The following is a 56953-nucleotide window of genomic DNA, read 5'->3' as shown; positions in this document are numbered from 1 at the left end:
CCGAGCAGGAACTGGGTTCGCACCGTGGCCGCGATCCGCGGATGCAGGTCCACGTTCAGCCGCTGCTCGGCGTGAACGAGAGCGAGCCCGTCAGATGCTTCGAGGACCGCTCGCCCGCGTCGTGTGATGTAGCAATGCGCGGAGCTTTGCTCCGGGTCGGCCGCCAGCAGTCCATGGGTGCGCAGCCAGTCGAACGTGTCAACGCCGGCTCAACCTTGGCTCTGGCACACATTTTGTGAGTCGCGCTCGTCGGTAGTTCGGGTTGGGTGCCCGGATGGAGATCATTTCGGCGTTGCTTCCGCATCTGGTGGGCCTGCGGTTGGACGCGGTGGTGGTCCGGGGCGTCGGGGTCAGGATCGATGCGGCGACGCGGACGGTGCGGGCGTCGTGCGGTGCTTGTGGCACCTGGTCGACCGCGGTGCATGGCCGCTATGTGCGGCGGCTGGCCGATGTCAGGTTGGGTGGCCATGAGGTGCTGGTCGCGTTGACGGTCCGCCGATTCGCCTGCTCGAACGTCGGGTGTCAGCGGCGGACGTTCGTCGAGCAGGTTCCCGGGCTGACCCGTCGGCATGCCCGTCACACGGTCCTGGCGGCGGGTGATCTGGAAGCGGTCGCGGTGGCGTTGGGCGGTCGATCGGGCAGCCGGTTGGCGCAGCGGTTGGCGGTGTCGGTGTCTCGGATGACGTTGATCCGGATGATCCGGAGGATGCCTGACTCGCCGCTGGTGACGCCGACGGTGCTGGGCGTGGACGACTTCGCCCGCCGTCGCGGGCACCGATACGCCACCGTCCTACTCGACATGCACACCCGCCGGTCGATCGATGTCCTGCCCGACCGCACCGCCGACGCTCTCGCCGCATGGCTGCGCGAGCACCCCGGGGTCCAGATCATCTGTCGGGATCGTGGTGGTAGCTATGCCGACGGCGCCCGCAAGGGAGCACCTGACGCGGTTCAGGTCGCCGACCGGTGGCACCTGCTGAAGAACCTCAGCGACGCGGTCGAGAAGGTCGTTCGTGGGCACCGTCGGTGCCTGCGCGAGGACACCGTTTCGATACCTGCCCTGGCCGCGCCGACCACGGCCGAGGCGGTCAGGACGGGACGCCGCGCGGAGAACACCCGCCAACGCCACGCCGCCGTGCACGCCCTGCGGGCCGAAGGACTGTCGATCAGCGCGACCGCCCGCCGGCTCGACATGAACGTCAGAACCGCCCGCAAGTACGCCCACGCCGCCACCGCCGAAGCGTTGATCGGCCCGAACGCCAGCAGCCGACCCAGCGTCCTCGCCCCGTTCCACCTCTACCTGCGGCAACGACTTACCGACGGTGTCCACGAGACAGCCGACCTGCACGCCGAGATCCTGGCCCGGGGCTATCAGGGGAATTTGCGCGTGCTGCGGGATTGGCTTGCCGTGAACCGCACCCGGCCCACCACCGTGGCCGTCCGAGTGCCGTCAGCCCGGCGGATCACCGCCTGGATCATGCGACCCGGACACAAACTGACGGACGACGATCGCACCGATCTCGCCGACGCCCGCGGCCGGTGCCCGGACCTCGACACTGTCGCCGACCTCGCCCGCGGGTTCGCCGCACTGGTCCGCCACCAGGGCACCGGCCAGCACCTCGACGTCTGGATCAACCGTGCCCGGCACGCCGGATACCCCGAAATCCGCGGCTTCGCCGCCGGCCTGGCCAGCGACCGCGACGCCGTCCTCGCCGGCCTCACCCTGTCCTGGAGCTCAGGCCCGGTCGAAGGCCAGGTCAACCGCATCAAGACGATCAAGCGGCAGATGTATGGCCGGGCGAACCTCGACCTCCTCCGCAAACGAGTCCTCGCTACACCATGAGCTGACGCCAAGATCAATCACAGAATGTGTGCCAGAGCCCGATTTCACGCGTCGCCGACACACCGGCGCGGCGAACCAGCGGTGGACCGCGACAGCGGCCCGCGACCTGGTCAGCGCCAGCGCGGACAAGTGCCTGGACGTGCTGGACAACAGCTCGGCCAACGCGACACCGACCCAGATCTGGACGTGCACCGGTGGCGCGAACCAGAAGTGGACGGTGCCCGCCTGACGCGCCTCGACCCGGCGTGCGGTGCTGCCCGGTGGCACACACCGGGCCGGCTCGCAGAATGTCAGGCCCAGTTCACCTGCGCGTGGCGGAACGGTCGGGGTGCCTCGACATAGTCCCAGCCGTGGACGGTGCCGATACCCCAGCCGACCGCCCGACGTTGTCCGTCGTCGTTCCGGTGCACGGCGTCGAGGCGTACCTCGCGACCTGCCTCGACTCGATCCTCGCCCAACCCGGCGCCGAGGACGTGGAGGTCGTCGCGGTGGACGACGCCTCGCCGGACGGCAGTGGGAGGCTGCTCGACCAGTACGCCACGCGCGACCCCCGGGTGCGGGTGGTCCGCCTGGCCAAGAACGCCGGCCTGGGCGGCGCCCGCAACGCTGGCGCGGCCCAGGCCACCGGCGACTACCTCTGGTTCGTCGACGGTGACGACTGGCTGCCGCCCGGCGCGGTCGCGGCGGTGCGGGAGCGACTCGCGGACACCCGCCCGGACGTGCTGATCGTCGACCACGCCGAGGTGTTCCCCGACGGCCGGGTGGTGGCCCGGCCGTCCGGGCTGGCCCTCGGGGGGCGACGCGCCCCGCTGCGCCTGGCCGACCGGCCCGAGCTGCTCATGCTCGCCCAGTCCGCGTGCACCAAGCTCGTCCGCCGTACGTTCCTGACCGAGCTGGGACTCTCCTTCCGGCCCGGCTGGTACGAGGACTGCGCCTACAGTCATCCCCTGCTGATCGCCGCCAGCAGTATCGACGTGCTGGAGCGGGACTGCTACCACTACCGGCAGCGCCCCCGCGACCGGATCACCGCCACCCTGAGTTCGCGGCACTTCGAGGTCTTCGACCAGTACGCCTCGGTGTTCGGCTGGCTGGCGACCGCCGGCGGCGACGCCCCGGACCGGTTCCGGCCCGACCTGTTCCGCGTCATGCTCGACCACTACCTGGTGATCGTCGGCAACGACCTCCGGCTACCGCCGGAGGACCGCCGGGCGTTCTTCCGCCGCATGGCGGCGGACTACCGGCGGTGGCTGCCCGCCGCCGGCTACCCCCGACCCGGCGGGATCGCCGGGCTCAAGCACCGGATGGTGCGCCACGACGCGTACGTAGTCTGGGCGGCCCTGCGGGCAGCGCACAGGGCGGCGGGCCGGCTGCGCCGGTCGCTGCGGCCACGGCCGGCGCAACCCGCTCGGACCAGCTCGAACGCGCCCGTCGGCGCGGATGGGTGACGGAACGGTGACGAGCATGAAGTATCTGATCACCGGTGGTGCCGGCTTCATCGGCAGCACGGTTGGCTCCGCGCTGCTGGACCGGGGCATCACGCCGGTGATCCTTGACGACCTGTCGACCGGCCGGGCGTCCTTCGCGGCCGGTCGCCCCTTCTATCGCGGTGACATCGCCGACGGCGACTTGGTCGACCGGATCTTCGCCGAGCACCCCGAGATCCGGGCCACCGTGCACTGCGCCGGGATGATCGTGGTACCCGAGTCGACCCGCGACCCGCTGCGCTACTACCGGGAGAATCTCGCCAAGTCCGTCGAGCTGGTCCGCCACCTGGTTCGCAACGGGTGCCGTCGGGTGCTGTTCAGCTCCACCGCCGCCGTCTACCGGCCGGGTACGGACTTCGCGGTCGACGAGTCCTCCCCCGTCGACCCGATCAGCCCGTACGCCCGCAGCAAGGCCATGGTCGAGGCGGTGCTGGCCGACTGCGCGCGGGCCGGGGAGCTGCGGGCGGTGGCGCTGCGCTACTTCAACCCCATCGGGGCCGATCCCCTGCTGCGCACCGGGTTGCAACTGCTCCACCCGACGCACGCCCTGGGTCGCATGATCGAGGCCGCCACGACCAGCACGGAGTTCCACATCACCGGCACGGACTGGCCCACCCGCGACGGCAGCGCCGTCCGGGACTACGTCCACGTGTGGGATCTCGCCCAGGCCCACGTGGCCGCCCTGACCCGCTTCGACGAGGTGACGGCCGCCGGCCCGCACGGGTACGCCGCGCTCAACATCGGTACCGGGGTGGGCACCACGGTCCGGGAACTGCTGGCCGCGTTCGCCGCGGTGACCGGCCATCCCCTGCCGTACCGGGAGGCCGCCCGGCGGCCGGGCGATGTCCCGGGGGTCTACAACCGCAGCCGCCGCTACCAGGACCTGCTGCGATGGTCGCCGCGCTTCGGCATCGAGGACGGTATCCGACACGCGCTGGAGTGGCGGGCACTCGACAACCGCCGGCACCTGGCCGTGGCCCCGCTCGCCCTGCGGTAGCCGCTGGCCGGCATCGGGCCGCCGAAGGCCCACGGCCGCCGTTCGCCTGGCTCGGGGCGGCCCCGGCCTCGCGGCGGCCCGTCAGGAAGGGCGGCGGGTGACCAGCCGGGCGAGCACCCGCCGCGGGGTCAGTGGCACCACGGAGATCATCAACCGGCCGCTGCCGTCGGTCACCGGCGAGACGGCGTACCAGCGCCGCCCCCGCCGCCGGATCACCGGTCGGGGAAACCGGACCCGGCGGGGTGCGCGCAGCGGCGCGGTCCCGGGCCGGCCGTCGGGCGCGGGCAGCGTCAGGTGTACGGGGCGGCGCTGCCCGGTCACCGCGCTGGCGCCCAGCACCTCGGTCACGCTGATCCGGGCCCGCAGCATGGTGTTGCCGGTGGCCGTGGCGGGCCGTACGACGCCGGCCAGTTCGCCGGCGGTGAGTCGCGGTGGTCCCGGGCAGAGCCGGTCGAGGTCGGGCAGGGGCGTGCGCAGGTCCAGGACGAGGGCCGGCCCCGCGTCGGCGTCGCGGTCCCAGCCGATGTCGGTGACCTCGAACCGGGCCAGCCAGTCCACGGCGTCGGTGACGTCGAAGACGCCGTCGGGCAGCCGGCCGTGCGACCCCCGGAAGCCCGGATACGCCGCGTACCGCCGGCCGCCCTCGAAGACCGTCGACGGCACGCCTCGTTCCGCGTCCTGCCGGATCACGTCGACCAAGTCGTCGGGCGTGCCGTGCTCGGCGACCCCGATCCGCAGTCGGGTCTCCACCGGCAGCCGGTCCCGTACGGAGGCGGTCAGGTGCCGCCCGGCCAGCTCCCGTACGGCGGCGTGCAGCAGCTCGCGGGTCGGCCCGTCCAGCCGCAGGAAGTCGTCGTCGAGCAGGGCCGCCACCTCGAAGCGGAAGTAGCGCCGCAGCACCGCGTCCCGCTCGTCGCCCGGTGGGATCAGGCCGACGGCGAACTCCACGAGCCGCCGCGCGCAGTCGAGCCGCTCTTCCGCCCGGCTTAGGTAGGTGATGTTCCGGGCGTTCAGCCGCCGCACGGCGTAGTAGTAGTCGTAGTCGGCGAGGGTCGTGACCCGGGCCGCCCGGTGGCACGCCTCCAGGGTGAACGGCTGGTCGCTGCCGATAGGCATGTCCTCCGGGTACCGCAGCCGGTGCCGCTCGACCAGTTCCCGCCGGAACAGCTTGGTGTTGGCCAACGACAGCGGCAGGGCCGAGTCGGCCAGCCCGACGTCCACCGCCGTACGGGCGAAGACCTCCTGGTGGACGTAGCGGCTGTTCACCCCGACCACCCGGCCGAGGACGACGTCGGAGCCGTACCGGTCGGCGGCGGCCACCAGCCGTTCCAGAGCCTCGGGACCGAGGCGGTCGTCCGCGCCGACGAAGAAGACGTACCGCCCGGTGGCCAGGTCGAGGGCCCGGTTGCAGGGCGCCGCCGGGCCGCCGGAGTTGGGCTGGTGCACGACGGTCACGGTGCCCGGATACCGGCGGGCGTAGCGATCAAGCTGCCGGCCGCTGCCGTCGGTCGACCCGTCGTCCACCGCCACGATCTGCATCCGGTCTGTGCCGATGCTCTGTCCGAGCAGCGAGTCCAGGCACCCGGTGAGGTACGGCATCGTGTTGTACACGGGTACGACGACGGTCACGTCGGGCAGCCGGGAGCCGCCCCGAGGACCCGCCGCCGGCGCGCCGGCGGCCACGGGTTCAGCCGACACGGCCGTACGCGTGCGCCCCGCCGGCGACGCCCATCGGCACCAGCCGGGCGTAGACCCGATCGAGTTCCACGGCCTGCCGCTCCCACGTCCACCCCGCCAGCAGGGCAGGGTCGTCGTACGCCGCCCGGTACCGGCCGGGGTCGGCGAGAACGGCCCGGACGGCGCGGGCGAGGTCCTCGGCGTCCCCGGCCCGGAACACCTCGCCCTGCCCGGTCGCTCGGACGGTGTCGGCCATGGTGCGCACGTCGCTCACCACGATCGGCAGCCGGGCGTGCGAGTACTCGAAGAACTTGGTGATCAGCGCGATCTCGTGGTTGGGCCAGTGCTGGATCGGGATCACCCCCAGGTCGGCCCCGGCGAGCAGCGGCACCACCCCGTCGTGCGGCACGTACCCCCGCACGTGCAGGCGGTCGCCGACACGAAGGTCGGCCGCCCGTGCCGTCAGCGACCGGACGTACTCGCCGTCGGGATGGTTGACCACCAGCGCGACGTGCACGCCGGCCAGCAGCGGCAGCGCCTCGACCAGGACGTCGAGGCCGCGCTGCGGCGCCGCGGCGCCGCTGTAGACCAGCAGCGGGTCGGCCGGCCCGAGGCCGAACCCCGCGCGGAGGGTCTCGGTGGCCCGCACGGGCCTGTCGCCGACCTCGCGACCGTCGGGGGCGTTCAGCACGACGGTGGGGAGTTCGGGCAGGTCGTGCTCGCGTTGCAGCAGGCGGGCCAGCTCCGGCGAGACGGTCACCACCGCGTCAGCGTGGCGCGCGTACTCCCGTTCGTGCGCCAACTGGGCGGGCAGCCACCGCACGTTGTCGCTCCAGGGTTTGATGCCCGGCAGGAACTCGTGGGCGTCCCACACCAGGCTGACCCGGCGGCCGGCGGCCCTGGCCCGCAGGAGCCCTCGTGCACCCACGCCGAGCATGCGGAAGTCGTTGGCGTGGATCAGATCGGGCGCCAACTCGTCGAGCACTGGGCCGTAGGCGTGCTCGTAGCTCCACAGTGCCGGCTGCAACCGGCGCCAGGCGCGGTCACCGTACAGCCGCAGGCACAGTCGGGTGTACGCCCGCTCGACCGCCGTCCGCAGGCCGAGGCGCGCGAGCAGCGCCGCCGCGTCCCGGCGCGTCGTCCGGCGCACGGGCGCGCCGGGACGGCCCATCGGCAGCAGCCGCACCAGGGCCTCGCCGATCCGCCACCGGTGCGGCTCCCCGTCGGGCGAGCGGCCCAGCAGGGTGACGTCCCAGCCGGCGGCGGCGGCCGACCGGGCCGACTTCTGCACCCGGGAGTCGCCCTGGACCGCGTTGTCGACCAGCATGACCACCCGGCCCCTGGCTCCGGCTCGAATCTCCATCGTCACCCTTTCGCGGTCGGCACGGCCGGCCGCAGAGATCCTATGGCCGGCCGAGCCCTCGCCCCGAGGGAAACGGCAAGTCGACGACCGATGTTCACCCCGCGGCTAGCAAGCCCCTGGGCCGGGCCGCCGGCGGGCGTACCGAACGGAGCGCGGGTTGTCGCAGCAGTCGCCGACGCCGCCCATCGATGGCATCAGCCCGGGGTCGCGGGCGCGTGTGGTGAAGGCCCAGGAGGCGACTGCACGCCCTGGTCGGAATGGATGATCGTGCCGGCTGCTGACCATCGACTGTCGATGGCCATGCCCAGGGCGTTGGTGACCAGTGCGGCGGCCGGGAGGCGTCGATCGACCGGGTCAGCCACTCGTAGTAGCCCGACGTCGACACGTCGACCACCCGACACGCCACCTCCACCGGGATGCCTTCGGCGGCCATTAATACCTTGACCGCCTCGTAGCGTCTTTTGGAGGCACCACCTCCGCACCAACTCCATCGCGTGTCGGGTGGCGTGCAACTCCACCTCAAGCTGCGCGATCCGCCGCTTCGCCGCAGTCAGTTCCTCTTCTTCGCACTACTCAGCCCTGGCACCAGGCCACGCTCAATACGGTCTTGTCGCCGCCAGGTGTATATCGACTGACCGCTGATGCCCAGGTCCCGAACCACGTCGGTCACCGACCGGCCGGACTCGATCAGGCCAAGACCTTGCGCTTGAACTTCGGTGGTAGCCCCGTCGTCCCATGCCACTCTCTTCAACATCAAGTGATACAAGCTCCCAATCAATCCACCTCCGCGTAAGCCGGGGCAGCCCATGACCAGTGGCGTGCCGGCACAGGTCATGGCGGGCGCTCCACAGGGGTAATCGGCCTCGGGCCGGGGGCCCGGGCCGGCCGCCGGCCTCTCGGCCGGCCCGGCGCCGCGCCGCTGATCGGATGAGGCTCGCGACCTGACCCCATCCGGCGTACGCCGAGGGCGCGTGCGCCGACTCCGCATGATGCGTCAGCGGCTTGTTTGATACATGTGAATCGGATTTTGTCAGTCACCGCGAAAACGACGCATGGCAATGCGTACATCAACCCAAGGCGTCCCTCTGCGGCTGCCGTTGGCTGTAGAGTCCGGCAAACCAACCGGGCAATGCACGGGCATTGGCGACCCCTTGCCGCAACGAGAACGAAGGAGCTTGGTAGATGGAATACCCGCGAAGAGTGACACTCGTTCCCACCCGTCGACCCGGGCGCAATGCCGTGGCGCTCGTCGCCGCCACGCTGGCTGCCGTCATATTCACGCAACCAGCGGCCTCGGCCGCCAATCCGGGACGGACCGGGAATGCCGTCGGCGAGATCCTCGGGGCCGGCCGGGCGACCGCAGTGCCGGGCGAATACATTGTGGTGCTCAAGGACGGTGCGGCCGCGGGCTCGGCGGGTAGCCGCAAGTCCACCGTGTCCGGCGCAGCCCGGGCACTGGCCAGTCGATTCGGCACAATGCCGGACCAGGTGTGGGGCGACGCCCTCAACGGCTTCTCGGTGCGGACCTCTGAGGCGGTCGCCCGGCGGCTCGCCGCCGATCCGGCGGTGGCCTACGTAGAGCAGGACCAGGCCGTCAAGGTGCCCGAGACGGCTTCGGTGCAGCCGTCCACCGCTCAACCGAACGCACCCTGGAACCTGGACCGGATCGATGCTCCGGTCGGACTCGACACCACCTACAACTTCGTACGCCAAGGTACCGGGGTCCGGGTCTACGTCATCGGCCCCGGAATCCGCACCACCCACCAGGAGTTCGGCGGTCGGGCCCACCACGGTTATGCCGCCAGCTGCTTCAAGACCCTTGGCACGCATGTGGCCGGCATCATCGGTGGAACGACGTACGGAGTCGCCAAGAACGTCGAGTTGGTCTCGGTCGGCCTGCCCAGTTGTAACGGCACCCTCAGCGCGTTGATCGGCGCCGTCGACTGGGTGGTCGCCGACAACAGCCCCTGGGATCCGCCCGCCGTCGGTGACTTCGTGTTGGCCGGCGGTATGAGCACCGCGCTGAACACGGCGGTCGCCAATGCTGTCGACGACGGCATCGTCATAACGACACCGGCTGGCGACGTGAACCAGAACGCCTGCAATGACTCCCCTGGTTCGGTGCCCACCGTCATCACCGTCGCGTCCATCCAATCCAATGACGCCCGGCCTTCCTACTCCAACTTCGGCCCCTGCGTCGACCTTTTCGCCCCCGGCGTGGACGTCGTGTCTGCCTCCCCTGACTCGGACACCGCGGTCAAGTCCATCAGCCTCACCCTCCAGGCGTCCGCGCATGTGGCGGGGATGGCCGCCCGGGTGCTGAGCAAGAATCCGACCTGGACCCCGGCGCAGGTGCACGCGTTTCTGGTCGAGAGCGCGACCCTGGGCGTGGTGACCAATCCTGGCAACGGTTCGCCGAACCGTCTGCTCTATGGTTCACCAATGCTCTGACCGACGTACGGATGTTCCTCGTGACAACTCCTAACGAAATGATGTTGGGCGTGTCCTCGGGACGTGAGGGTCGTTCTGTCTGAACGTGAGGAGGGGTGAGCAGCCGCCGCGGATCGGTCCGACGAAATCTGGGCCGGAACCGCACTGCTGCTGCCACCCCGTCCGCCCCGACGGCATCGGTTCCCGGGGCCGCTGGAGGACCGCCCGGTCGCGCGTAGACACACGTCGTCGCGGTGATGGTGTTCAGAGGTAGCCGCGGAAGTCGTAGATGACCAGACCTGCCTCGTTGATCGCTAACCGCCCGGTCACTGGATCAATTCGCCTTACGTAGAGCATCCGTTCCTTCAGCCGCGGCTGCTCGAGGTTCACCACCGGCTGATCCGCCCATGTCGCCGACGCAGGCAACGGCCAGACGACGGGTAGGGCGGATGTCACTCTTTGCTCGCGGTCGAGCGGCCCACCGTAGAACTCCACCAGCACGCGGTCCACGTCTTCAGCCCTTCACCGCCGATGCTCACCGTATCGTCGCGCGCCAGAAGTCAGAGGAGGGGCGTTGGTCCCTTAGGTAAAGGCGACCGGCGGCTCGGCCGCCTTGGCCGTTCGGCCGGTCGGCGTACCCCGGCGCGCCCGCCGGCAAGGTGGGGGCGCGCCGGAGCAGCCGTCACGGCGGTGGCCGTCCGTTCCTCCGCCGCGGTGTGACCCGCCGCGCAAGGACGGATGACGCAGGCCGGCATCACTACGCTGTCCATCGTCGCCAACCTATTGGTCCAGGTGGCGTCGTTCCTGAACCCCACCCGACCGGGCGACCCACCATCGTCGGGCACTCTCGCACGCCACACCCGCAGACAGTGGATCGGGAGCGGGGGTGCATCTGTGGGAGGCGGGCCGATGTCCGAGGACGTGGAGATCGAGCTCATGAAAGCGCGCGGTCCTCGCGTCCGGATCGAGCGGGACCGGGCGTACGTGCTCGCCCTACGTGACGGTCGCGCGCCTGATGACCCGAGGATCGGCCCCTCGGCCAAGCCCGGCTGGGAGTGGGTGAGCGATGTGCACCACGGGCAGGCTCGAGGCCTGGCCGGTGGCGAATAGCGTCATGGTCGTCCTTCGAGCGAGCGAGTGAGTCCATGCTCGGCGGCCACCCCGCCAGGGCACCACTGCCCTGGCAGGCGGCCTGGTTCGGCGATCGAAAGGGTGAACATGGCGGGTGCAGATCGTGCGGCGGTCGCGGCGGCAGCGATAGGTCGCATTGACACGTGGCTTCAACAGCACGCGCCCCGGGCCCGCGCGGCTCTACGACCGCCGGCGTCTGAGGCCGACCTGACGGCGGCGCAGGAGGCAGTCGGCCAGCCACTGCCGCCGGACCTGCGGGCCTGGTGGTTGTACGCCGACGGGGCGCATTTCGGCCTTCAGACCGACGCCGTGTGGCTTATCCCGCCAGGCTTCGTGCCTTACCCGGTCGCTGAAGCGTTGAAAAGCCGCCGATTGTGGATGGACGTCACTCGTGAGATCGCACCGTTCGACCAGTGGGACGACTTTGTGAATTCGGAGAACAATCGGCCAGCCGGAACGGTTTGCGAGTTCTGGCTGCCTGCCTGGTTGCCTGCCGCCACCAACCACGGCGGCGGGAATCTATTCGTGGACCTGCGCGGCGGCCCAAAAAACGGCTGCGTGATGGAGTTTTATCGGGACACTGGCGCATCGGCCCAGCCAGCATGGACAGACGTAGCGGACATGCTTTACGACATTGCCACGCTACTAGAGGAAGACGAGGCGGAACTCGATAACTTAGGTCAGATCAACTGGCCGTGACGCCCACCACCGCCGGGTGCCGCCACGGCCGTGACGTTGATGACCTTCCATAGGGTCAAGTAGCAGTTGCTTACCCTGGCCTCCACGCGTTGGCGCTCATCTGCCTATGTGCACAAGGTCGTTAGACTAGGGGAGGCTCCACAGCAGCAGTTGGAAGGGGTCCTCCTCACAACAGGTGAGCCAGGTACCGTCACCGAGCGCCATCGGGTCCTCCGATACGGGCATCGGGTACTCCACCTGACCCAGCACATCCCCCCCGCGTCGTGTCGATCAGCCAGTGCCGGAGGCCCGTGCCCCTCGATGGTGCTCGCGATGACCGTGCGCTCGTCAACCAAGCCGCACTGGTAGCCCCAGAACGGCTCCTCCTCGACGTCCGACGGTGCTTGAGGACGCAGGGGAATCTGGTGGTCGACGACCTCGTGGATCACCGCGCCGTCGGGAAGACGATGGATTGCCGGCTGCCTCCCCCAGTGGGCGATCGTGAGCAACCGCGTCCCACACGGGCTGACATCGACGAGACAGCGGTCGTCGTCACCGATGCGGGTGACGGTGAGTTAGCTGCCGCCCCACCGGCCCCACCGCAGCGGCGAACCGTCCTGGCCCTCACCGACGCTCAGGCCCACCTGGCCCGGGTCGGGGTGAGGAACGTGGTAGGAGCCGGCGGTCGCGGTGTCCGTCGGAGCTCGTCCCAGGACGCGACCGTCGACGGCGTCGAGCACGAGCCACTCCTCGTCCAACTCCAACTCGCCGTCGTCGGGCAGTGGGGTGCGTACGTGCGCCCATACCGTCGAGCCGTCCGCGCTGATCCCGCACGAACCGTGGTCGGGATGGCGGTGCCCGTCGATTCCCGCGTACTCCTTGTAGGAGTCGTGCCATGACAAGCAGGGCGAGCCCCAGCAGGCATGCCGCACCCTCCAGTGCAACGCGCCGGCCGCGTCGACCGCGTGCAACGCGTGCTGACCGCTGAAGACCGCCAAATCGAGGGCGGAGCTCACCGCATCGACCCCGCCCGCCCCGCGCGGCCACGGCGCCGGAAACCGGGCGGCGGGAGCGTCGTCGCCGGCGACGAGCCGGTCGATGTCGTGCGCCAACAGCTCGTCGTCCCGACGGATCACCACGAGCCGGCGATGCGGCCACCGCTGGACGGCCGGCGTGTCCACAGTGCGAGGGGTATCGGGTATGCGAGGGGAGTTCGCCGGCACGTGGAAGGACGCCACAAGGCGAGGGACCAAGAGCACCTGATCATCCTGCCAGGATTCGCCGAATGCCAGGAGGGCCGTTGCGCGGCGTCGCCCGGGAGGATCTCGCATCACCTGCTCACGGCCTCACCTGCGGGATCGGATCGACGCTCCCTGTTATTGCGTAGCACCTGGCACAGTTCTGGTCCGACTGGGCGTTCGCACACGTGGCGCACCAGGGGCAGATGAAGACACGGCTGCGGGTCGCGCATGGTGCGGCGAGCAGGTCGCTGCGTACCGCTGGTCGATGCGGTCCCCATCGGGGATCCCCGGCGATTCACGGACGGTATCCAGGACCGGGTAACTGCGCGTGCAGGTTCGGCAGCGGCGGCTCTCCCAAGCCACGCCGCAGCTCGTACACGAGACGTGGAAGCAGTTGTCCGCGCGCGGGGCCGCGCCCGTGCGGGCTGCTCGGGATGTGCTCCGCAGCGCGGGCAACGGGTCAGTTCCACGGTCCGCTCGACGGCCTGTTCGATGCCGTCCCACAGGTCTTCCGACTCGGTCGCGTTGCTGCCGGGACGGCGGAAACGGGCAGTGCCCTGCCGGGTCGCCATCACGTGCGTCCGGGCCTTGGCCAGTTCGTGCGGTCCGGGCACTCGCACCACGGCGATGTCGTCCGCTGCGGGAGCCAGCCATGGGATGTTCCACACGAGGTCGCGGGCAGCCGTTGAGCTGCACGGAACTCCGTGCGGGTAGCCAGCAAGGCGCGGTTGTTCCACCGGGTAGCTCGAGAGCTTCGGCGAGGGCGCGCAGCACTCAGGCGGTGGTCGCCTTACAGGAGGCATCGAGACGGTGAGCACCGGCCGCACCCTCATCAGCAAGCAGCCAGGGTCGCCGACAGACCTTGCCCCGACCCTGCCCGTCAGCCGCCCGGACGATTCCGCTATACCACCCGAAAGGGTGATCGAACTACATGAATCAGCCGCTCCCCCTACTCTGAACGTGGGAACCAGGACGGGGTAAACGCACCGATCGTGGAGGTCCTATGGCGACGAGAACGACGGCAGCACCCGAACGAAGCACGCTCTCGTCCTGGGCCGCCGGGCAGCGGAAGCTACGGCCACGGCGGTTCACCACCGCTACGGATGGGCTGCGGTTCGCGTTCTACGGCCGGATGTCCACGGTCGACTTCCAGGATCGGGCGTCGTCGTGCCGGTGGCAGCGCAACTATGCCGAGGACCTGGTCGTCGGGCATGGCCGGATCGTGGTTGAGTTTTTCGATGAGGGCGTCTCCCGCCGGATCGCCTGGCCGGACCGGCCGCAGGCGGCCCTGCTGCTCGCCGCACTGGCCGACCCGGCACGCCGGTTCGACGCGATCGTCGTCGGCGAGTACGAACGCGCCTTCCACGGCCAACAGCTCGAACAGCTCGCCCCAACCCTGTTCAAGCACGGTGTACAGCTGTGGCTACCGGAAACCTACGGTCCGGTGGACTTCGACAACCCCCGACAACTGGCACTGCTGGACCTATTGGGCGTGCACTCCCAACGCGAGGTATCCCGAGCGCGCCACCGCACGACCGCGGCCATGCGCGCCCAAGCCGAGACGCAGGGACGACACCTCGGCGGTCGACCGCCCTACGGCTACCGGCTCGCCGACGCCGGCCCTCACCCGAACCGCGCCCACGCCGCCTGGGGGCGGCGCCTGCACCGCCTGGAACCCGACCCCGCCACCGCACCCCACGTCCGCTGGATGTTCGAGCAGCGGCTGGCCGGGCGCAGCGTGGCCAGCATCGCCCGGGAACTCAACGACAACGACGTGCAATGCCCATCTGACGCCGACCCGGCGCGCAATCGGCACCGCAGCGCACACGCCTGGATGCTGACCACAGTCGCGGCGATCCTGGCCAACCCCCGCTACACCGGCCGCCAGGTGTGGAACCGGCAACGCACCGACCACGACGACCTCACACCCGATGGGACCCTCACGCGCCACCGCGAGGTCCAGCGCTGGAACGCCGCCCCGCAGTGGGTCGTCGCCCGACAGATCGCCCACCCGCCGCTGGTCACCGAGGAACAGTTCGTCGCCGCCCAAGCCATCCACACCGCGCCCACCCCCGCGGACGGCGCTACGCGCCGCTACCGCCTGGCCGGCCTCGTGTGCTGCGGCGCCTGCGGCCGCCTGATGGACTCCCACTGGGTCCACGGCCGTCCCGGCTACCGCTGCCGCCACGGCTACACCAGCACCCGAACCAAGACCACCCGACAGCCGAAGATCCTCTACATCCGGGGAGACCACTTGCTGGACCGCCTCCGACATGACCGCAGACTGCACCGGCACCATCCCACGCTGCGCAGCCCCGACCCGGAGAAGGTCACCGCATACCTACGCGCCAACAACATGATCGTCGTGTGTGACCACCACACCTGGACCGTCGAAGCCGAGACCGCGGCCCACCCGCTCAACCCACAGGGAAGCAGCCTCGCCGGCACAGCAAAAATCCCCGCCCAACGGGACGGGGATCACGCAAAGCACGAAGAATCATCACGCTTCGTGTGGAAATAACGTGTCCGAGGGGGGATTCGAACACGTGCACGCATCATATGTGCACCATTCTGGGGTGCACATGCTCATAGATTACGGTACGGCCAGGATTGGCTCAAGCCCGCGCCCCGTTGCCGTGCGTGAGCATGAATAGCAGTTTGGGGGCATGGGGTCGAAGCTTGCCAGCCGGCTCGCTCCGTTATCGACTGACCGAGCTGAACGTGCAGCCATCGAGTTGGATCCCGCCGCTCATGTCCTGGCGAGTTTCAGTCGGTCGGCGTTGACGGCAGCCCGTATCGCTCGCGTTCTTCGGCGCTGAGCGCACGAGGTTCACCGCCTTCGGCCGAAGCCTGCACGCGGTCACCGCAGATATCCCAACTCATGATCGTGCCGTCATCGTAGGTGACGATGAGGGCGTCTTGCCATGACAGGCTGCGCACAATCCCGTGAGGTATGTCGAGTACGCCGAACGGTCGTCCGTCTTGAGTGCGCCAGAGGTAGAGCATGTGGTCGTCGCTGATGGTTGCCAGCCTGTTTCCGTCGGTTGCCCAGCTGAGGTGTTGGACCTTGCCTGTGTGGCCGACAAAGCGCACGCTTACGTGCTGCTGCGTTACGTTCCAGATCTCGATCTGGTTGCCGACGGCGGCGGCGAGTCTGGTGGAGTCATTCGACCAGGCCAGGGCGGCTACTTTGCCGAGTCCTTCGATTCGCCATTGGTGGGTACGGGTGTAGTCGTCTCCTCGCCAGAAGCTCACGTTGTGCTTGCTGATGACAGCAGCTATGAGGCTTGAGTCCGGGGACCAGGCAAGCGTTCCGGTGCTGTCTTCGCTGCCGTCGAGGACTGCTAGGCGCTGCGCTGTGGCTACGTGCCAAATTGAAAGGGCGGGTGGTGTTCTGCCGTAGAATCAATGCGTGTGGACGGCCATCCGCTCGCCGTCGCCGGACCAGGCAAGCGCATACGCCCACGGGAACGGTGTCGATGCCGGTATGCGTCTCGGCTTTCGTCGCGGTCGAGCGCCCCATTGTGCGTGGAGGACACCAGATCCCGCATCCCACACCGTGATCTGCTCCTGCTTTGCGGTGGCGATCAGGTCGCCTGATGGCGAGAACATGATCGACAGGCAATCGTCGCCTCCGAATCGTAGCGGGACCTGGGGTCTCCGGGAGGATGTCCAGCATCATGGAGAGCATGGGAGAGAAGCGGCCACGGCCTCGGCGTTCGTTCACGCCGGAGTTCAAGGCCGAGATCGTCGAGTTGTGCCAGCGTGGTGACCGCACGCTCCGGCAGGTCAGCCAGGACTTCGACCTGACCGAGACGGCAGTGCGTGAGTGGGTCAAGCAGGCCGAACTCGACACCGGCGTCCGCGCCGACGGGCTGACCACCGACGAACGGGCCGAACTCGCACAGCTGCGCAAAGAGAACCGCAGGCTGCGCGAAGACGTCGATGTGCTCAAACGAGCGACGGCTTTCTTCGCGAAGGAGACCCGGTGAACGTCTTCCCGTTCATCGCCGCGGAGCAGGCCGGCAAGCACAACGTCAAACGTGCCTGCGAACTGCTCGAGGTCTCCCGATCCGCCTACTACCAGCAGAAAACCGGTGCCCAGTCGCAGCGCGAGCGGGTCGATGCCCGGCTCACCGACAAGATCACCGTGCTGCACGAACGGTCCAAGGGCACCTACGGGGCGCCGCGGATCCACGCGGAGCTCACCGAGCAGGGGCTACGGCACGGCCGCAAACGCGTCGCCCGGCTGATGCGCACCGCCGGACTCGCCGGCAAGAGCCCACGCCGCTGGCGCACGACCACAATCCCGGATCCGGCCGCCGAGCTCCGGCCTGACCTGGTCGGCCGCGACTTCCGTGTTGATCCTGGCGTAATCGATACCCGCTGGTGCGGCGACATCACCTACATCAACACGTGGCAGGGCTGGCTCTACCTGGCCACCGTCATCGATCTCGCATCACGCCGGGTTGTCGGCTGGGCCGTGGCCGACAACCTGAGGACCGACCTGGTCGACGCCGCCCTCGCCGACGCTCTCGCACGCCGCCGACCCGAGCCCGGGCTGGTGTTTCATTCCGACCGCGGCACGCAAGGCGGACTCAACCGGTCGTCGCAACACCTCGTGGTCGTGGAGGTGTTCGAATGGTGCGTCGTCAGCAGCAGGCGGATCGGGCGTTGCGGCCGGCGATGCGTTCGCCGGGCCGGCCGATGCCGGCGCGGCATGTGGAGCGCGCCTTCTGGCGCCTGATTGCGCAGGGCAAGCGCACCGAGGAGGCGGCGCTCGATCTCGGTGTGTCGACGCCCGTTGCGGTGCGCTGGTTTCGGCACGCTGGCGGCATGCCCCCGTTGAGCCTTGCCGAGCCCACCGGCCGCTACCTGTCCTTCTTCGAGCGCGAGGAGATTGCGCTACTCAAGGCGCAGGGCCAGGGTGTCCGCGCGATCGCCCGGCAGCTCCATCGAGACCCCGGCACGATCTCGCGGGAGCTGCGGCGCAACGCCGCCACCCGTGCCGGCAAGCGGGAGTACCGGGCAGGCGTCGCACAGTGGAAGGCGCAGATCGCGGCGCGGCGCCCGAAGCGGGTGAAGTTGGCGGGCAACCCGCGGCTATGCGAGTACGTCCAAGCGCGGCTGAGCGGGCAGTTGCAGCGTCCTGACGGGACCGTTGCCGCTGGCCCGTCGACGACTTGGAAAGGGCTGAACAAGCCGCACCGCGCCGACCGGCGCTGGGCCACGGTCTGGAGCCCGGAACAGATCAGCCGGCGGCTGGTCGTCGACTTCCCCGACGATGAGGACATGCGCATCAGCCACGAGGCGATCTACCAGGCGCTCTACATTCAAGGACGTGGAGCGCTCCAGCGTGAGCTGGTCGCCTGCTTGCGCACCGGCCGGGCACTGCGCAAGCCCCGGGAACGGTCCCGGAACAGGCCGCAGGGTCATGTCACCGCCGATGTCGTGCTCAGTGAACGGCCTGCCGAGGCCACCGACCGTGCGGTGCCTGGGCACTGGGAGGGCGATCTGATCATCGGTTTGAACCGGTCGGCGATCGGCACCGTCGTGGAGCGCAGCAGCCGCTACACGCTCCTGGTCCACCTGCCCCGCCTCGAGGGCTACGGAACCGTCCCACCTGTCAAGAACGGGCCCGCCCTGGGCGGCTACGGCGCCATCGCGATGAAAGACGCCCTCAGCTCGACGATGACGATGATGCCGGCCGAGCTGCTACGGTCGCTGACCTGGGACCGGGGCAAGGAGCTCTCCGCACACGCCCAATTCAAGATCGAAACCGGCATGGCGGTCTACTTCGCCGACCCCCACTCGCCCTGGCAGCGCGGCACGAACGAGAACACCAACGGCCTGCTACGCCAGTACTTCCCCAAGGGCACCGACCTGTCCCGCTGGAGCCTCGATGACCTCCTCGCCGTCCAGGCCGCCATCAACAGCAGGCCCCGCAAGGTCCTCGGCTGGAAGACACCCGCCGAGGCCCTCGACGAGCACCTACGATTGCTGCACAGCAGCGGTGTTGCAACGACCGGTTGAACCCGGGCAATACGTCAGCGCCCAGCACGCCCGCCTCGCACACCGTCACGACATCCGCCTGTCCGTCGGTCGGCGCGGACAGTGCTGGGACAACGCCGTCGCCGAGTCGTTCTTCGCCACCATCAAAACCGAACTCCTGCACCGCCAGGCCTGGCCCACCCACCAAGCCGCCCGCCAGGCCATATTCGAATACATCGAGGGCTGGTACAATACCCGCCGCCGACACTCAACCCTCGGCTACCTCAGCCCTGCGGCTTTCGAGGCCGCCAGCTCACAACCGCTACCGATCGACCAAGCCGCCTAACTAAGATCAACACAACGACCCTGTCCGTCGAAACGGGTCAAGCCCAGTGATCATGCGACTGCGTCCGTCTCGGCCACCGACGGAGCCGGCGCCACCGGAGTTGCTACACCAGCGATCGACATGGACTCCGTGGGCGGGTTCGCTGGTTCCGCGCCGCGCCTGTTGGACGCCCGGCTGCGCGACGATGACAGTAGTGAGGCGCCGCCTGGGCGGATTGTGCGTGCTTTCGACGCTTGGGTTGAGCAGTGGCAGGCATGGTCCGATGAGGCTCGACTCCTGCACGCCGCTGGGCAGTTGTATGAGCAACTTGAGCGCGCTGCCAAGGCCGCCTCACAGGTTTTGCTTCAGGGGAGGGCCGGCATGCCGGCCCTCCCCTGGGTTCGTTGCGTGTTTGCGCGCGGACGGTCGTCTCAGTGCTGGTTGAGGGGCAGTGCGAGGTCGACGACGTGGTAGTCGTAGAAGGCGCCCTGCTTGTCGGCGTCACCGGTCAGCATGTCGATCTTGTAGACCTTGCTGCGGTTGTTGACCTGCAGGACGGCGAAGCCCTTGTTGTAGACCGTTTTGTCGTCGCGGACGGTGCTGTAGATGTCGAACCCGGCCCAGGTTCCGGCGTTGACGCCGAGCTTGCCGGTGGCGGCGAGTTGCCCGGTGTTGGCGGGTGACTGCACCGCGACCTGGTCGAGGTTGGTGTCGATGTCGAACAGGGTGGTGGCGGTGTCCGGGGCGAGGTCGTTGTTGGTGTAGGCCGCCCCGGTGACGCCGTAGGCGATGTCGTTTGCCGGCGGGTAGGTCAGATCCCCGTCCTCGACGGTGGTGTCGTCGTTAACGTTGTGGCGCAGGTTCTGGCCCTTGTCGCTGATGACCCGCAGTCGGTCCGCGGCCGGGTTGAAGTCGACCCCGAAGTACGTGCCATCCAGGTCTACCGATAGCTGGCTGACCTTGGAGGCGGAGGCGTCGCGGGTGGACAGGACGTAGACGCCGCCTTCGTCGCCGACACCGTAGAGCTTGCCGTTCTGCACCCGGTAGTCGATACCGACAAGTTCGTTGTCGTCGTCGAGCCACACCTTGCCGATCTTGCAGGCGCGGTCCGGGTTGCTCACGTCAAACTTGATCAGCTTCTGGTCGTCGGTCAAACCGATGGCCTTGAGCCCGCTGCGCCTCCTCTCCCGGTCTTTCGACGAGTCGTAGCGGTCGTAGTCGCCGTAGGGGCGGTGGCAGGACTTCTCCCACGACCGGTAGCCGTCGGAGTTGTCCCCCGGGGCGCCGTCGGCCGACGCGGCACCGGCGAATCCGACGGACGATCCGGCGCCCAGAGCGATGGAGACTCCGGCGAGCAGCAGGGTCCTGGTGAGCGGATACTTCATGTCACGCACCTTCCTGTGACGGATGCCCTCCTTCAGGGCACAACGACATGAAAGCAGCTCACAAATCACGGCGGGGCTGGAACCGGCAAACGAGATCCATCAGGCCAGGGATGCCCTCTGAGCAGCCAAAACACGTCCACGCACGCCAGGGCGGTGCATACTGAGATGAGTTCGGCCCATGAGTCCGAAACATCAATGCGGCGCGGGTGTGGCTAGCCGGTCGGCTCAGGTCTGACGGGGCTTCGGTGTCCACGGCGCGGCTGGCGCTCTCGATCAGTTGCGGGGGCAGGCGGGTTGTGCGCGCCCCCGCAACTGACAGTCAAGTCGTCAGGAAGGCAGGCCCAGCGCGTCCCAGAGGACGAAGGGGTTCATGTCCTCGCACGGGCCGATGGGAGAGGCGCCGTGGTTGCCGCGGGCGGCGCGGAAGTGGACGTGACGGTGGTTGAGACCGTCCGCCAAGGTGCCGATTCTTGCCCAACGGGTGCCCTTGGTGAAGGTGTTGCCGACGCGTAGCTCGGAGCCGTCAAGGAGGTGGCCGAGGGTCAGGCTCATGTTGACGGATGGGAAGTAGACCTGGATCCACCGGTTGTAGCCGCCCGGGTCATAGCCGCGACCGACGACACGGCCGGCTCCCCACGCGTAGATACGGTTGCCGGTGGGAGCGCCCACGTCGACGCCCTTATGGCGCTGATCGCCCCCGCAGCCGAACTGGTAGCCCGGGAAGTACTCGTTGTAGCTGGAGGTGGTGCGGCCGTCTTCCACCCCCCACCACGTGCCGGCCGGCAGCGGTGCGGCGACAGCCGCCGGGGCAGCCAACAAGATGAGAGCGGCGGCCAGGGTTGCCGCAAACGCGACGCGCCAGCGTGATGGCATCGAAGTTCCTCCGTCTGTGAGGGATCCAGGATCCGTTGGCGCTCGGGGGCCGGCCAGTCGAGTTCGTCGTACGGGCCGGCAAAGAATACGGAGGCACTTGCACATGGGTCAATATTCAGCCTGACCACGGGCATGGCCGCAGGAAGGGTCCAGCCGCCCCACCCGAACCCCTGATGCGTCACGCCTTCGGTTGGGGTGACGCATCCGATCTTTCCGCTACGCATCCGTAGCGTTAGTGTGGCGGTATGGCCTCCACCTCACTTCCAGCCGTGCAGCGGGTTCGTCCACCCAAAGCCCCGTACCGGGTCGTCAACAAGGTCATGCGCTGGTTCCTGTCGACGCCACGACGGGCCCAGCGGGTCGGTCGTCACCTGCTCTTGCTGCACGTCGTCGGGCGACGCTCGGGCCGCGAGCTGGTCTTTCCGGTGGCCTACCGAGACGGCGGCGACGGCCGGCTGCTGGTGTTGACCAACTCGCCGTGGCGGGTCAACCTGCGCGACCGACCCGACATCGCTGTCACACTGCTGGGCCGGCGACTGGCGGCACGAGCGCAGCTCGTCGAGGACCCGGACCTTGTCGCGCAGGTCTATCACTCGCTCATTGAGCAGGCCGGGTACCAACGTGCGGGCCGGCGAATGGGCATCAAAATCAACGTGCCGCGTACGCCGACGCACGACGAGTTGACCGAGGCAGCCCGCCGCGACGGGCTGGCTCTGGTCTACCTCGACGTCGAAAGCGGTACCTGATGGCCGCGCCGGTGCTGGTGACCGGGGCGACCGGCAACGGGGGCGGCGCGGTGACCCGATCCCTGCTGGCCGCAGGGATGGCCGTACGGGTCGCCGGGACCAACCCCACCGCCCTCAGGAAACGCTTTCCCGGCGTACCCGCGGCGCGCCTGGACCTGCGCGACCCGCGCACCTTCCACGCGGCGCTGGACGGCGCGAGCGGATTGTTCCTGCTTCGACCACCGCAGATCGCCCGGGTGGGACCCACCCTGAACGCGCTGGTCGAGCCGCCGCGCACGGCGGCGCCCAGCAAGTCGTGTTCGCCTCGGTCATCGGTGCCGAGCGCAACCCGGCACTGCCCCATCACCGCCTAGAGACGCATCCTCATGCCTCAGGACTGCCATACACGATCCTGCGGCCGGGGTTCTTCGCACCAAACCCTGGCCGACGCGTACCAGCGGGACATCCGCGACGACCGGCGTTATCTGCCTGCCAGGCATGGCCGGGTGGCATTCGTCGACACCCGCGACCTAGGCGACGTCGCGGCTGCCGTATTTACCGGCCTTGGCAGTAGGCCACGGACAACAGACGCGGGGAGGTGACGGGTGAGCCCGCCGACGAATCCACGGGTGCTACGCACCCGTGCCGTGGTGCTCGCCACCGTCCTGCACCTACTCGCCGAGCGCGGAATCGCGGGGACCACGATCGAGGCCGTCGCAGAACGATCCGGAGTGGCGAAGACGACGATCTACCGGCACTGGGACGGCCACGCCGCCCTGGTGCTCGACGCCTTCGACAATGTGCGGCGCATACCCGACGATCCAGACACCGGAACGCTGCGCGACGATCTCGTCGAACTGGTCACCGGGCTCGCCGCTGCGCTGTCCCACGGCCCGGCCGCAGGACTGTGGTTCGCACTGGTAGACGCCGCCGAGCGCAACCCACAACTCGCCGCGCTGCACCACCGGGAGGCCGACGCCCGCCACGCCGTCATCCTGCAAGCCGTCACGCGCGGCATCAGCCGAGGAGAACTTCCTGCCGACACGGACCCGGCCGAGGTGCTCGACCTGCTTGCCGGACCGATCTTCTACCGCCGCGCCGTCGGCGGCCCCGTCGACAGGCGGCACGCCGAGCAACTCGTGGCTCGGGTGCTGGCGGCCTACAAGCGCAAGCCCTGACGTGGTGGACCTCGGGACGTTCATGCCCGACAGCACCACATCACGCCAGACGTCCCCATTCAAGTCACACCGCACACAGCCATCACCTCGCCAAACCATTACTTGCCGTTGAAACCCTTGAGATGTGTTTTCCGGGATCCGAGGTCGGTAATGAACCACCAGCCGGGGCCCCTCACCCCATCTGCCCACAAGCGGGCCGCCCTGGTGCCACACTGAGTTCGTGGGCATTCTCGGTGCGCTAGGAAGTGGACTGGTTGCGGGAATCGTGGGCACTGCCGCAATGACTGTGACGCAGCGAGTGGAGATGGCGGTGTCGCGACGGGCGGCAAGCAGCGTGCCGGGGCAGGTGGGTGCGCACCTGATCCCAGGCAGGAACCCTGCCATCGGCAGTGATGTGCAGTCGCTGAACGCTGGCATGCATTGGAGCCACGGAATTGCAATGGGCTCCGTACGAGGGCTTCTCCAGGTCGCCGGCCTGACCGGCCCCGCAGCAACTGCCGCCCACTGCGCGCTGTTGTGGATGGGCGACGTCATGCTGTACAAGTCTCTGGGCGTCGCTGACTGGCCTTGGCGGTGGACGGGACAAGAGCTGGCGACTGACCTCGCGCACAAGGGTGTGTACGCGGCTGTCACCGGCCTGACCTACGACAAGATCGCACGCAACACCCGCTGAGAGTGGCTGTCACCTCATCGGGAACGTTCATGGTCACGCAGGGCAATCGGTGCCGTTGTCGCAGGTGACGCCGCCGCGCGAGCTGGTCACGGACCCCTACCGGGCGCGACGGATGTGCCCCGAACCTTCGGCCAGTCGGATGGTGTTGCCGGCAGGAGAACGCCCTTGATGTCTCTGCTCTTCCCTGGCGTCGCCCGCCTTCCGCCTGTTGGCGAGGCCGCATGGCTCGGCATGGTCGGCACCGGACTAACCACGGGTCTGCTGTGCTCGGGCGGACAGGTGACCGCAGTCGGCCTCACCCGGCCGGTGGGCCGTAGGGTCTTGGCGCCGGCCGCGCGGCTGGCGTACGTGGCAGGGCGGAACCAACGCGCACCGACCCCCGTGAACTCTGGTCGATAGCGGCTTCACCGACGTCATCCACAAGATGCTGCGCGACGGGCACGTACACGTCGTCTTCGGTACGCGATCCAGGTGATGCCTCTGCCCGGCTGGCACTGGACGGCCTTACCGGTTGCTAACGAGTTTCGGTAAGCGGTGTCAGTGCTTGATGCCGCTGGGTAGCGTCGCGGCGTGACCAAGATTATGCCGCTGCCGGTGGCGTCAACCGTGAGATGCCGATGACCGATCTGGATCTGCTGGTGCTCGGCGGCGGCACCGCGGGGCTGGTTTCGGCCGTGATCGCGGGCGGTTTGGGCGCCCGGGTGGCGCTGGTCGAGCGGGACCGCACCGGCGGCGAGTGTCTGTGGTCGGGGTGCGTGCCGAGCAAGGCGTTGATTGAGGCAGCCGACCTGGCGCACCGGATGCGCCGCGCCGACCGGGTGGGCCTGACCCCGGTGGACCCGAAAATCGATCTGGCGAAGGTGATGGCACACGTGCGCGCGGCGCAGCGGGCGATCGCGCCGCACGACGCGCCGGAGCGGATCCGCGCGGCCGGAGCCGAGGTGATCGCCGATGAAGCCGTGTTCGTCGGACCGCGGCGGGTGCGGCTCACCTCTGACGGGCGCGAAGTTTCGGCGCGGTGCGTGCTGGTGGCGGCCGGCTCGGAGCCGGAGCTGCCACCGGTTCCCGGACTGACGCAGGCCGAGCCGCTGACCAGCGACACCGTCTGGGACCTGGAGGCCCTGCCGTCGCGGATGCTGGTGCTCGGTGGCGGGCCGGTCGGCTGCGAGCTGGGTCAGGCGTTCGCCCGTCTCGGCAGCACGGTCACACTGGTGGAGCGTGCACCACGCCTGCTACCGCGCGAGGACCCGGAAGTGGGAGAACTGCTCGCCGCCCGGCTACGGGACGAGGGCGTCGACGTGCGCACCGCCACCGAGCTGACTGAGGTCAGCGCCAGCATGCCTTGGCGAGCGCGGCTGACCGGCGCCCGGCCTGGCGCGATCGACGTCGACCGGATCCTCGCCGCCGGTGGGCGGCGACCACGTACCGCGAGGCTGGGCCTGCGTCACGCCGGCGTGGCGCTCACCCACCATTGCCGCCGTCCGCGTTGACACCCGGATGCGCACCACCGCGCCGGGGGTGTATGCCGCCGGTGACGTAACCGGTGTGCTGCCGTTCACCCACGTCGCCGCTCACCAGGCCGCAACGGCCACGCTCAACGCGCTGTTCTGGCTGCCCCGTCACGTGCGCTATCTGCCGATGCCATACGTGGTCTTCACCGACCCGGAGATCGCCCGGGTCGGCCTGCGCGCCGCCCAGGCCCGGCACCGGTGGGGCGACCGCGCCATCGTCACCCGCCTCGACCTCGCCGATGTGGACCGGGCAGTGACCGCCGGGCGTACCGACGGGTGGGCGACCCTGGTCGCAGACCCGGGCGGGCGGCTGGTTGGGGCCACCATCGTCTCCCCCACCGCCGGTGAGTTCATCGGTGAGTTGGCCGCTCTGATCGCCCGCCGTGGCCGGCTCACCGACCTGTACCGCACCGTGCACCCCTACCCCACGTACGCACTCGCCGCCGTCGACGCCGCCGGCGAACACCTGCAACGGCGACTACTGACCCCCACCACCCGCCGGCTGACCCGGCCGCTACTGGCCGCGCTACGCACCACCGCCCGCACCTCGTGACGCCCCGACGCGACCCCGCCGCTATCGCCCGTGCGGCCCGCCGGGTCCGGCGCCTCCTGGTGCCCTACCACCGCGCCCGGGTCATCGGCCTCGACCAAATCCCGTCCGGTCCGGCGCTGTACGTCGCCAACCACAACGGCGGCTTCTACACCGGCGACACCTACCTGTTCGGCGCGGCCGTCCACCACGCCAGAGGCCTCGCCGACACGCCCTGGGTGCTCACCCACCAGCTGGGCCTAACCCTGCTCGGGCGCTGGCTGCGGCCCCTCGGCGCCGTCCCCGCTGACGCGGCCACGGCCGCGGCTCTGCTCGCCAGCGGCGACAAGGTGCTCGTCTACCCCGGTAGCGACGCCGACGGCGCTCGCCGCTGGACTGATCGCCATAAAGTGGTCTTCGAAGGTCGCGTCGGCCACGCGCGCCTCGCGGTGGCCTGCGGCGTGCCGGTCATCCCCGTCGCCGCCGCAGGGGCGCACAACACCGCCGTGGTTCTGTACGACGGCGCCGCCATCGCCCGCATGCTGCGCACCCAACGGTGGCTTCGGCTTGCCCGGTGGCCGCTGCTTCTCAGCCTGCCGTGGGGCCTGACCTTTCTTCCGGCCGTGCCCTACCTACCGCTACCCGCCCGCATCACCATCCTCATCGGTCCACCGCTGCACTTTCCCCGTCACGGCCCCGACGCCGCCGCCGACGACAGCTACGTTCAACACTGCGCCGGCCGCATCCACTCCGCCGTCCAAGACCTGCTCGACCCCACCGCCACCGGCATGACCAATCTTTGACGTTCACCGGCCACCTGGTGACCGGAGCTGGTCGATGACGTTGAGGTCATGTGTACAAGATCGAGGATCTTACGAAGACGGTGTTCTCGGGGCTGCTGCCGCTGGCGACCGACGACGTTACGGACAAGGGCGAGCGGATCCTCGTGCAGGCTCGAACTCCCGAGAAGCCGGTGGGCTACCCAAGCTGCGCGGCCGTCACGGGCCGGGTGCACGGGTATCACCAGCAGACCCTCGCGCTCGCCCCGCCGCACTGGCCGGGGCACAGGGGCATCGTGTCCGCACTGTGGGCCAGCCCTCCGCATGCGGATTCAGGTGCCGTTGGCAGGTGTGACGAGCAGCATCGCCACGTCGTCGGCCAGGGGACCACTGTTGAGTTGCTCGGCTCTGCCGACCAGCCACGCCGGTAGTGCGGCTGCGGGTACTGCGTCGGTGGCCGGTTCGGTGAGTAGGTCGGCCAGACCGTTGACGTCGAGTCGTTCGTCGCCGTGGCCGAACCTCGGCAACTCACTGTTCCGGGCGGACGCCACCTTCTGCCCCGAGAACACCGCCGACGGCTTCCGGCTGCGATCGATCAACCTGCCCGACGGCTATCTGCGCCACTACCAGGCAGCCGGGTACGTCGCAGCGCCGGGCGGCGCACGCGCCTCCGACGCGCAGAACAGCTTCGACGCCGACGTGACCTTGCGAGCAGGGCCGCCGCTCGGCATCTGACCAACCGCCAGCACGAGGAGCACACGTGTCACAGCGACAGGGCTCGCCTCATGATCACAAGACGCCGGGCAGCCGCCCCCGCCAGCCGGCCAGCACCGCGCCCGGATCGGTGTCGAGGACCTTCTCCAGCAGGGTGGCGTAGACGTCTCGAAAGTCGGTGGTGGACTTGAGGTCACCGTCGTCGAGATCGGTCAGGCTGGGCGGCGCCCCGTAGCGACCGCCCCGCACGGCCGACCCGAGCAACAGCACGTTCGAGGCGGTGCCGTGATCCGTGCCGTCGGAGGCGTTGGCGCGCACCCGGCGGCCGAACTCGGAATAGACGGCCACCACCACCTTGCGGCCGGCCTCGGTGCGTCCCATCCGGTCGGCGAAGGCGGTCAGCGCGCGATCGACCTGGCCGAGCAGCACCTCCTGTAACTGCTTCTCGTCGGCGTGGGTGTCGAAGCCACCCAGCGAGACGGAGAAGACCCGGGTGGAGACGCCGGCCTCCACGCACTGGGCGACGAGGTCGAGTTGGGCGTCGAGCGGCGTACGCGCGCCGCCGGTCGCCGTGGCGGGCGCCGTCTCTCCGTCCGGCTCGGCCTCGTCGGCGTCGGCGGCCTCGCGTACCTCTCGGATCATCTCCTCGACGGACCGGAGGTCGGCGAAGCAGGCCGCCGCCCGTGCGCGCGACTCCGACTCGTCCGCCTCGGGATCCGCGAACGCGGTCAGCACCGACTGCGGCAGTCCCCGACCTGCCTTCCGTCCGGTGACCGGCACCGCCGCGCCCGCGCTGCGCTGCCCGGCCAATAGCGGCGGCAGCGTCGGCTCGAACGACACCGCCAGCCTGGGGTCGCCGCCGGCCTGGTCCAGCCAGCGGCCGAGCCAGCCGGTCGTGCCGGGCCGGTCGGGCTGCGCGGTGTGCCAGATGTCCATGGAACGGAAGTGGCTGCGGTCCGGCTTCGGGTAGCCGACTCCGTGGACGATGGCCAGCCGCCCCTGCGAGTGCAGCCGGTGCAGCCCGGCCAGGGCCGGGTTCAGTCCGACCTCGTCGTCGAGCCGTCGGACCTGCTCCGCCGTGTACGCCAGCTCTGGACGCGCGTCCTGGTAGGCGGGGTCGGCGTACGGGACGATGGTGTTCAGTCCGTCGTTGCCGCCGTACAGGGTGACCAGCACCAGCGTGCGGGCCTCGGGATCCCGGTCGCCGGTCGTGGCGAACAGGTCGTCCAGGCGGTACGCGGTGGCTCCGGCCGCCAGGGCGGTCGCGCCCACCACACCGCTCGCCACGAGGAAGCGCCGTCGGGTCAGGTTGTCCACTGTCGTCTCCTTCCGCGCTTAGCTGACCGTGTACTCGGGGCTGACCAGACCGGCGGCCAGCAGCCGGCGCGGCTCGCCGGCCACCGGCGCCAGGGCGGCCCGCGTGCGCTCGCTCCACCGGTCGACCACCAGCAGCCGGGCCAGCGCCTCCGGCCGCCCGTCGGTGGGCGCGGCGGTCAACGCGGCCAGCACAGCTCTGTCTGCCGAACCAGCCAGCAGCTCGGCCGTGCGCAGCCGGGCCTGCAACGACGACGTACTCAACCACGCCGCCCCGGCCGGCCACCCGCCCACGCTCGGCGGACGCAGCGGCATCTGATCCATCGCGGTCAGACCGGACAGCACCTGCCGGCGACGCTGCTCGGGCAGGGCGGACGGCCGTACGCCGAGCTGCCGCAACGCCCCGACCAGCCACTCCACGGGCTGCTTGACCAACGTGTCCCGGGTCCGCGCGAACCCCGGTGCGGTGAACACCCGCCGTAGGGTGCCCACCGTGTCCGGGCCGGCGAGGTCGGCCGGGGTTGGCACGTGCGGACCGGCGAAGCGGAACCACAGCCGGCTGGCGACGAACCGTCCCGCCTCCGGCCGTCCGGCCAGCAGACTCGCGTACGCCCGAGCGTCGAACGCCCCCGTCACGCCCAGGATGGTCTTCGGTCCGTCATCGTGTCGTCGAGGCTGGAACCGGGCTGTCCCCGTCGGACGATCCACCACCCAGCCGGTCAACGCCCGGGCGCCGTCCTTCACGTCCGCCTCGGTGTAGCCGCCGCCGACGCCGAGGGTGAACAGCTCCATGAGTTCCCGGGCGAAATTCTCATTCGGGGCCTTGCGGGTGTTCTTCTGACCGTCCAACCACAGGATCAGCGCCGGGTCACGAATCATCGCATCGACCAGCGGCTCCAGCCGCCCGTGCCCGTGACCGCGCAACGTCTCCAGTTGCCGCAGCATCAGCGGAGCCGACCGGACCTTCTGCACGCTGGTCGCCCAGTGCCCGTGCCAGAAGAACAACAACTTCTCGCTCAGCTGGTGCTCGGCGGCGACCATCCGATCCAACCACCAGGTGGTCAGCCGGAGCACCTGCTCCCGGCGCTGCTCGTTGGCCCGCTGCCGCTCCTCACGGCTGGACTCCCGAGTAATGCCCGCGTACGGATCGACGCCGAGGGCGGGCACCGGGGTGTCGGCCGCACCCCGGTCAAGGCCGACCGGGGTGAGCAGCTTGTCGAGTGTGGCGACGACACCGGCCCGCTGCGCCGCGTCCACCTCCTGGGCCGTAGGCCCAAAGGTGGCACGCCGCAGCAGATGGGCTACCGCTTCCCGCTCCGTCATGCGGACCGACGATAGGCCATGCATGTTCGAGGAACGTATGGACCCTGTTCGAATGGCATCCGCCCGCCACGGCGGATCAGACGGCGGCGAGCCGGACCACGAACTGGCATCCGTCTGTGGTGTTGCGTACCTCGACGCGTCCGCCGTGCGCCTCGACCAGTCCGCGCACGATCGCCAGTCCGAAGCCTCCGGACGCGCCACCAGCACCTCCCGCGTGAGGGCTACGGGCAGGTTCGCCCCGGAAGGCGACGTCGAACAGCCGAGGCAAATCGGTGGTGGGAATGCCGCCGCAGGTGTCGGCGACGGACAGCCAGGCGTGGTCCCGGTCGCGGCCGGCCTCGATGAGTACGGTCCCGTCAGGTGGTGTGTAACGGACCGCGTTGAGCAGTAGATTTGCCACGACCCGGGTCAGCTCCGGTTCACTGGCGGCCACCGTCGGCCAGCCGGACTCCGCAGCGACCAGCTTGATCCGTCGGGCCGCGGCCAGCGGCGCGGTGCTGGCCAGCGCGTCCGAGACCACCTCGCCGAGCGGTACCGCCGCCATGGACAGCCGCAGGGCCCCGGCGTTGATCCGAGACAGTTCGAACAGATCATCGACGAGCCTGGTCATCCGGTCCGTCTCCAACCGGATGCGCCGGTGGTACTCCTCGACGGTTGCAGGGTCGCGGACGACGCCGTCCTCCAGCGCTTCCGCCATCGCCCGCAGCCCGGCGAGTGGGGTACGCAGGTCGTGGGAGACCCAGGCAACGAGGTCCCGACGCCCGGCCTCCACCTGCCGCTCTCGTTCGCGGGCCTGATCGGCCCACACCGCGGCAGTGGCCAACCGGCGACCGAAGTGCCCGCCGACGCCGAGGCTGACCACCGCCGCCGCGCCGACGGTGATCAGCACCACCTCCAGGTCGTGTGGGGACAGGAACATAGCCTCCGCGACCGCCACCACGCCGAGGACAACCGCGACCACGGCGGTGGTGAGTAGCACGCCGAGGTGCACGATGATCGAGCTACCTCGGAGCAGGCGCAGCAGCAACGCTCCGGCGGCACCGGCGGCGAGCGCCGCGCCGAGAGCGATCGCGAAGATCAGTGCCAGATCACGCATCGGCCGGCCCGTACCGATAGCCGATGCCCCAGACAGTCACGAGCCGTCGGGGGTTGGCCGGGTCGGTCTCAATTTTTTCGCGCAGGCGCCGGACGTGCACGGTCACGGTCGAGTGGTCGCCGAAGCTCCAGCCCCAGACCCGCTCGAGTAGTTCGGCTCGGGTGAACGCCCGGGCCCGGTGCCGCATCAGGTGGACGAGAAGGTCGAACTCGCGCAGGGTCAGAGCGAGCTCCCGGCCGGCGAGGTGGACGGTGCGGGGGCCGGTCTGCACCACCAGGTTGCCATCGGTGAGGGTCTCTGGCCGCCCGAGGGCCGGCTCACCGCCGGCACGGCGAAGCACCGACCGGACCCGCAGCACCAACTCGCGGGGCGAGAAGGGTTTGGTCAGGTAGTCGTCCGCGCCCAGTTGCAGGCCGAGGATCCGGTCGGCCTCGTCGCCGAGCGCGGTCAACATGATGATCGGTACGCCGTGGGGCCTGGCCCGTAGTTCGCGACACACCTGCAGGCCGCTGACCTCGGGCAGCATCAGGTCGAGCACCACCAGGTCTGGCGTCCGCCTGGCGACGGCCGCCAACGCCGCCGCCCCGTCGCCCGCATGGCTGGCCAGGAAACCGTCGTGCTCCAGATAACGGCAGATCACGTCGCTGACGTTGTGGTCGTCGTCGACCACCAGCACCCGCTTCCTAGGCCCTGGTTCCCGCCCTGTCCTGGCCGCATCCATCTGGCCAGAGTAGCGACGATCCGGGCGTCGACGGCCGGCCGGAAGCTTGCCAGGTTCTTACGGCTGCGCCCGTCAGGAGTGCAGGTCAGGGCGCGGCGGGACGGTCCAAGCGGGTCAACTCGGCGAACCAGCGACCGCCAGACCGGAACACCTCGCCAACCGCCAGTCCCGACGCCGCAGCGACACCTGACACCGCATCCGTGTCCAGCCACGCCCAACGGAAGGTAGGGCCCCGGTGCCGTCCGGTCGCCACGTGGACCTGCCCCTGCCAGGCACCGACGCCAGGCGGTTCCAGCTCGACCAGCACCGTGCCGGACGGACGCAGCAGCGACCCGCACCGTCGCAGCAGCGCGACCGGGTCGCCGCCGATGCCGATGTTCCCGTCGAGCAGCACCGTGTGTGCCCACCGTCCCTCGGCTGGCAGCGGGCCGAACAGGTCGGCGTGCACGGCGACCGCGCCTCGCGCCCGGGTCAACGCCACCGCACGCGACGACACGTCCACCCCCACGGCGCTAAGCCCGGCCCTGGTCAGTGCCATCGACATCCGGCCCGGACCGCACCCCAGGTCAAGGGTGGGGCCGGCACAGCGGGCGACCACCGCCGCGTCCGCCGGGGTGGCCGATCGATGCCACCGCTTCACCGGCAGCCGGCGGCGGGGCCCGTCCGCAGGCATCAACCAGTGCACGTCTCCGGCTTGGTCGAGTAGCGCCGAGGCAAATCCGTCCGCGGTCACGCGCGCACCACCATGTCGCGACGCACGGCCTCGACCTGGCGGGCGAACCGGCCATCCGGGATCGCCGCCGCCACGGCGCGCGCGTCGGACCAGTTGTCGACGTCTCGCAGCACGGGCAGCGGCACGGCGCGCAGTCCACGCCCAGTCAGCGCGGACCATGTCGAGCGGCCCGTAACCGGCGTCGACATCGGCACCGCGCGCAGCATCACCGCCTGCCGGGGGTCGCGCAGCCCCAACGCCCACCAGCCGCCGTCGTGGGCGTACCCGAGGGCTGCGTCGGCATCGTCGAGCCGGCGGATGGCGGCGGCCAGCCGCGCCGGGGTCAGTTGCGGGGTGTCCATCCCGATCTGCAGCACCCGACGGTCGGGGAATGTTTCGGCGACGTCGAGGTGGGCGTGCGCGAGTCGGTCGGCGAGATCCGTGCCTCGCTGCGGCAGGACCGACCAGCCAGCAAGGGCGGCGGTCAGCTCCACGCCGTCCACGGCGTTCGCGAGGTGTCCGGCCAACGCCAGAACGGGCGTCACCCCTGGTGTGTCTCGGACGGCATCCAGGGTGTCCCGCAGCGCGGCGGCGGCCAACTGCGCGGCCTGGACGGGCGTTGCCGGCGGGCACAGCCGGGTCTTCACCAAGCCGGGCACGGGCGCCTTGGCCATCACCAGCACGACGGTCACCGGGGCTCCCGGACGGTACGCAACACGGCGGCGAAGTCTCGGGTGGCCCGCAGGGTGCCCCGTACGGAGCCGGAGACCTTGGAACGGGTGCCGGCGGCGCGCGGGGCGTAGGTGACATCCACCTCGTGGATGCGCCAACCCGCCGAGGCGGCCCGGATCAACAGCTCCAGCGGATAGCCGAAGGCCCGGTCTGTGACTCCGAGGGCGAGCAGTGCCTCTCGGCGGGCCACCCGGATCGGGCTGAGGTCGCGCAGCGGCACGCCCCGATGCCGCAGCAGCGCGGCGACCAGCGCCGTGCCCGCCCGCGCGTGCCAGGGCCACACCCCGACACCAATCGGTCGACGGCGGCCGACGGCCAGGTCAGCGACCCCGTCGGCGACGGGGGCGACCAGGGCGGGTAGCTCTCGGGGGGCAAAGGACCCGTCGGCGTCCAGCACGCAGACCAGTTCGGTCTCGGCGGCCTCGATCCCGGTGTGCACGGCCGCGCCGTACCCCCGTCGTGGTTCGTGCACCACCCGCGCACCGTGCCGGGCGGCCACCTCGGGTGAGCCGTCGCGCGACCCGTTGTCCACGACGATCGCCCGGTATCCGGGCGGCAGCGCGGTCAGCACGGCGGGCAGGGCTGCGGCCTCGTCCAGGCACGGCAGCACCACGTCGATCTTTGTCGGCATACCGCCGACGCTAGGGCCGCCCAGGGCCGCCCGCGCCGGATTCGACCTTACGGAACACTTACCGCATCAACACTTCTTACCGTCCGGTGACATGCCGACAAATCGGCTGACGGGGCGCGGACCGGGCCGTACCGTCCGGTCGACATGAGACCCGGTGCCACCATCTCCCGTTCGCCCGTCCGCCACCGCAGTCCGACCCGCTACCGGGGCGACCTGCTTGTGCTGGGCGTCGAGGCAACGCTGCTGGTCACCGCCGTGGCGGTGGGCGCGATGCTCAACCGCGCAGGCGTGGGCCTGCACGCCGACGCCGCGCCGCTCTACGCCACCTGGAAACCGCACCTGGGCTGGGGGACGCCGGCTGCGCTGGCGATAGCCGTCGCGGTGGCCGGGCCCGGCACGCAGTGGGCCCGCACCGCCCGATGGGGCACTCTGCTGTCCGTCGGCTACCTGGCGGCGGTCGGCTGGACGCTCGCCCTGGCGCTGGTGGACGGCTGGTCGACGGGTCTGACCAGGCGGCTCACCCCGCAGGCCGAGTACCTGCACGAGGTGCCCCGGGTGACGGACATCCGGCGGATGCTGGCCGGCTTCGCGGACCGCATTCTGGACTTCCAGCCGGACTCGTGGTCCACCCACACCGCCGGCCACCCGCCGGGTGCCCTACTGGTGTTCGTCGGGTTGGACCGGATAGGCCTGGGCGGTGGCACGGCGGCGGCGCTGGTCTGTGTCCTGGTCGGGGCAAGCGTCGTGGTGTCCGTGCCGATCGCCCTACGGGCCCTGGGCGCCGGCGAGGCCGCCCGGGCGGTGCTGCCGTTCCTGGTACTGCTGCCGGGGGCGGTCTGGGTGGGTGCCTCCGCCGACGGCTTCTTCACCGGGTTGGTAGCCGCTGGCCTCGCGATGCTGGCAGTACGAGGACCCGTGACCTCCCTGGTCGGCGGCGTACTGCTGGGCTTCGCGCTGTACCTCTCCTACGGCTTCGTTCTGGTCGCGCCCCTGGCTCTCGTCGTGCTGGCGCTACGCGCCAAAGGCAGGGGCAGTGCGCTGCTCGCCGGCGCCATCGGCGTGGCCGCCGTGGTAGCGGCGTTCACTGTTGCTGGCTTTCACTGGTGGCAGGGGTACGACCGGGTCGTCGAGCGCTACTACCAGGGTTGGGCAGCCGAACGGCCCTACAGCTACTGGGTCTGGGCCAACCTGGCGGCACTGCTGCTCTCTGCCGGGCCGGTGCTCGGACCAGCGCTACGCCGCACTCTGCACTCGGCCCGCCGGGCCTGGCGAGCGTGGGACAGCTCCCCGGCACCGGCCGCGTCGACGCCGAGGACCAGCAGACCGGGACCGGGCGGTGACCCGCTAACCCGCGTCGCGATCCGGAACCGGCGGCTTGGCGCGCTCGCACGACGGGTCGAGACACTCGGGCCCACCGTTCTACTACCGGCCGCCGCGGTGCTGGCGGTGGTCGCCGCCGACCTGTCGGGCATGAGCAAGGCAGAGGTGGAGCGGATCTGGCTACCGTTCACGGTCTGGCTGCTCGTCGCCGCCGCGCAGCTACCTGCCCCAGCGCGCCGCTGGTGGCTGGCCGGGCAGGCGCTCACCGCCCTCGCCGTCAACCACCTACTGTTCACCGTCTCGTGAGCCGGCCCCCGATGGGCGGGTGGGGCGAGTCCGCTCAGACCGACACGACGGCCGGTTCCCGCAGAGGGTCTGTCGCGAAGGCGGTCACCCCGTCGACGAAGCTGACCCGGGCGGTGTATCCGAGCAGGTCGCGTGCGCGGCCGGGGTCGGCGACCACGTGCCGCACGTCGGCGGCCCGGGCGCCGCCGACCACCACCGGTACCGGCCCGCCCATCGCCGCGGCCAAGGCGGTGGCGAGGTCGCCGACGGTGTGGGGCTGACCGGAGCAGACGTTGACCGCTACCAGACCGTCCGGAGCCGGAGCGGTCAGCGCCAGCACGTTCGCGCGCGCCACGTCGGAGACGTGCACGAAGTCGCGCCGTTGCCGGCCGTCCTCGTAGACCCGTGGCGGCCGACCACTGGCCAGCGCCGACCGGAAGATCGACGCTACTCCGGCATACGGGGTGTCGCGGGGCATCCGAGGACCGTACACGTTGTGGTAGCGCAGTGCCCAGACCCCTGCCCCGATTTGCCGGCCCCATGCGGCGGCCAGATGCTCCTGGGCCAGTTTGCTGGCCGCGTAGGTGCTGCGCGGTTCGAGCGGGGCGTCCTCCGGCACGAGCGCGCTGGTGAGTGCGCCGGCGCACGCCGGACAGGTGGGGTCGTACCGGCCGGCGGCGACATCGGCCTCGCGACGTGGGGCCGGTCGAACGACCCCGTGCCGGGCGCAGGTGTATCGCCCTTCACCGTAGACGACCATGGAACTGGCCAACACCAGACGAGACACGCCAGCCCGGTGCATCGCTGCCAGCAGCACCGCCGTGCCGTAGTCGTTGTGGCTGACGTACTCGGGAGCATCCGACGGATCCAGCCCGTGACCGACCATCGCCGCCTGGTGACACACGGCATCAACTCCAACCAGCAGATCGTCGAGCAGGTGCGGATCGCGAATGTCGCCAACGACCGGATCATGGCGGCGGAACCACTCGGGCAGCACGCTCCCGTGCGCCTGGGGCAACAGCGCGTCCAGGCACACCACCTGGTGCCCCTCCGCGACGAGCAGGTCCGCGACCTGCGATCCGATGAACCCGGCGGCGCCGGTGACGAGTACCCGCATTGCGCCACGCTAGGTCAGAGCGGCGGCCCTCGGGGCCGGTTCCGCTCCGATGTCAGCAATCCGTAAGGGACGGGCGGTAAGCCTTCGGTAATGCCGCAAAGCCCGCCCGAAGGCGCCGCTGCCGGCTAGCGTCCTGCACAAAAGCCCGTCGCGTCCGGTTCGACGCCGTTACCGACTGGAGGAACCGTGCCAGCCGACCCGCCGTCCCATGATCCGACTGCGGGACCCGACCCCGGTGAGCCGAGGCGCACGTCCGAGGAGACCGGGCGATCCGCCGAGGCGACCGGGGCCCGAGCGTACGCCTACCCGGCGCGGCTGTGGCGCGCGTTGGACCGGCATCGCCCGCCCGGAGCCGACGCCGCCACCAATGCTTGGCGCAGCCCGGTACGCGGCCCATGGTTGACGTCCGTATTCGGCGTCGTCCTGCTCGCCACCCTACCGCTGGTGATCATCACCGGACTGCTGGACTGGATCGCCTACGGCCCTCGGCTCGGCCAGGCCTTCCCCAGCGACGTGGGCTGGCTGCACCCTCCCATCTTCGACTGGCCGACCCGCCCCGCCTGGCTGTTCCGACTCACCCAGGGACTGCACGTGACGCTCGGCATCGTGTTGGTACCGGTTGTCGTGGCGAAACTCTGGTCGGTGGTACCCAAGCTGTTCGACTGGCCGCCGGCCCGCTCGGTGGCCCAGGTACTCGAACGGCTCTCCCTGCTGCTCCTGGTGGGCGGAATCCTCTTCGAGATGGCCACCGGCCTGCTCAACATCCAGTACGCGTACCTGTTCGGGTTCGACTTCTACACCGCGCACTGGTACGGCGCCTGGATCTTCACCGCCGCCCTCGTCACACACGTGGCGATCAAGCTTCCTCGTACGATCTCCGCGCTGCGCGGTCCGCGCCTCACGCGTGCCACGGCGGAGGACACCACGCCGGAGCCGGCGGATCCGGACGGGCTGGTAGCCCGCCGGCCCGGCCCGGCGACGATGAGCCGACGTGGCGTTCTCGCACTGACCGGGGGCGGCGCCTTGCTGTTGGCGGCGCTGACCATCGGGCAGAGCCTGGACGGGGTGCTGCGCCGGACCGCGCTGCTGCTACCGCGGGGCCGGCAGCACGACGACGGACCCAACGGTTTCCCGATCAACCGGACCGCCGTCGCGGCCGGTATCCAACCCGCCGACACCGGAGCTCAGTGGCGGCTGACGGTGCGCGGCGGCAGCCGCACGGTAGAGGTGGACCGCGATGGCCTGCTCGCGATGCCACAGCACACCGCGGACCTACCGATCGCCTGCGTCGAGGGCTGGTCGACAACGCAAACCTGGACGGGGGTGCGGCTACGAGACCTCGCGGCTCTGGTCGGCGCACCCGACAGCGCCGTGGCACGGGTCGAATCGCTGGAACAGGCCGGTCTGTTCCGTCAGGCCCGGTTACAGGTCAACCAGGTCCGCCACCCCGACTCGCTGCTCGCCCTGCGCGTCAACGGCGTCGACCTCTCGGCCGACCACGGCTACCCCGCCCGCATCATCGTGCCAGCGCTGCCCGGCGTGCACTGCACGAAGTGGGTCCGCGACATCACCTTCGAGGAGCAGCCCGATGACTGAGTTCCGGCGAAGCTACGGCGCCGCGCTCTGGCACCTGCTGCTCCTGTTCGGTTGCTTCGCGGTGACCGGCTGGATAGCGCTGCGGCTGTCCGGGGAGCCGACCGCGGCCCGGATGCTGCTCTGGTTCCTTGGCGCGGTCGTCGTCCACGACCTGTTCCTGTTCCCGGTCTACGCCCTGGTCGATCGGGCGCTGCTCGCCGCGACGGACCGCCCGAACCGCCGCTCCGTGCTGAACCACGTACGAGTGCCCGCGCTTGCCTCCGGGCTGCTCCTGCTCGTCTACCTTCCCGGCATCCTCGGACTCGGCGGCGACACGTACACGGCGGCGACCGGCCTGACCCCGCAGCCGCTGCTGGCCCGCTGGCTGGCGGCCAGCGCAGCGATCTTCGCCGGCAGCGCGATTCTCTACGCGCTGCGGCGTCGTCGGCTCCGGGCTCGAATCAAGATCGGTGGGCCAGCAGACTGATCAGACGGTCGCGCGGCAGGGCCGGCGTGCGGTTGCCGTCCCGGCCAACCATCGCGGTATTGCCGATCAGCGCGTTGACGATGGCCTCTTCCACCACCTGGACGGGTCGCCTCGTAGAAGCGGTCGGTGTACCCCCACGGCACGAACCGCAGGGAATCCAGTTCCTCCCCGCTCAGGGCTCGGACAGCAACTTGCGAGAGCGCCGGGAGTGGCTGTGGCGAAAGCAAGAAAACGGATCACCAGAGAAGTGCGAGCCGGAGGTGCCGGTGCGGGCCATGCCCAGGGGGACCCGCCGGGCAAGGGCCTTGCACTGTCCAGGCCGATGCCGCCCTTGAAGCCGGAGCAGTTCATCCCGGTTCCCCCAGCAGGCCGCCGCGGCGAGCGCGGCCAGTCTGGCCAACGCTGAGGTGGCATAACGGCGCGGATGAAGGTCCACGGGAACTCCCGAATGACGAGAGCGGTTCTTCGTACGCTCCGGTGAAGAACCAGTGGCGCCATCTGTCCAAGGCCTGAACGGTACTGTTGAGTCCATCTCCACGGCGGGCAGACGTTCCCGTGGCGACGGAGGCTGGCCGGTGAAGGGAGTGCAGGATATGGCGCGGCCCAAGAACCAGGAGGAGCGGCGCCAGCACCTGGTGCGGGCGGCGCGGCGCGCGATCGTCACGCACGGCCTGGCCGCAGTACGGGTCCGTGACGTCGCCGACGCCGCCGGCATGGCTACCGGCTCCGTCACCTACTACTTCCGAGAGATCGAGCAGCTGTTCCAGGAGGTCTACGCCGAAGCCGTCGACCGCTTCGATGCCCGCCGTGTCGCAGCCGTCGAAGGTGTCACGGACCCGCGAGAGCGGCTGGCGGTGACCATCGGCTCGGGCCTGCCCACCAGCCCGGACGACGAACTGTGCTGCCTGCTCTACGAATTCTCCCCACAGGCTCGCCGGCGACGTGTCGACGCCTCACTGCGCCGCACGCTCTACGACCGCCAGGTGAGCCTCTATCGATCGATCCTCGACACCGGCGCCGGTCTCGGGCAGTTTCATCTCACCGCGACCTCGACCGAGATCGCGAGCAACCTCGTCGCTCTCGAGGACGCCTACGGCTATCACGTCATCGCCCGGACATCCATCACCCGACAACAGGCCGAAGCGCACATCGTCGGCTACGCGGCCACCACCACCGGCTGCGACCTCGCCCCCGCATCCGACACACACTCGCGCAGACATGTAGCTTCATCGCCCTGACCCACGCGTCGTTGCGGGCACGGCGGCAGCCGCCACCCTGCCGAACCCACCGAACAGGGTGCTCACCCTACCGCTGGCTCACGCTCGGCGAAACGACGTCAAGGGCCAGCAGCGCGACGTGCAGAGAGAGGCAGACATCAACCGAGTCGAGGTCGGCGTCGCGAGGATCCGGCCGATCCGAGCCAGCCGCTCGTAGAGAGCCGGACGGGACAGGTGCGCCGCAGCGGCCGCTCTCGATTTGTTCCGGCCGTGCTCGAGGTATCCGCGCAGGGTGCCCGGTGGTCGCTGCCGCGGATGCGTGTCGGCGTACGACTTCACGCGTACCTAACTGGGCATCCGAACCCGTACGCCGACAGATGCGCCACGTCGTGCGCCAGCAGCGCCCCAGCCCGCGTCCGACAAAGACATGGGGGCCGCCCTGGCGGACCGGAACGCGAGGATGTCACACACGGTGGGCAACGCTGCTGACACTGACCCAGGCCCGCCACACACTTCGGTCTGAGACGCGGCCCATCCGTCCGGGCCAACGGCAGCCACCTGGCTGCCTCACCACTGCCTCCCTGCAATCGACGCGACCGGCAAACTTGACTAACATCGATCACTGTTCTTCACTGCATCGTACGACGAATAACGTTGTCGCCGCTGACGGCATGATCCAGGGGAGGCCCCATGAGTTCGGCACGCCAGAGACTGAGCGCCATCGCGATCGCGGTCACCACGGCAGCGAGCGTCGGGATGGTCGCCACGCCCGCGCACGGCGCCACGGGTGTACGAGCGGCGGTCGTGAACGCCGCGAAGGCCTACCTGGGCACGCCGTACCGCCTCGCCTACGGCTGGACATGCGGCACGCAGACGGTGGACTGCGAATGCCTCAACAGACACGCCATCTGGGACGGAACGAAGGCCGCCACAGGCCGCGGACTGCAGCTGAACTACTGGCTGCAGGGCCAGATCAACCAAGGCCGTCGGGTCAGCTCCCCACGCCCGGGAGACCTCGTCTTCTGGGACACCGACCCGAACGACGGCATTCGCTACGGCGGCGACCTGGACCACACCGGCGTCTACATCGGCAACAACCGGGTCATCGACGCCAACGCCTACTACGGCTACGTCAAGAACGACAGCGTCACACTCGGCGGCACCGAACCCAACCCGCTGTTCATCGACGTCCTCACACCCAACGGCTACTGACGGGCACACGTCCTGCTCAGCGTCACGGCTGGCGCCGACGTCACCGGAGGCACCGGCGCCAACCACGCGAGCCCTGGAAGGCTGCCGGACGGCCGGTCATGACCGAAGGCACCTACCGTGGCAATCCAAGGGGCATGATCAATCAGGCTCGTCCCCATGATCAGCCGGGGTCAGTGCCGCCGCCCAGCAGGTTGAAGATCAAGCTAGTCCGCGCTGGGCCGACCATCCCGGGAAACGCTTCTTTCGCTCGCGTCAGCCGGCCGGCGAGGCACCCTTGGATCTTGCCCGTCGCCCCGTTGCCCCGAAAGCAGGACTGCGTCATCGTCGCCGTTGCGGCCTCGCCGCCGTACGCGTCGTAGCACTCCGTGCCAGTTCGGGGTCTCCCGGTCTTCGTCGAAGGCCCGGGCGACCACGACATCAGTCGATGAGTGTGCCATGATCGAGATGACGATCGTCAGTGCCACCAGGTGGAACACCTCGTCTGCGGCAGCGATGCCGGACTCCACGACGAGCAGCCCATACACCACCGATGCGAAGCCCTTCGGACCGAACCACATGGCGGCAGCCTGCTCCCGCAGGCCGAGCCCCGAGCGGAGGAACGATATGCCCAGGGCGACCGGACGGGCCACCACGATCGCGAGCACCGCGAACACCCACCCGGCCCAGGAAATCTCGCCCAGGAACCCCACCGAGATCAGCGCCCCGAACACCAGGAGCGCGGCGAGCTTCAGCAACTCGGCGACGTTCTCCCCGAAGTGTTCGAAGGCCGCCCGCTCCCGAGGACCGAAGGTCGCCACGGTGATCCCGGCGGCGAACGCGGCCAGGAAGAGGTTGCCGTGGGTGACCTTGCCCAATGCCAGCACCAGCAGCCCGATCGCGACCCCGTTGAGCGGGGCGTAGGCGGCCGAGGCGGCGAACCAACGCATCCGCTCCAGCGCGATCGCCGCCAACGGCACCAACACGCCGATCAGCAGACCAAGCGCCAGTTCCGTGGCGAGCTCACCGAGATGCAGGTCGTCGGAACCGGCGGCCACGGCGAGAAGCACCACCACGAACGGCAGCGCCAGACCGTCGTTGACCCCCGACTCAACGTTGAGCAGATGCCGTAACCGGGCGGGGACCTTGTCGTTGCCGACCAGCGCAGCGGCGAACACCGGGTCGGTCGGAGCAAGGACCGCACCGATCAGCAGGGCCTCCGGCCAGTCCAGCCCGGCGACGTAGTGCGCCAGTACCGCGGTGATCAGCAGGGTCAGCGGCAGGCCCCAGCCGAGCGCCCTTCCCGGCAGCCGCCACGCCGCACGAAGGTCGGCCCAGCCCACCCGCATACCGTCGGTGAACAGCACCGCAAACAGCGCCAGCTCCGCCAGTTGCGCCACGATCGGCGAGTCGGCCCGCAGATGCAGCACACCCGTGGTGTCTTCACCCAGGACGAACCCGGCCACCAGGAACAGGGCCGCCGTGGACAGGATCGTCCGGTGGGCCAGCGCCGACACCAGCACGGCAGCCAACAGGACGGCGGCAAAGCAGAGCAACAGCACGCGGGCCTCCGGAGGGAACGGTTCGTCACGGTGCCGACCAGACTTCCCGGCGCTCCACGAATTCCGCGCCATCATAACGAGCGCCGCGCCGTCACCCGGCTCTGGGCGCGGGGCATCAGCGGGTTCACCGTGCCCGTCGGTGAACTCCCGCCGGGCGTCGCCGCCGGCGCCTTCCTGGCCGGTCCGGCTGCCTCGACCGGTGACGGCCTCACACCTGCCGTAAGAAAGCGGTAATCCTGCTCGATAGAGGGCCGGGCTAGTATCCGCTCATGCCCGGTCCCCGTACCGCACCCCTGCCCGGTGTGGCCGCCCTGACGGCGGTCGTTCTCGCCCTCGCCGCCTGCGGCGGCACCGAGCCGTCCGCAGCCCCGGACGGCACGACCGCCGGGCCAAGCGCAGCGGCCCCGCCGACCACTGCGGGCACTGTCGGCCCGACGGCCAGCGGCGCGACGGACACGGCAGTCCCGGAGACGCTCACGTTCACCGGCCGGACGATCGATGGCGCGGCATTCTCGGGCAGCAGCCTCGCCGGCAAGCCTGCGGTGCTGTGGTTCTGGGCGGCCTGGTGTACCCGCTGCCGCGCCGTTGCCGACGAGGTGGCCGCCGTTCAGCGCGAGAACGCGGGCCGGGTCAACGTGGTCGGCGTGGCCGGGCTGGGCAGCGGCGCCGAGGCGATGCGACGGTTTGCGAAGGAGACCGGGATCGAGGGCTTCCCCCACCTGGCCGACGACGACGGCCAGGTCTGGCGCCGCTTCAAGGTGACCAGCCAGGAACAGTACGTGCTCATCGACTCCGCCGGCACCGTCGTGCACACCGGACCACTGTCCCCGGCGGACCTGCGCAAGCGGGTCGCCGGGCTCAACTGACCATGCCGGACACGCCATACGGCCTCGCCGTCGGCGCCGGGCTGCTGGCCGCGGTCAACCCGTGCGGCTTCGCACTGCTACCCGCGTACCTGTCGATGCTGGTGCTGGGCGACGAGCCGACGGCCGAGCGAGGCCTGCTCGCACCGATCGGCCGGGCGGTCGCGCTGACCGGCGCGATGACACTGGGGTTCGTCGCGGTGTTCGGCGCGTTCGGGCTGCTCGCCGCCCCCGCGGCGGACGCGGTCGCCCGTCACCTGCCCTGGGTGTCGATACTGATCGGCCTCGCCCTGGTGGCGGCCGGCGGCTGGCTGCTGGCCGGACGCCAACTGCCGGCCTTCACCCCGAAGGTGGCGACCGGACCGGCGGTCCGCCGACGGTTCGGCTCGATGGTGCTGTTCGGCATGGCGTACGCGATCGCCTCGCTCGGCTGCACCATCGGCCCCTTCCTGGCCGTCGTGGTGGCCGGCTTCCGTGCCGGATCGGCGCTCTCCGGCATCGGCCTCTTCGTGGCGTACGCGATGGGTATGGGGCTCGCGGTAGGGGCCGCCGCACTGGCCGTCGCGTTGGCCCGCGATTCACTGGTGCGCCGTACCCGTCGGGCCGCACCGCTGCTGGGGCGTGTCGCCGGCCTGCTGCTGATGGTCACCGGTGGATATGTGGCCTGGTACGGCTGGTACGAGGTGCGGGTCTTCGCCGGTCGAGGTGACACGGACGACCCGATCATCGACGCGGCCGGCGCCGTTCAGACAGCGCTCAGCGGCTGGCTGGCGGTTCTGGGGCCGTGGACCGTCGCCGCGTCGGCGCTGGCGCTGCTCGCCCTGGCCGCCGGCGTGACACTGACGCGCCGGCGCCGAGCACTGGCCCAGCAGGCCCATCGCCCATCCAATTGAGGATCGGAACGGCACGCTGATCACTCGACCTGCCGAACTGCGGGCCGGTCGCCGCCGGGCGGTATGCCGGAGCACCGACGCGGCGTGGCCCCGGCACCGTTACCCAGCTCGGAGAAGTGGGTCGCGTCGATCCCGCCCCCGGCCCCGACGACGGTCGTGAGGAACGCCCTCGGGATCAGGCTCGGGTCGGGGTGGCGGGCCGGCTGGCGGTGGTTCCGGCATCAACCGTGCTCGCCGTGTGCCACGGTTACGGCTCGTCACCGATGCGGCGCAGCGATACGTTGGACGCTGCTGCGGCCTCGGGTGGCAGCGGGCGACGTGGGGCATTGCTCCTTCGGTAGCTACGGACGTCCACGTCGACGGGCCGACGGGGTACCGCGATGGCAAGGATTCCCACAACGGCGCGTAGGGCACGCCAAGGAGCAGCTGTACAAAGAGGCGAAGAAGCGCAGGGATCAAGGGCCGCTCGTCGCCGTCGAAGGCGACCCTGAGAGCGCTCTGTCTCGCTGAAGCGCTGCGACGCCGGCCTACCCGGATACGGGTAAGGGGCGCGGGCGGGCGCCGTGGGTGGAGGAAGTCCGGTCGGATCGCCACAGGGAGGTTGGTGCGTGACCAGGCTCGGACGGACGGGAAGACGGTGGCTGGCCGCGTACGTACTCGTGCTGCGGCCAGCTGGCCTCGGTGGCCAGCTCTACCGGGTATCCACCCCCGAGGGAGCGAAGGTTCGTCCGTCCGTGACCACCGGCGACGGCTCGGTGGTGGCCAGACTGGCCACCGGTGGTGGCGGTACCGGTCCCGCGCTTGTGGAATTCGCCCTGCATGAGTCGGTGCGGTGGCGCATCCAGCTCCGCGGTGGAACCCGCGAGAAGATTCTCGACCTGCGCAGCGGTCTGGTAGACGAGGTGCATCTCGCGGGCGGCGCCACCCGGGCGCAGGTGACCTTGCCGCCGGCTGTCGGCACCGTCCGCGTGCGCGCCGCCGGCGGAGCCGGCGTCCTCACAGTCGACGGCAAGACGCGCACCGGAGTGGCCGGCGGCACCAAGGTCGAAGCCACCGGATGGGCCGACGCCGAGGACCGCTACGACATCGATGCCGTCGCCGGCGTGTCGAAGCTGGTCGTCGAGCGGTCGTAGGACACCACCCTTCCACTGGCTGGCGGGCCGCCGGGAAGACCTTTGAATGCCAGCTTGTACCGCACTCCACGTCCTCACCTTCCTGACTCCGCCGTCACTCGGCGGCGGCTCCTACCCTCCGCTTGACCACTTGACATCGACATGCGTCGGTGGGCTGGCGTGCCGCCATTGGTGGGGCACGCCGAGCTGGCCCGGCCTTGTCCGCGCCTTCGTCGCGGTTCTCGACGAGCCGTCGCATCGGCACTGGGGTCCTGGGGGCCAGTGGCGTCGCGGGCTGCGGCAGGAACCTGTGCAGGTGCAAGACCGCAGCGGGTTACGGAAACTCCTACTGCGCGCCATGGCTTCTGGAGCAGCCGGCGGCCCAGTGGGTCGTCGCTGCGGGGATCAGGCACCTGCTGCCGCCCATGGCACCGTTGCCCGCCAGCACCGACGTCGGCGACGGCGCTTCACGACCCGTCTAGCGGTGGGTTCCAATGCGGTGTGCGGCCGCCCCGTCCTCCGCGTCCTGGGCGGGGAACCGCTGCTCGCTCTCTGCTACGACCAGCGGGTGGGGTTGGCCGGTGAGGGCGGCCAGGGCGGCGGCGACGGCGTGCAGGTCGGCTTTGATGTAGGTGGTGGTGGCAGGTCCGCGGGGATCCGTGTGCCCGGCGTAGGCGCGAGCCACGGCGTAGCCAAAGTGCCGCTCGACCCAGGTGAGCGTGGTGTGACGCAGCCAGTGAACGGAGATCCCCTGGGCGGCGACCAACGGTAGCTGTCGGCCGATGCGTTTCCACATCAGGTCGTAGCGCCGGTAGGTGACGGGTTGGCCGCTGCGGTAGTGCAGCAGCGCGTCGGTTGGTGCGACGGCGCCGCGGGCTCGGGCATGGTCGTCCAGTCGGCTGGCGAGCATCGGTGTGATGGGCTGCCAGCGTTGCGTGCCGCCCTTTCGCGCAGGCGGATCAGCGCGTGGTCGGTGTCCAGGTCGATCAGGCGTAGCGCGAGGGCGCCGCCCAGTCGGCAGGCCGTTTCGCTGTGCAGACGCAGCAGCAGCGCGTCGAGCACGATGTCGTTACCGCCGCTGCGCGCCCGGCCCACCCATAGGCCACGGCGTTGTCCAACAGGTTCGCCAGCACCTACGCGACACGCCGCGGCTGGACCAGCCACGTCGCGGACCCCTCCGGTGCGAGGCAGACGATCGACGCGGGCAGGTCCAGGGCGTGGCGGGCGTCCCGGGCGAGCGCCGCCACGTCCACCGGGTCATGATGCGCGGGCTGGTCGCTGCGGGCCAGGTCGATCAGGTCGGCGAGCCTCTCCCCCGTCCGGGCTGATCTCCGGCTCTGTAGGTGCGCGACAGCGACGCCGGCGGGGCACCGAACGTCTACGAGGAGCAGTCGACCACAACGACGGCGTCCTGATCTGGACGCTCGTGCGCTAACTCGGCCAGCCGAGTAGTCGAGCGCCGAGCACGGCTGCTTGCAGCGTGAACCGTTGCGTCGGCTCGCCGGGGTGGTAGCCGGTCAGGTCCCGGATTCGGTCGAGGCGATAGGTGATCGCGCGGACGGACAGATGCATCTGCCGAGCCGTCGCGGTGTGGTTGCCCTGGTTGTCGAAAAGGACTGTCAGGGTCTCCAGGTACGGCTCGGCGCCGCCGCGCGCCGTGGTCAGTGGCCCGAGGACCGTGGCCACCAGGTCGGTGATGGCGTCGCGGTCACGCAGGAGCACGGGGAACACCAGCAGGTCGGCGGCATTGAGTACGGGCGTGCTGAAGCCGAGCCTCACGGCGTAGTCGAGGGTGTGACGGGCCTCGTCGAGGGACGTCGCCAGGCCTTGGACACCGGGTTGGGTACGGCCAACGGCGATCTGCCAATTGCCCGGACCGAGTTCGGTGAGGAGCAGGTGGGCGAGTTCGGCCGCGATGCCGCGTAGGCCGCCGGCGCTGATGCAGACAATGTGGCCGTCGCGGAGGGTGGTGAGGGTGTTGCCTTCGCCGAACCTGGAGGCCAGTGCGGCATCGATGCGGTGCGTGATGCCGGGAGTCAGGCCGGCCGCACGGGCGATGAGGACGGTGTGGGTGGCCGACAGGCGGATGCCGTATCGGTGTGCGCGCTCGGCCAGGTCACCGGGATCGGCCCTACCGGTGAGCAGGTCGTTGACGAACACGGCACGTTCGTTGTCGTGGCGATCCAGCTCGGCACGATTCTGTCGGGTGTAGCCGTCCAGGGCGGCGGTGAGGAGGACACGGACTGTGTCCATCAGTGTCTCGGCGCGGGAGTGGACGGCGACGGCGGTGTCGGCCGGCTCGACCGGGGTGGCGCTCCAGTGGGCGGTGGTGGCTTCCAGCAGACCGGTAACAAGCTCGCGCAGCGTCAGCCCCTCATCCGCGGCTCGGGCACCCAGGTTGACCGCTGTCTGAAGCCGGGCACCGGCCGGGACGGACAGCAGATTCTGGCAGTCGGCGGCCAGCCACGTGTCGTCGCTCATGGGCTGTTCCTTGTCGGCATGGCGGTGGCCGCCGGTGAACGGCGGCCACCAGCCTCAGGTTCACACACCGATGTCGCGGCGGTCGAACACGATGACTCCGGCGGTCGTGGTTGCGGCACCGAGGAGCACGAGGATGAGGAGCTCGGCCGGATGCCAGCCGGTGTGCAGCGGGTCGGTACCGATGAAGTAGTGGAACGGTGACAGCCAGCGCACCCAGTGCCACCCGTCGAGCATGGCGCTGATGGCGTTGGCCATGTAGGTGGCCACGGCAAGGCCACCGGTGATCGCGAGGACGGCAGCCCGTTTTCCGGTGGCGGCGCCAATGAGGAAGGCGATGCCGGCGAAGCTCCACACCAGGGCGACCAGGCCGGCGGATGCGGCGGCGACGTTGGACAGGGGGATGTCCATGCCGATCCAGGGAACAATGATCATCAGCAGGATCCCGGGGATGGCGGCGATCCCGGTGAGCGCGCTGCCGGCGGCGGCCACCCGTTGCCAGGCGAAAGCGGCTCGCGAGACCGGATTGGCCAGCATCAGCTCCATGCCACCGTCTTCCTCCGGCCGAGCGATCGTGCGGGCAGCCAGCGTGATGGCGCACATCAGGACCAGCAGTGGGCCGACCAGGCTGAAGATGGTCGCCTGCAGATAGCCAGCGGGCGACAGCATGTCGGCGATGCCGAGGAAGTCCAGCATGCCCTGGGGCAGAGCGTCCTGTTTCAGCTCCGCAGCACCCTGAAACTGACTGTAGAACGAGGTGTAGATCGCGGTGAAAGCGGCGACGCCACCGACCCAACCAATCAATACCAAGCGGTCGTCACGCCAGGTCTTACGCACCAGCGCGGGAAGCATCGCCGGCTCCTTCCCCATGGTAGTAGAACGACAGGAACGTCTCTTCCAGATCCGGCTCGGCCGACAACATGTCCACCACCTCATGACGCGCCGCTGCTTTGATCAACGGGTCGACGCGGCCATCGACCGTGCATTTCAGCACCGGCCCGAACACCACCACGTCACTGACCCCGGGCAGGACACTGAACTCCGCCGGGTCCACCGGACCATCGAAATGAATCTCGACAGCGCGGACCGCCCGCTTCCCCAGTGACTCAACCCGCTCGACCGCGGCCAACTGGCCGTCGCGGACGATGGCGACCCGGTCAGCCGCCTGCTGCACCTCGGCCAGCACATGAGAGGACATGAAAACGGTCTGCCCAGCAACACTGGCATCGCGCACCATGGCCAGGAATTCCTGCTGCATGAGTGGATCCAGCCCACTGGTCGGCTCATCCAGGACCAGCACCGCCGGTCGGTGCATGAACGCCTGCACCAGGCCGACCTTCTGCTTATTGCCCTTACTCATCGTCCGTACCGAACGCGAGAGGTCCAGGTCGAGCCGCTCCGCGAGCTCCGTCACCTGCGACCAGGCCACGCCGCCGCGCGCCGCAGCGAAGAAGCGCAGCAGGTCTTCCGCCTTGTCTCGCCCGGGAAACACGAGCTCACCGGGCAGATAGCCGATCTGACGGTGCAGTGCGGCCTTGTCCTGGCGCGGATCGAGCCCGAGCACAATCGCGTGTCCACGAGTGGGGCGCAGAAAGTCCAACAGCAGCCGGATCGTGGTGGTCTTCCCAGCTCCGTTCGGTCCCAAAAATCCCACCACCTCCCCGGCACGAACCTCCAGGCTGAGCCCCTCGATACCGCGACGCTGACCATAGAACTTGGTCAAGTCCTCGGTGAGTAGTGCGATGTCGCTTGTCATGCCCACATCGTCGCGGGCTTTCCTATCCGGCATCCAGGTCAGCATCCGGCCGACATCTCGCTGATGCCGTTGCCGAACATCGGAAGCAGTAGCCCGAACGCCAGCCCGGGCGGCCTCCGCGCCGCGACCGCCGCGAGCCCTCACATCAGGTACGCCGGGAAGTCTGGTCGGCAGGTCATGTCGTGCTGCGGCTTCTGGAGGCTCCGATGGGCGTTACTGCTCTGCGCACCGAACATCTGTCCAAGCGGTACGGGCGGCTACTCGCCCTCGATGACCTCACCCTCGACGTCGCGGCGGGCGAGGTGTTCGGGTTTCTCGGCCCCAACGGTGCCGGAAAGTCAACAACGATCCGGCTGCTGCTCGGGCTTGCCCGCCCCCTCCGGACGGGCGTGGATCTTCGACGCCGACTCCGCCGACGTCGCCGCGGCCCACCGCATGCTCGCCTACGTGCCGGCGGATGTGGCGCTGTGGCCACGGATGACGGGCGCCGAGGTGCTGGACCTACTCGCCCGCATCGGCCCCGGCACCGACACCGCCTACCGCGACGAGCTCATCCAACGATTCGCGCTCGACGTGTCCAAACCGGCCGGCACCTACTCGACGGGTAACCGGCAGAAGCTTGCTCTGATCGCGGCGTTCGCTACCCGGGCGCCTCTGCTGGTGCTGGACGAGCCGATTAGTGGCCTGGACCCGCTCTTGGAACTGCAGTTCCAGCAGGCGGTCGGGGTTGCCCGCGACAACGGGCAGACGGCGTTCCTCAGCTCTCACCAGCTCGCTGAGGGTGCGTCGTGGTGGCCTGGTCGTGACCGCTGTGTGCGCGGGTATGTCCGTCCTGGTGGTGGTCGGCTACCGCAGCGAGGCGCTGGATCCGGCGGCCTTGGCGGCGCTGGCCCGCAACCCGGCGATCCGCACCCTGTTCGGTGAGCCGGTCGCGCTCGACCAGGCGGGCGGGTTCACGGTGCGGCGCACGGGCACCGTCCTGGCGGTCCTGCTCGGTGTGTGGGCGATGCTCGCCGCCACCCGGTCACCCGTGGGGAAGAGGACGCTGGCCGGTGGAGTCTGTTGCTGTCCGGCCGCACCGCCCTTGCCGAGGCTGTCCGCCAGCACCTCGGTGTCCTGGCCGCCGTTTCGGTCCTCGTCGGAGCGGCGACCGCCGCAGCGATGATCGCTGCGGGAGTGGACGCCACCGGTTCGTTGTTGCACGGAGCCGGCCTCGCTGCACACTCCCCGGAGCCCTGGGCATGGTCCGACGAGGCTCGGCGCCTGCACGCTGTCGGGCGGTTGTACGAGCAACTTGAGCGCGCTGCCAAGACCATGGAGCAGCAGGACGACGAGTACGAGTTCGTTCTCGGGATCGGCCTGCTTCGGTGGACGGCGCCTTGGGCTCCGTGGTCCGTGTGCATGATCGCCCCGTGCAGGCTGCCGCGTTCGCTGCGCGGCGTGTAGGGCGTCGATGACCAGGTCGGTGCGCATGTGATCGGCGATCGCCCAGCCCGCGAGGCGCCGGGAGTGCAGGTCCAGGACGGTGGCCAGGTAGAGGAACCCGCGTTCACCGACCGGTAGGTAAGTGATGTCGCCGACGTAGCGCTGCTTTGGCCCCGGGGGCGGTGAAGTCCCGGCCGATCAGGCCCAGGGTCTTCGCTGCGGCCGGATCCGGGACCGTCGTACGAGTACGCCTGCTTAGACGTAGCCCGTGCACGCCGAAGCGGCGCATCACCCGGGCGACCCCCTTACGGTTGACCGCCAACCCGGCATCGCGGCGTTCGGCGGTGATCCGAGGCGCTCCGTAGGTGCCGTCATGCGCTTTGTGCACCGCCCGGATCCGGCCGACGAGAGCCGCATCCGCAGCCTCCCGCGCGGCCCGCGTTTCGGCGGCGCGCGCCAGTAGTAGAAGCTCGAGCGGGACACCCCGAGGACCTGACACAACCGCTTAACGCCGTAGCGCTGCTGGTGGTCGGCGACGAACTGGAAGCTTCACCAGCGCATCTCCCCAGCGAAATACCGGGCCGTCTTCCGCAGAATGTCCCGTTCCTCCTCCAACTCGCGGACCCGCCGCCGCAATGCGGCGTTCTCATCCTCCACCGAGCCGGCCGCCGGCGCCGACGGCCCGGCCGCTGCACCCCGACGCTGATCATCGGCGCGGACCCAACTACGCAACGTCTCCCGATTGACCCCGAGATTATCGGCGATCTGCGCGATCGTCGGCCCCGGCCGAGACCGGTACAACGCCTCCGCGTCGGCCTTGAACTCGGCGAGGTAGTGCTTCGTCACCATCTGTCAGGGGCTCCTGATCTCCCCGGACCAACGATCCAAGGCTCAGGTGTCCAGGACCAGGGGGCAACTCCCATGCTCGGTGTCGCCGTTGTCTATCTCAACGAGTCGACACCCAATCCCGGTGGCCAACTGATTCGCAACGCCGGCCGGGTCAAGGTGCTGGCAGCCCTGGGCGGCGTCACCGAAGAGATCATCCTCGCGGGGACCCCCTGGGGCCGAGAGGACTGTGCCACGGTCGACTTCCCTTGCGATCGGCCGAGCGACCCGACGCGCCGTCACCTCACGGTTGAAGGCCTCCGTCCATGCACACCCGTGCTGCGAGCGGCGGTTCGAAACTGCGCGACGGCGGCCGTGATCGCCGGGGCGGTCGTGCCGGTGACGACTGCGCCGAGCAGCACGGCGTCGGCTCCGGCCGCGGCGAGCGCGGCGAGGTCCGCCGGTACGAGCCTGTGCTGCGTGGGGACGATGAGCGGAACGTCGACCGCGGCGCGCAGGGCGGTCAGCCTGGCGAGGGTGCCCAGTGAGAGGGGTGTCCCGTAGTCGGCCGGGTCGACGGTGGAGACCTCTATGGCCCCGATGCCTTGGGCGACGAGCGCTGCCGCGGTCGCGGTGTCGTCGTTCGGGCCGATCGCGGCCATCGCCGTGGCCGGTCTGCAGTCTGCGACGTAGGTCGAGTTGGCGTATGCGGCGTACACGTCGAAGTAGTCGAAGCCCAACTGCGCGGCCCGCCGGGTCTGGGCCGGGTCGACGGTACGGGCGGCGCCGACGACGAGCCCGGTGGCGAGCCCGAGCGACACGATCTCGCGTAGCCGTTCGCCCTCTTCGTCGAGGTCGCCGAAGCGGGTGCCGGACGCCCTGTGGTGGATGTTCATGTGGACCTTCAGCCCGTCGGCTGCGGCGTCGCGTGCGGCGGCGGCGAGGGTCACGTCGTTGTGGGGCAGGCTCACGAGGACGCCGAGGCGCCCTTCGGGGAGGATCATGTGGTGGTTCCCGTCCGGTGGCGGCTGATGTGGTCAGTAGGGGCGGATCTGCGGCCAGGTGATCTCGATACCGTCGCTTTCTAGGTTGCGCTGGAAGTCGACGACGCTGCCGGGCGACCCCGTGACCTGCTGCGGTTCGAGTCGATTGGCCAGGCAGAAGGCCGCGAGAGCGCCGGCGGCCTCTCCCGCCGCCCACTCGACCGGGTGCAGCCGGTAGCAGCCGTTGGTGATGTGGGTGGTGCCGATGTTCTTCGCCGCGGCGAGCAGGTTGCGGACCCGTTGCGGAACCAGCGAACGCAGCGGGATCTGGAACGGCCAGGCGGGGACGTCGATGTAGTTGTCGCCGCCGGTGGAGGGGTGCAGGTCGATGCGGTACGAACCGACACCGACCGAGTCGGGATAGGCGACCGCGCCAGCCTCGCCCCGGGCCGACATTGCCAGATCCTGTTCGACCACCCGGTACTGGGCGAGGATCCGACGGGACTCGCGGTGGTACGGGGCCATCGCCAGGCCGTCGGCGGTGCCCATGACGTCGGGCCGCAGCCGCAGTCCGGGCCAGCCGGTGCCGCCGTCGGGGCGAGGGGCTTCGGTCTGCATCCAGAACAGCAGGCTCAGGCTCTGCTGGCGGGCTGCGGCCAGGTGCCCGTCCGCCTCGTCGGCCGGCACCTCGAACAGCGGACCGCCGACGTAGTCGATCAGCGGCCAGTTGACCATGGAGATGTCGCTGGCGTACGCGCCGGGCCGGAAGTGGTTGCGGGCGAGGATGCGGCGGAACGTCCACAGCTCGTCGGCGCCGGGGTCGCGGCTCTGGTCTGCGATGATCGTGCCGGGGCGGTCGTCGGGGTTGGGAGCGAACTCGTAGGTCCGCGGTGCGCGGGTGTGCGGGTGCGGGGCGGTCCAGCCGAGCTGCGGGCCGGGCCAGTAGTCCGGCCGGAAGTCACGCCAGTACGCGTAGTCGGCGGGTTTGTCGATGGTGTGGTTTTGGCCGGCGAGGTGCTCGACGGCGAAGCAGACCGACACTGCCTGGATGTTCATCGGCTGGGCCTGCCGCGGGGCGCTGGGCTCGCCGGTGTCCGCCTGCGACTCGAACCCGGTGACGTACTCGGTCCCGGTCAGCGGAAGCATCTCACCGGTCTCGGTGGCGTCCAGCACGTACCGGCTGGTGATAACGCGTTCGTCGCCGGTCTGCAGGTCGCGCAGCACGACGGCGGTGACCCGGTCGCCGTCGGTCTGCGCCGCGACCGGTCGGTGGTGGCGCAGCACGGTGAGCCGGCCGGCGCTGATCCAGGGCGTCAGCATGGCGTCGAGGACCGCGGCGCCGACGGCCGGTTCGGCGCACAGCCGGCTGACGCGGCCGCCGCCAGGATTGAGGTAAGGGTCGCGGGCCGACTCGGCGCGTAGCGGGTACCAGCGCCGGTAGTGCTCGCGAATGCCGTCGCGCAGCGCGCGGTAGCTGGCGCTGGACCCGAACGACTCGATCCACGGGTGCTCGTCCGGCGGCACCGCCTGCGTGGTGAGCTGCCCGCCGAGCCAGCCGTACTCTTCGCTGAGCAGGACGGACGCGCCTCGGCGCAGTGCGGCCAGGGCGCCGGCGACGCCGCCGAGACCTCCGCCCACCACCAGGACGTCTACGTGGGAGTCGGTCATGTCATTCCTTTCAGGCTCACTGCGGGCGCGGGGCCGCTGGTGCGGCCGGGCACGAACGTGCAGCGAAGGACAGCGGTGTGCGGTTTCGCGTTGCGGGGGTCGTTGATTTGCTTAAGCAGCAGGCGGACCGCCCTGGACCCCATGCCGCGGCGGGGGATCTGGAAGCAGGTCAGGTCGGCGGCCTCCGGGATGCCGCCCGGCGGGTCGTTCAGCACCGCGAGCGAGCAGTCGGCCGGCACCCGCAGGCCCAACTCGCCCAGGATGGCCCGGACCCGCAGCGCCGCAGCTGGTTCGTGGACGACGAAGGCGGTGGCACCGGCGGCCAGCAGCCGGCGCACGTCGTCGGTGCCCGGCCCGGCGTCGTCGATCGGGCAGTCCAGGCCGGTGCCGTCGAGGCCGTGGCGCGCGGACGCCTCCCGCAGGCCACTGTCCCGGTCCGCGGAGTACTCGCCTGGCGTGCGCGGGCCCAGCTGGGCGAGCCGCCGGTGCCCGAGTTTCACCAGGTGGTCCACGACCCGGCCGGTGGCTGCTGCGTAGTCGGCCGCGACGTAGCTGATTCTGCCGCCGGGGATCTCGCGCCGCCCGACGTAGGTGAACGGGTAGCGGTCGTCGCGCAGCTGGACCAGTTCGTCGCGGTCGGCGTTCTTGCCCAGCAGCACGCAGCCGTCGGCCAGGCCGAGCCGGCTGGTGTGCCCCCGGAAGATGGACCTGCGACCGTCGGCGGTGGTGGCGCTGGTGAACAGCACGAGGTCGTAGCCCTGCGCCTCGGCTTCGGCTTCGATCCCGACGAGGAACGGGTAGTAGAAGTCGTGGTGGTCCATCGGGAACATCGACTCGAACGTGTAGACGCCGATTAGACGGTTGGCGCCACCGGCGAGGCTGCGGGCCGACGGGTTGGCGACGTAGCCCAGCTCACGCGCGGCTGCCAGGACCCGGTCCCGGGTCTGGTCCGGAATCGCCGGGCCGTCGGTGCGGCCGTTGACCACATACGACACGGTCGCCTGTGAGACGCCGGCGAGCCGGGCGATGTCGGCCTGGCGGGGTCTGCGCCATGAGTTGTCAGCCATCGTGTTCCTCCGCCGTGTCCAGTTCGAAGTCCACTTCGAACGATCGCCCCCACGGTAGGTCGACGCTGCCGGGACGTAGCCGGCAGGCACCGGCCAGGCCGGGTAGCTCGGCCAGCCGCTCGGCAAGCAGCGCCTCGACGGCGAGCATGGTGCCGTCGGGCTCGGCCGACAGCGCCGACGGGTGCGTGGTCGCGGTGGGGCGCAGCAGCGCCCGGCCCTGCGTCTGGTATGCCCAGTCGTCGAGGAACCGGCGGGTCAGCACCCGCCTGCGGGCGATGCCGGGTACGTCCGCACCGGTCATCGTCGCGCAGCCCTGGGCCAGCGCGCTGCCGATGCTGTTGCCGGCGGTGTTCCAGCCCGCGTATCCGGCCAGCCGGTCGAGCGGCAGCCTGGCGCGCAGCGCCTCGACCAGGGCCGGGTCTGACCCGTTCGCGTCAGCGACGTCGGCGACGACTACCCGGTGGCCGTGTCCGACCAGCTCGGCAACCTGGTCGGCGAGTGCCTGGGCGGCGGCCCTGCGGTCCTGTGCCGCGGCCTGCCCGGCGCTCGGGTGGAACCAGTCGCGCTCTGGCAGGCCGGGCGGGTGCACCGCGACGACGAGGTCAGCCTCGTCCACCGAGCAGGCCCGACGCAGGCCCGACGCGTCCAACTGGGCCGCGATGGTCTGCCCCACCGGCACGTCCTCATACGCGGCGATCCGGTCCAGGCCGCCGTCGACCGCGCACAGCACCAGCGCGGTGGGCGCCGGTCGGCCCGCGGCGCCCAGCACGGCCCGGCCCAGCAGCACCGAGCCGACCTCGTCGGCGCCTGGATAGCACAGCGCCCGGTCGGCGATGCCATAGCGGCCGATCCACGCCTGCAGCCATTCCCGCTCGCTCGTCGACATCGACTCGGCGGTGGTGTCCTCGGGGGTGATGGCCAGCAGGTCGATGATGCCGTCGGCGGTCATCGACAGCGCGTGCAGCTGCAGCTGGTGCAGCTGCACGCGGCGGCGGACCAGATCGGTGATCAGTTTGGCGGGGATCGCCGCGCGGGCGTCGGCGACCTGGTCCGGCCGGCCGTGCTCGGCCCGGTAG

At 70.0% G+C, this 56953-nt stretch carries 52 protein-coding genes and 5 pseudogenes (2 of these 57 running past the window's edge); 28 read left to right on the top strand and 29 right to left on the bottom strand.

All coding sequences use genetic code 11. From position 1 onward, the window contains the following. Positions 1-53 carry the start of a TIGR02391 family protein gene (locus DER29_RS34365; RefSeq protein ID WP_158619113.1) on the bottom strand. It extends 145 nt beyond the left edge of the window, so 53 of the gene's 198 nt are visible here — the first part of the coding sequence; the start codon lies at positions 51-53; the stop codon falls past the left edge of the window. A 221-nt stretch (positions 54-274) separates the two neighbouring features. Here DER29_RS34365 and DER29_RS30495 point away from each other — a divergent pair, with 221 nt between their 5' ends. The 4 genes from DER29_RS30495 (at position 275) to galE (ending at position 4324) form a co-directional block, all read left to right on the top strand. Beyond that, positions 275-1843 (top strand): ISL3 family transposase, encoded by a 1569-nt coding sequence (locus DER29_RS30495; RefSeq protein WP_121401083.1) that lies wholly within the window; start codon positions 275-277, stop codon positions 1841-1843. Between the two features lie 28 nt (positions 1844-1871). Further along, positions 1872-2072 (top strand): RICIN domain-containing protein, encoded by a 201-nt coding sequence (locus tag DER29_RS30490; protein WP_233600267.1) that lies wholly within the window; start codon positions 1872-1874, stop codon positions 2070-2072. A 121-nt stretch (positions 2073-2193) separates the two neighbouring features. Next, the gene (locus tag DER29_RS30485; RefSeq protein WP_233600266.1) at positions 2194-3288 is read left to right on the top strand and encodes a glycosyltransferase family 2 protein; all 1095 of its coding nucleotides are present in this window, start codon (positions 2194-2196) and stop codon (positions 3286-3288) included. Positions 3289-3304: 16 nt separating this feature from the next. Beyond that, entirely contained in the window at positions 3305-4324 is a 1020-nt protein-coding gene (gene galE / locus DER29_RS30480; RefSeq protein WP_121401080.1) for a UDP-glucose 4-epimerase GalE, read from the top strand. An 81-nt stretch (positions 4325-4405) separates the two neighbouring features. Here the strand turns inward: galE and DER29_RS30475 are convergent, their stop codons facing one another. The 3 genes from DER29_RS30475 to DER29_RS36415 all read right to left on the bottom strand — a co-directional run bounded on the left by DER29_RS30475 (position 4406) and on the right by DER29_RS36415 (position 8118). After that, complete coding sequence (locus DER29_RS30475) at positions 4406-5962, bottom strand: glycosyltransferase family 2 protein (RefSeq protein WP_255421101.1); 1557 nt, start codon at positions 5960-5962, stop codon at positions 4406-4408. 49 nt (positions 5963-6011) lie between these two features. Next, the gene (locus DER29_RS30470; RefSeq protein WP_121401453.1) at positions 6012-7328 is read right to left on the bottom strand and encodes a glycosyltransferase family 4 protein; all 1317 of its coding nucleotides are present in this window, start codon (positions 7326-7328) and stop codon (positions 6012-6014) included. A gap of 586 nt (positions 7329-7914) precedes the next feature. Further along, complete coding sequence (locus tag DER29_RS36415) at positions 7915-8118, bottom strand: transposase (protein ID WP_370040804.1); 204 nt, start codon at positions 8116-8118, stop codon at positions 7915-7917. Between the two features lie 428 nt (positions 8119-8546). Between DER29_RS36415 and DER29_RS30460 the strand changes: the two genes are divergently transcribed. Further along, positions 8547-9815 (top strand): S8 family peptidase, encoded by a 1269-nt coding sequence (locus DER29_RS30460; protein ID WP_121401078.1) that lies wholly within the window; start codon positions 8547-8549, stop codon positions 9813-9815. A gap of 243 nt (positions 9816-10058) precedes the next feature. Here DER29_RS30460 and DER29_RS30455 read toward each other — a convergent pair whose 3' ends face one another. Then, on the bottom strand, positions 10059-10304 hold the full coding sequence (locus tag DER29_RS30455) for a hypothetical protein (protein ID WP_121401077.1): 246 nt from the start codon (positions 10302-10304) through the stop codon (positions 10059-10061). 708 nt (positions 10305-11012) lie between these two features. On the opposite strand from DER29_RS30455, the gene DER29_RS30445 reads away from it, so the two are divergent. Then, the gene (locus tag DER29_RS30445; RefSeq protein WP_148710143.1) at positions 11013-11624 is read left to right on the top strand and encodes an SMI1/KNR4 family protein; all 612 of its coding nucleotides are present in this window, start codon (positions 11013-11015) and stop codon (positions 11622-11624) included. A 554-nt stretch (positions 11625-12178) separates the two neighbouring features. Here the strand turns inward: DER29_RS30445 and DER29_RS30440 are convergent. Beyond that, on the bottom strand, positions 12179-12784 hold the full coding sequence (locus DER29_RS30440; protein ID WP_148710142.1) for a hypothetical protein: 606 nt from the start codon (positions 12782-12784) through the stop codon (positions 12179-12181). 1063 nt (positions 12785-13847) lie between these two features. Here DER29_RS30440 and DER29_RS30435 point away from each other — a divergent pair. Beyond that, entirely contained in the window at positions 13848-15365 is a 1518-nt protein-coding gene (locus tag DER29_RS30435; RefSeq protein WP_199729611.1) for a recombinase family protein, read from the top strand. Positions 15366-15610: 245 nt separating this feature from the next. Here DER29_RS30435 and DER29_RS30430 read toward each other — a convergent pair whose 3' ends face one another. Next, on the bottom strand, positions 15611-16219 hold the full coding sequence (locus DER29_RS30430; RefSeq protein WP_121401073.1) for a WD40 repeat domain-containing protein: 609 nt from the start codon (positions 16217-16219) through the stop codon (positions 15611-15613). 314 nt (positions 16220-16533) lie between these two features. Between DER29_RS30430 and DER29_RS30425 the strand changes: the two genes are divergently transcribed. The 4 genes from DER29_RS30425 to DER29_RS30410 are packed head-to-tail and all read left to right on the top strand — an operon-like array spanning position 16534 to position 19181. Further along, the gene (locus DER29_RS30425) at positions 16534-16836 is read left to right on the top strand and encodes a transposase (RefSeq protein WP_233600264.1); all 303 of its coding nucleotides are present in this window, start codon (positions 16534-16536) and stop codon (positions 16834-16836) included. Then, a complete protein-coding gene (locus DER29_RS30420) occupies positions 16833-17591 on the top strand; it encodes an IS3 family transposase (RefSeq protein ID WP_199729663.1) in 759 nt (252 codons plus the stop codon). The genes DER29_RS30425 and DER29_RS30420 overlap by 4 nt, the downstream gene beginning before the upstream one ends. Further along, a complete protein-coding gene (locus DER29_RS30415) occupies positions 17486-18877 on the top strand; it encodes an IS30 family transposase (RefSeq protein WP_199729610.1) in 1392 nt (463 codons plus the stop codon). Before DER29_RS30420 ends, DER29_RS30415 begins: the two co-directional genes overlap by 106 nt. Further along, positions 18858-19181 carry an integrase core domain-containing protein gene (locus DER29_RS30410; protein WP_121401070.1) on the top strand — a complete coding sequence of 108 codons (324 nt, stop codon included), beginning with the start codon at positions 18858-18860 and terminating at the stop codon, positions 19179-19181. Before DER29_RS30415 ends, DER29_RS30410 begins: the two co-directional genes overlap by 20 nt. A gap of 410 nt (positions 19182-19591) precedes the next feature. On the opposite strand, the gene DER29_RS30405 is transcribed toward DER29_RS30410, so the two are convergent. Together DER29_RS30405 and DER29_RS30400 are read right to left on the bottom strand one after the other, a co-directional pair. Further along, positions 19592-20545, bottom strand: a complete 954-nt coding sequence (locus tag DER29_RS30405) for a DUF4394 domain-containing protein (protein WP_121401069.1) — start codon at positions 20543-20545, stop codon at positions 19592-19594. Between the two features lie 327 nt (positions 20546-20872). Next, on the bottom strand, positions 20873-21418 hold the full coding sequence (locus DER29_RS30400) for a M23 family metallopeptidase (RefSeq protein WP_158619110.1): 546 nt from the start codon (positions 21416-21418) through the stop codon (positions 20873-20875). 245 nt (positions 21419-21663) lie between these two features. Between DER29_RS30400 and DER29_RS30395 the strand changes: the two genes are divergently transcribed. The 8 genes and pseudogenes from DER29_RS30395 (at position 21664) to DER29_RS30350 (ending at position 27548) form a co-directional block, all read left to right on the top strand. Then, the gene (locus DER29_RS30395; RefSeq protein WP_121401067.1) at positions 21664-22164 is read left to right on the top strand and encodes a nitroreductase/quinone reductase family protein; all 501 of its coding nucleotides are present in this window, start codon (positions 21664-21666) and stop codon (positions 22162-22164) included. Further along, positions 22164-22517, top strand: a complete 354-nt coding sequence (locus tag DER29_RS35800; RefSeq protein ID WP_233600263.1) for a hypothetical protein — start codon at positions 22164-22166, stop codon at positions 22515-22517. Before DER29_RS30395 ends, DER29_RS35800 begins: the two co-directional genes overlap by 1 nt. 273 nt (positions 22518-22790) lie before the next feature. Then, positions 22791-23321: a TetR/AcrR family transcriptional regulator gene (locus DER29_RS30385; protein WP_233600262.1), complete on the top strand. Its 531-nt coding sequence runs from the start codon at positions 22791-22793 to the stop codon at positions 23319-23321. A gap of 220 nt (positions 23322-23541) precedes the next feature. Continuing rightward, positions 23542-23994 (top strand): hypothetical protein, encoded by a 453-nt coding sequence (locus tag DER29_RS30380; protein WP_148710141.1) that lies wholly within the window; start codon positions 23542-23544, stop codon positions 23992-23994. A 617-nt stretch (positions 23995-24611) separates the two neighbouring features. Further along, positions 24612-26058 (top strand): annotated as a pseudogene (locus DER29_RS36410) (NAD(P)/FAD-dependent oxidoreductase). Positions 26059-26117: 59 nt separating this feature from the next. Then, on the top strand, positions 26118-26837 hold the full coding sequence (locus DER29_RS30365) for a 1-acyl-sn-glycerol-3-phosphate acyltransferase (RefSeq protein WP_158619109.1): 720 nt from the start codon (positions 26118-26120) through the stop codon (positions 26835-26837). 50 nt (positions 26838-26887) lie between these two features. Beyond that, on the top strand, positions 26888-27244 hold the full coding sequence (locus DER29_RS35795) for a hypothetical protein (protein WP_233600261.1): 357 nt from the start codon (positions 26888-26890) through the stop codon (positions 27242-27244). Between the two features lie 22 nt (positions 27245-27266). After that, entirely contained in the window at positions 27267-27548 is a 282-nt protein-coding gene (locus DER29_RS30350; protein ID WP_158619108.1) for an AbfB domain-containing protein, read from the top strand. Positions 27549-27602: 54 nt separating this feature from the next. Here DER29_RS30350 and DER29_RS30345 read toward each other — a convergent pair whose 3' ends face one another. The 7 genes from DER29_RS30345 to DER29_RS30315 form a co-directional block, all read right to left on the bottom strand. Then, positions 27603-28844 carry a DUF1501 domain-containing protein gene (locus tag DER29_RS30345; RefSeq protein WP_121401060.1) on the bottom strand — a complete coding sequence of 414 codons (1242 nt, stop codon included), beginning with the start codon at positions 28842-28844 and terminating at the stop codon, positions 27603-27605. Between the two features lie 18 nt (positions 28845-28862). Beyond that, complete coding sequence (locus tag DER29_RS30340; protein ID WP_121401059.1) at positions 28863-30164, bottom strand: DUF1800 family protein; 1302 nt, start codon at positions 30162-30164, stop codon at positions 28863-28865. Positions 30165-30240: 76 nt separating this feature from the next. Then, positions 30241-31260 (bottom strand): sensor histidine kinase KdpD, encoded by a 1020-nt coding sequence (locus DER29_RS30335; protein ID WP_121401058.1) that lies wholly within the window; start codon positions 31258-31260, stop codon positions 30241-30243. Then, entirely contained in the window at positions 31253-31981 is a 729-nt protein-coding gene (locus DER29_RS30330; protein WP_121401057.1) for a response regulator transcription factor, read from the bottom strand. Before DER29_RS30330 ends, DER29_RS30335 begins: the two co-directional genes overlap by 8 nt. Positions 31982-32066: 85 nt before the next feature. Continuing rightward, positions 32067-32654, bottom strand: a complete 588-nt coding sequence (locus DER29_RS35790; protein ID WP_255421100.1) for a bifunctional 2-polyprenyl-6-hydroxyphenol methylase/3-demethylubiquinol 3-O-methyltransferase UbiG — start codon at positions 32652-32654, stop codon at positions 32067-32069. 56 nt (positions 32655-32710) lie between these two features. Further along, positions 32711-33385 (bottom strand): DUF2064 domain-containing protein, encoded by a 675-nt coding sequence (locus DER29_RS35785; protein ID WP_121401055.1) that lies wholly within the window; start codon positions 33383-33385, stop codon positions 32711-32713. Then, the gene (locus tag DER29_RS30315; RefSeq protein ID WP_121401054.1) at positions 33382-34056 is read right to left on the bottom strand and encodes a glycosyltransferase family 2 protein; all 675 of its coding nucleotides are present in this window, start codon (positions 34054-34056) and stop codon (positions 33382-33384) included. The genes DER29_RS35785 and DER29_RS30315 overlap by 4 nt, the downstream gene beginning before the upstream one ends. 144 nt (positions 34057-34200) lie before the next feature. On the opposite strand from DER29_RS30315, the gene DER29_RS30310 reads away from it, so the two are divergent. After that, entirely contained in the window at positions 34201-35682 is a 1482-nt protein-coding gene (locus DER29_RS30310) for a hypothetical protein (protein WP_121401053.1), read from the top strand. Between the two features lie 34 nt (positions 35683-35716). Here the strand turns inward: DER29_RS30310 and DER29_RS30305 are convergent, their stop codons facing one another. Continuing rightward, positions 35717-36778 carry an NAD-dependent epimerase/dehydratase family protein gene (locus tag DER29_RS30305; protein WP_121401052.1) on the bottom strand — a complete coding sequence of 354 codons (1062 nt, stop codon included), beginning with the start codon at positions 36776-36778 and terminating at the stop codon, positions 35717-35719. A 315-nt stretch (positions 36779-37093) separates the two neighbouring features. Here DER29_RS30305 and DER29_RS30300 point away from each other — a divergent pair, with 315 nt between their 5' ends. Beyond that, complete coding sequence (locus tag DER29_RS30300; protein WP_121401451.1) at positions 37094-38374, top strand: molybdopterin-dependent oxidoreductase; 1281 nt, start codon at positions 37094-37096, stop codon at positions 38372-38374. Then, positions 38367-38840 (top strand): hypothetical protein, encoded by a 474-nt coding sequence (locus DER29_RS30295; RefSeq protein ID WP_121401051.1) that lies wholly within the window; start codon positions 38367-38369, stop codon positions 38838-38840. The genes DER29_RS30300 and DER29_RS30295 overlap by 8 nt, the downstream gene beginning before the upstream one ends. Here DER29_RS30295 and DER29_RS36030 read toward each other — a convergent pair. Next, positions 38815-38937: a hypothetical protein gene (locus tag DER29_RS36030; protein ID WP_255421092.1), complete on the bottom strand. Its 123-nt coding sequence runs from the start codon at positions 38935-38937 to the stop codon at positions 38815-38817. The genes DER29_RS30295 and DER29_RS36030 overlap by 26 nt on opposite strands. Before the next feature lie 478 nt (positions 38938-39415). Between DER29_RS36030 and DER29_RS30290 the strand changes: the two genes are divergently transcribed. Beyond that, positions 39416-40078, top strand: coding sequence for a TetR/AcrR family transcriptional regulator (locus DER29_RS30290; protein WP_199729609.1), 663 nt, complete (start codon positions 39416-39418; stop codon positions 40076-40078). A gap of 67 nt (positions 40079-40145) precedes the next feature. Here the strand turns inward: DER29_RS30290 and DER29_RS30285 are convergent. Then, positions 40146-40390: pseudogene (locus tag DER29_RS30285) on the bottom strand (helix-turn-helix domain-containing protein); the annotation flags it as partial. 357 nt (positions 40391-40747) lie between these two features. Here DER29_RS30285 and DER29_RS30280 point away from each other — a divergent pair. Beyond that, complete coding sequence (locus DER29_RS30280) at positions 40748-41269, top strand: C40 family peptidase (RefSeq protein ID WP_121401050.1); 522 nt, start codon at positions 40748-40750, stop codon at positions 41267-41269. 317 nt (positions 41270-41586) lie between these two features. On the opposite strand, the pseudogene DER29_RS30275 reads toward DER29_RS30280, so the two are convergent. Then, positions 41587-42879 (bottom strand): annotated as a pseudogene (locus DER29_RS30275) (cation:proton antiporter); the annotation flags it as partial. 197 nt (positions 42880-43076) lie between these two features. On the opposite strand from DER29_RS30275, the gene DER29_RS30270 reads away from it, so the two are divergent. The 3 genes from DER29_RS30270 to DER29_RS30260 all read left to right on the top strand — a co-directional run bounded on the left by DER29_RS30270 (position 43077) and on the right by DER29_RS30260 (position 45696). Then, positions 43077-43673, top strand: coding sequence for a redoxin domain-containing protein (locus DER29_RS30270; RefSeq protein WP_121401049.1), 597 nt, complete (start codon positions 43077-43079; stop codon positions 43671-43673). A 2-nt stretch (positions 43674-43675) separates the two neighbouring features. After that, a complete protein-coding gene (locus DER29_RS30265; protein ID WP_121401048.1) occupies positions 43676-44563 on the top strand; it encodes a cytochrome c biogenesis CcdA family protein in 888 nt (295 codons plus the stop codon). A 734-nt stretch (positions 44564-45297) separates the two neighbouring features. Then, positions 45298-45696 (top strand): hypothetical protein, encoded by a 399-nt coding sequence (locus DER29_RS30260; RefSeq protein ID WP_121401047.1) that lies wholly within the window; start codon positions 45298-45300, stop codon positions 45694-45696. A 457-nt stretch (positions 45697-46153) separates the two neighbouring features. Here the strand turns inward: DER29_RS30260 and DER29_RS30255 are convergent, their stop codons facing one another. The 4 genes from DER29_RS30255 to DER29_RS30240 form a co-directional block, all read right to left on the bottom strand. Further along, a complete protein-coding gene (locus DER29_RS30255; RefSeq protein ID WP_121401046.1) occupies positions 46154-46585 on the bottom strand; it encodes a hypothetical protein in 432 nt (143 codons plus the stop codon). A 521-nt stretch (positions 46586-47106) separates the two neighbouring features. Continuing rightward, positions 47107-48156, bottom strand: coding sequence for a CdaR family transcriptional regulator (locus DER29_RS30250; protein ID WP_121401045.1), 1050 nt, complete (start codon positions 48154-48156; stop codon positions 47107-47109). Positions 48157-48216: 60 nt separating this feature from the next. Further along, the gene (locus DER29_RS30245; RefSeq protein ID WP_121401044.1) at positions 48217-49005 is read right to left on the bottom strand and encodes an ABC transporter permease subunit; all 789 of its coding nucleotides are present in this window, start codon (positions 49003-49005) and stop codon (positions 48217-48219) included. Then, the gene (locus DER29_RS30240) at positions 48983-49909 is read right to left on the bottom strand and encodes an ABC transporter ATP-binding protein (protein ID WP_121401449.1); all 927 of its coding nucleotides are present in this window, start codon (positions 49907-49909) and stop codon (positions 48983-48985) included. The genes DER29_RS30245 and DER29_RS30240 overlap by 23 nt, the downstream gene beginning before the upstream one ends. Before the next feature lie 206 nt (positions 49910-50115). On the opposite strand from DER29_RS30240, the pseudogene DER29_RS35780 reads away from it, so the two are divergent. Next, positions 50116-50833 (top strand): annotated as a pseudogene (locus DER29_RS35780) (ATP-binding cassette domain-containing protein). Positions 50834-51282: 449 nt separating this feature from the next. Here DER29_RS35780 and DER29_RS35775 read toward each other — a convergent pair. The 5 genes and pseudogenes from DER29_RS35775 to DER29_RS30200 all read right to left on the bottom strand — a co-directional run. After that, a pseudogene (locus DER29_RS35775) lies at positions 51283-52183 on the bottom strand (IS3 family transposase); the annotation flags it as partial. Positions 52184-52458: 275 nt separating this feature from the next. Beyond that, on the bottom strand, positions 52459-53163 hold the full coding sequence (locus DER29_RS30215; RefSeq protein WP_121401041.1) for a hypothetical protein: 705 nt from the start codon (positions 53161-53163) through the stop codon (positions 52459-52461). A 33-nt stretch (positions 53164-53196) separates the two neighbouring features. Further along, positions 53197-54810 carry an FAD-dependent oxidoreductase gene (locus tag DER29_RS30210; RefSeq protein WP_121401040.1) on the bottom strand — a complete coding sequence of 538 codons (1614 nt, stop codon included), beginning with the start codon at positions 54808-54810 and terminating at the stop codon, positions 53197-53199. Then, positions 54807-55877 carry a LacI family DNA-binding transcriptional regulator gene (locus DER29_RS30205; protein WP_121401039.1) on the bottom strand — a complete coding sequence of 357 codons (1071 nt, stop codon included), beginning with the start codon at positions 55875-55877 and terminating at the stop codon, positions 54807-54809. Before DER29_RS30205 ends, DER29_RS30210 begins: the two co-directional genes overlap by 4 nt. Beyond that, positions 55870-56953: the 3' portion of a DUF4127 family protein gene (locus DER29_RS30200; protein WP_121401038.1), read on the bottom strand. It continues 434 nt past the right edge of the window; 1084 of the gene's 1518 nt are visible here — the last part of the coding sequence; its start codon lies off the right edge, out of view — the gene reads right to left on this strand; it ends in the stop codon at positions 55870-55872. Before DER29_RS30200 ends, DER29_RS30205 begins: the two co-directional genes overlap by 8 nt.

The sequence above is a fragment of the Micromonospora sp. M71_S20 genome (assembly GCF_003664255.1).
Lineage (GTDB): Bacteria > Actinomycetota > Actinomycetes > Mycobacteriales > Micromonosporaceae > Micromonospora.
Note: the sequence above shows the minus strand (reverse complement) of the source record. Positions and strands in the feature narration are given on the sequence as shown.

Bases quoted from the DNA above. Each gene is read 5' to 3' on its own strand.
- DER29_RS30495 (WP_121401083.1), top strand. From the start codon at position 275: ATGGAGATCATTTCGGCGTTGCTTCCGCATCTGGTGGGCCTGCGGTTG.
- galE (WP_121401080.1), top strand. From the start codon at position 3,305: ATGAAGTATCTGATCACCGGTGGTGCCGGCTTCATCGGCAGCACGGTT.
- DER29_RS30470 (WP_121401453.1), bottom strand. From the start codon at position 7,328: ATGCTGGTCGACAACGCGGTCCAGGGCGACTCCCGGGTGCAGAAGTCG.
- DER29_RS36415 (WP_370040804.1), bottom strand. From the start codon at position 8,118: ATGTTGAAGAGAGTGGCATGGGACGACGGGGCTACCACCGAAGTTCAA.
- DER29_RS30460 (WP_121401078.1), top strand. From the start codon at position 8,547: ATGGAATACCCGCGAAGAGTGACACTCGTTCCCACCCGTCGACCCGGG.
- DER29_RS30445 (WP_148710143.1), top strand. From the start codon at position 11,013: ATGGCGGGTGCAGATCGTGCGGCGGTCGCGGCGGCAGCGATAGGTCGC.
- DER29_RS30435 (WP_199729611.1), top strand. From the start codon at position 13,848: ATGGCGACGAGAACGACGGCAGCACCCGAACGAAGCACGCTCTCGTCC.
- DER29_RS30425 (WP_233600264.1), top strand. From the start codon at position 16,534: ATGGGAGAGAAGCGGCCACGGCCTCGGCGTTCGTTCACGCCGGAGTTC.
- DER29_RS30415 (WP_199729610.1), top strand. From the start codon at position 17,486: ATGGTGCGTCGTCAGCAGCAGGCGGATCGGGCGTTGCGGCCGGCGATG.
- DER29_RS30405 (WP_121401069.1), bottom strand. From the start codon at position 20,545: ATGAAGTATCCGCTCACCAGGACCCTGCTGCTCGCCGGAGTCTCCATC.
- DER29_RS30400 (WP_158619110.1), bottom strand. From the start codon at position 21,418: ATGCCATCACGCTGGCGCGTCGCGTTTGCGGCAACCCTGGCCGCCGCT.
- DER29_RS30395 (WP_121401067.1), top strand. From the start codon at position 21,664: ATGGCCTCCACCTCACTTCCAGCCGTGCAGCGGGTTCGTCCACCCAAA.
- DER29_RS35800 (WP_233600263.1), top strand. From the start codon at position 22,164: ATGGCCGCGCCGGTGCTGGTGACCGGGGCGACCGGCAACGGGGGCGGC.
- DER29_RS30340 (WP_121401059.1), bottom strand. From the start codon at position 30,164: ATGACGGAGCGGGAAGCGGTAGCCCATCTGCTGCGGCGTGCCACCTTT.
- DER29_RS30335 (WP_121401058.1), bottom strand. From the start codon at position 31,260: ATGCGTGATCTGGCACTGATCTTCGCGATCGCTCTCGGCGCGGCGCTC.
- DER29_RS30330 (WP_121401057.1), bottom strand. From the start codon at position 31,981: ATGGATGCGGCCAGGACAGGGCGGGAACCAGGGCCTAGGAAGCGGGTG.
- DER29_RS35790 (WP_255421100.1), bottom strand. From the start codon at position 32,654: ATGCCTGCGGACGGGCCCCGCCGCCGGCTGCCGGTGAAGCGGTGGCAT.
- DER29_RS30315 (WP_121401054.1), bottom strand. From the start codon at position 34,056: ATGCCGACAAAGATCGACGTGGTGCTGCCGTGCCTGGACGAGGCCGCA.
- DER29_RS30310 (WP_121401053.1), top strand. From the start codon at position 34,201: ATGAGACCCGGTGCCACCATCTCCCGTTCGCCCGTCCGCCACCGCAGT.
- DER29_RS30305 (WP_121401052.1), bottom strand. From the start codon at position 36,778: ATGCGGGTACTCGTCACCGGCGCCGCCGGGTTCATCGGATCGCAGGTC.
- DER29_RS30295 (WP_121401051.1), top strand. From the start codon at position 38,367: ATGACTGAGTTCCGGCGAAGCTACGGCGCCGCGCTCTGGCACCTGCTG.
- DER29_RS30280 (WP_121401050.1), top strand. From the start codon at position 40,748: ATGAGTTCGGCACGCCAGAGACTGAGCGCCATCGCGATCGCGGTCACC.
- DER29_RS30270 (WP_121401049.1), top strand. From the start codon at position 43,077: ATGCCCGGTCCCCGTACCGCACCCCTGCCCGGTGTGGCCGCCCTGACG.
- DER29_RS30265 (WP_121401048.1), top strand. From the start codon at position 43,676: ATGCCGGACACGCCATACGGCCTCGCCGTCGGCGCCGGGCTGCTGGCC.
- DER29_RS30255 (WP_121401046.1), bottom strand. From the start codon at position 46,585: ATGCTCGCCAGCCGACTGGACGACCATGCCCGAGCCCGCGGCGCCGTC.
- DER29_RS30250 (WP_121401045.1), bottom strand. From the start codon at position 48,156: ATGAGCGACGACACGTGGCTGGCCGCCGACTGCCAGAATCTGCTGTCC.
- DER29_RS30245 (WP_121401044.1), bottom strand. From the start codon at position 49,005: ATGCTTCCCGCGCTGGTGCGTAAGACCTGGCGTGACGACCGCTTGGTA.
- DER29_RS30240 (WP_121401449.1), bottom strand. From the start codon at position 49,909: ATGACAAGCGACATCGCACTACTCACCGAGGACTTGACCAAGTTCTAT.
- DER29_RS30215 (WP_121401041.1), bottom strand. From the start codon at position 53,163: ATGATCCTCCCCGAAGGGCGCCTCGGCGTCCTCGTGAGCCTGCCCCAC.
- DER29_RS30210 (WP_121401040.1), bottom strand. From the start codon at position 54,810: ATGACCGACTCCCACGTAGACGTCCTGGTGGTGGGCGGAGGTCTCGGC.
- DER29_RS30205 (WP_121401039.1), bottom strand. From the start codon at position 55,877: ATGGCTGACAACTCATGGCGCAGACCCCGCCAGGCCGACATCGCCCGG.